This window comes from Thermofilum pendens Hrk 5, from assembly GCF_000015225.1.
Classification (GTDB): Archaea; Thermoproteota; Thermoprotei; order Thermofilales; family Thermofilaceae; genus Thermofilum; species Thermofilum pendens.
The window spans coordinates 53369-107421 of the sequence record NC_008698.1 but is presented as its reverse complement, the minus strand read 5'-3'; the positions used below and the strand labels follow the sequence as shown (position 1 = coordinate 107421).

Below are 54053 nucleotides of genomic sequence, written 5' to 3'. Positions count from 1 at the left end.
CCTTTCTTCAGAACCAGTACGCCGAGGCTCCCCCCTTTCTCAGGGGTTACCTCGAGGGTCATGTAGATGGGCGCGTAGCCCTTCTTGTATACCAGAAACGTGTAGCTTCCCACTGGTACGTAGAGGTTGAAGCTACCGTCAGGCGAGGTTCTGGTGAATGTAACTATGGAGTTCCCCTTGTACACCGTTATCTCCGCAAGCCCTACCGGCGCCCCGCTCTCGTCGACCACCTTCCCAAAGAAGAATACATTCGACTGCGGATACGAAGGAATAGATGCGGCTAGCACGAAGGCTAGGGATACGAGCGCGACCAGGGCTAACTTTCTCCTAGACATGAACACCAAAGTATATCTGAGGGTCTAGGTACTTATTAGTTATGTGAACTCCCATGGAGCTCTACGTGGGTAGCTCTGGCTGGGTCTACGACTGGAACCCCGACGGGCTCGCGTGGTATGCGTCGCAGAGCGGATTTAACGCTGTAGAACTCAACATGAGCTTCTACAGCTTCCCGAAGAGAACAACCGTTGAGAAGTGGGCTGAAGAGTCCGAAGGCCTTAGGTGGTCTATAAAGGTTCACAGAAGCATCACGCACGTAAGGCGTCTAAACGAGAAGTCCCACGCCACCTGGAGCAAGTTCAGGGAGTTGTTTGAGCCCATAGAAGACAGGATAGACTTCTACCTCTTCCAGTTGCCACCCAGCATGGCGTTCACTCCTGAGGCTGCGAGCAGGGTAGCGGCCTACGCTAGCCTAGCTGAGAAGATAGCCGTGGAGCCTAGGCATAAGTCGTGGTTCAGAAAGGAGGTCTACGAGTTCTTCGAGGAGAAGGGCGTGTTCTTCGTGACGCCCGATTCGCCCCTCTTTGAAGGGTTACCTCCGGACGGGGTTGTATGCATACGCGGAGTTGTCTACGTGAGGATGCATGGGAGGCTCGCATGGTACAACTACGGCTACTTGGACGAGGAGCTACGCGAGGTGGCGGAGAAGATAATCTCGGCCAACCCTCAGCGTGCCTACGTGTTTTTCAACAATGACCACGATATGCTGGGGGACGGTTTAAGGCTGAAAGAAATCCTTCTGGAGAGGGGTGTTTCCTTCCCTAAACCCTTCTAAGGCCTATGACTACCTTGAAGTCTCCTATCTCCCACTCTCTCCTGTAGTCCCCGGCGACCCCCTCCGCGCTTTCGGCCAGTGCAAGGTTCCTGCATCTCGCCTCGCTCTTCAGGAAGCCGGAGTACTCTTCGACGTACTTTCTCATGTCTGCAGGCACCCATATCGATACGTCTATCTCGGCGTTGACGGGCAGGGAGAGCTCCTTTCTCATGTACTGGATTCTCCTGAGGAGGTCCCGCGCAAAGCCCTCCGCAAGCTCCCTCTCGCTAGCCCTCAGATCCAGGACCACGAACCCGTGGCTGAACGAGTCACCAAAGAACCCCTCAAGCCACTCCTCGCTTACCTGTACCATCTCGGAGGTAACCCTGTACCTCTTCCCGTTGACCTCTACCTCCGCGGAGCCGTTGCGAAGCAGTTCTTCGATGAAGGCCTGGTCGCTCATCGATGAAATCTTCTCTGCGACCAAGCCTGCCTCCGACTTGAAGACCGGCCCCAAGGCTCTGTACACGGGAGTAAGCTTGTACCTCCGGTAGTCCCTTACCCTAGAGCTTTCCAGCACCTTGACCTCCTTGACGTTTACCTGCGAGGAGATAATGTGCCTCAGCTTTTCGACCGCGTTCTTAGCGTCGGGCGAATCCGTCAACACGTAGAGCGCGGGTAGAGGTTGCCTTATCTTAACCCCTTTCCTCATCCTCAGCGAGAGCGCTACCTCGACGATCTCCCTGGCAACGCTCATCTCGGACTCTACCTTTTCGTCGATGAACCTCTCCAGACCCGAGGGCCAGGAGTACATGTGGATAGACTCCGGGAGCCCCTCGCCGTAGAAAGCGTCGCGGTATATCTTCTCGGTCGTGAACGGCAGTATGGGTGATGCGAGCACCAGCAGGTTGAGGAGTACGTGGTAGAGAGTCACGTAGGCCAGCTTCTTCTCCTCCACGTCTTCTTCGAGCCACACCCTGGGCCTAACGAGCCTAACGTACCAGTGGCTCAAGTCTTCCACGACGAAGTTCCTGATGTCCCGGGCAGCCTTGTGGACGTTTAATTCCTTAAAGCTTGACGTAACGGTGGACGCAAGTTTCCCGAGCCTCGACAGTATCCACCTGTCCTCCGGCTTCAAGCGGTCGAGGTAGTCCTCCAGTCGGTGTAAGGCCGGGTCGAACCCGTCCAGGCTCATGTACATGGTCGCGAAGTAGTACACGTTCCAGAGTATGTTGAGGTCCGAGTATGTTTCCTCGAGCCCCCTCCAAGAGAACCTCAGATCCTCCCACACAGTGTTCTTAAGCACGAACCACCTGAAGACATCCCTAGACCCGTACTCGTACTCGAGGACCTGCCGCGGCTCGACGTAGTTCCCGAGCGATTTATGCATCTCCCTTCCCTGCTCGTCCAGGGCGAAGCCGTGCATTAGGACCCGGAGGTAGGGGCTCCTATCGAAAGCTATAAGCCCGCATCGCAGGAGGGAGAAGAACCACCCGGCGATCTGGTCGTGCCCCTCTATTATGAGGTCTACCGGCATGAGCTCTCTGAACTTCTCCTCGTTCTTCGGGTAGCCAAGGGACGCGTAGAACGCGACCCCCGAGTCGAGCCACACGTCGAGTACGTCGGGCACCCTGCGCATTTCGCCTCCACACTTCGGGCACTTCAAAACAACCTGGTCCACCCACGGTCTATGGAGATCTCTTAGTTCGAGCTTCCTCCCGGCGAAACGCTCCAGTTCGTCCTTAGAGCCAACGACCACCCTGTGACCGCAGCTACCACACACCCATATGGGCGCCGGGGTGCCCCAGTACCTCTGCCTACTTATTATCCAGTCCCGCAGCCCCTCGAGCCAGTTCCTAAACCTCGAATACCCAGCCCACTTGGGAACCCAGTCTACGTTGCCTGCCTCCTCTAGGAATCTCTCCTTCAGTTGCGTAACCCTTATGTACCACTGCCGGGTAGCCCTGAGGACGAGGGGTGTCTTACACCTCCAGCAAACCGGGTACCTGTGCTTTATCCTCCCCTCGTGAAAGAGGAAGCCTTTACTCCTGAGGTCATCTACTATGAGCTTGTTAGCATCGCGGTGGTAGATCCCGGCGTATTTCCCGGCCTCCCTCTCCATAAAGCCCTTGTCGTCTACAAGGGAGAAGACGGGTAAACCGTACTGCACGCCGACCTTGTAGTCTTCCTCGCCGTGCCCCGTCGCCATGTGTACGAGCCCTGTACCCTCCGCGGCGGAGACGTACTCTTTGGACAGAACCACCCTATGAGCGTCCTTAAGCTTTCTCTGTACGTCCACCTCTTCTTCCAGAGGGTGAACGTAGCGTAGCCCTTCGAGCTCTCTACCCATAACCTTCCCTGTCACTCTGTAGCTCTCTATGCCGGCCTCCTTCATTACGGCCTCCACTCTCTCTGTGGCTACGAGGACCTCTTCGCCGCCCACGTCGACCCAGGAGTACTCGAGGTCGGGGTTTACCATCACAGCTACGTTCGCGGGGAGAGTCCAAGGCGTAGTCGTCCAGATCAAGAGGTGTTTCTTCGGGTTGTCCTTCAGGGGGAACTTAACGTAGATAGAGGGATCTTCGAGATCCCTGTACTCGGTAACCTCGTAGTCGGCAAGCGTAGTCTCGCACCTAGGGCACCAGTGCACAACCTTCAACCCGTAGTCCAGCAACCCCTTCTCCTCGGCTTTCTTCACGAGCCACCACGCGCTCTCTATGTATTCATCCGTCATGGTAAGGTACGGCTTATCCCAGTCCATCGATACTCCGAAGTCCTTGAAGCTACGGCTAAGCCCCTCCACGTTCTGCAAGGCAAAGCTCTTGCACTCTTCTACGAACTTCTCAACTCCGAACTCTTCGATATCCTTCTTGCTCTTGAACCCGAGTTTTCGCTCGATTTGAACCTCTATGGGAAGCCCGTGGCAGTCGTACCCAGGCTGGTCGTGTACGCTATACCCGCTTGCCCTATGGAACCTTATAATAGCGTCCTTGAGGATTTTGTTCCAAAGCGTGCCTACGTGGGGAATGCTGCTCGAGGGGTAGGGCGGCCCGTCGAGGAAGTAGTACTTCCTCTTAGAGTTCTTGAGGCTCTCTCTTACCTTGTCGTACACCTTTGCACTATCCCAGAACTTCAGCACCTCTTCCTCGTATTTTTTAGGCTCGAACCTCTGCTCTAAGCTTCGCACCTTAACCATACAGACACCCCCTACAACGATTACTCAAAACCTTTTCGCAACTAGGGTAGATACCTAAAAACAGGTGCTTAGCTCGGGCTAAGCAATTTGGCGGGTCAACACCACCCCCACCTCCGTAGATAACGCCATTTTATAAAGCTTTGCGGGCGTTTTTCCTGGAACCTCGATTTCCATATGTAAGCACGCACTCCGCGAAAATTTTATATTCATTAACAGGGTTTATGAGTGGCGAGAAGCATGGCAAAATTAAAGGTCACGATAGATAGGGACCAGTGCATATCCGACATGGCCTGCGTAAGCCTCTGCCCCGAAGTTTTCGAGATGAACGAGGAGGACGGGAAGAGCTCCATCGTTGCTAAGTACCGCGTTGGGAACAACCTCGGGGAAGGGCTAGTACCGGGAGAGCTCGAGGACTGCGTGAAGAGCGCCGCAGAGGCTTGCCCCGTCTCGATTATACACGTAGAGAAAGTAGAATAGACGCTAGCGAAAAGTTTCTTTTTTTATACGGGCGCGTGCTCCGCGATTCTGAGTTCGCGCTCAACGACGGCGTTAACAACGTAGGTTACGATGAATATTACTGCTAGAAGCGCTATCATCGCTATCAGGAACCTGGAGTTACCGGTGCTCGAGGAACTCGGTGTACTGGTAGAGTTGCTCGGCGGGGTCTTTGCGTTACTGGGGGTCCAGTCCTCTACGTCCCTGAACCCCCACTCCCTGAACAGAGGAGCGAGGTTGGTGCCTGCGGCTTGGCTTAAGACGTTCACAATCTCCCTGGTTGTCGTAATGTGTCTTCCTTGAAGAGTCGCGAAGACGCGTTTAACAAAGTTCTCTCCGCCGTACTTCGTTGCGAGCGTGTGCACAACGTAGTAGCTCGCCAGGTAAGCTTCCCCCTCTTTTACAGCGTCGCTCGGCCAGTTCTCTATAAAGCCTATCTTCCCACCGGTGTAGTTGTAGTAGGATGCCGCCGACTCGTTGAGCTCGCTTTCGTATTCCGAAATGTTGACGCCCAGTTTCTTCGCTACGAGTATTGAGACGTACTGCGCCATGCCTTCATGGAACCACCTCGTATTATCGTTTGCTTCCACCCCGGCTGCGCCTAGGTACACGTGTACAAGCTCGTGTATGACCGTGGTTTCGAGGTAGCCCGGCGCGTACCTGATTAATGCTAGGTTCAGGTTCACGGGTCCTTTGCCTCCCGCGTTTACATCCTCGCCCATAACGAAACCTAGGGCACTTATCCCGCCCATACTCCTCTCGGGGAGGTAGAAGACGAACGTAACATTGGAAGGCCGAAGCCCCGCGATAAGGCTTAGCTCGGCGATCGCGGAGGTGGCCACGTCTCTGACCTTTAGAGCTATAGACCTGTAGTAGACCGGGAATTTAACGGTGATGGTCGAGCCCCCAGAAGAGTATAGGATTGTGTCTACAGGCGTAGAACTCTGAAGATCGTACTCTACTACCACCCTGTTGCCGATGTACTGCTCTACTAGGGGGGAGAGGACGTAAACCCTGTAGTTCCCACTAACGCCCACGGAGCTGGGGCTTTCGTACGTAATTCTCTTCACGAGCGGCAGTTTCACGTAGACAACGACTTCCGGCTCGGAGCTCCAGAGAAGCGGGGACATGAACCAGCCACGCGAGCCGGACATTAGCACAGCGTAGGGAAAGTTGTAGCAAAGCGCTAGGGAGGAGCCTTTTTCGGCGAAGTATATCGTCGAGTTAAAGTAGAAGTAAGCACCAGAAGTAGAGTTCACAACTCTGTACCCAGAAGCAGACCCCCCGCACGCGTAGACTTTCTCGAAGCGCGGCAACGCGAGCTGCACGAAGCCCTTGTCTCCGGGCGACACGACGATCTTCACGGAGGCGTTCCCGTTTTCGAAGACGTCTATGTAAACCGTCAGGTTGCCCTTACCCGGCTGGGCGTAGGCTAAGCTGGCTACACCTAGTACAGCCACAACGACTAGGGCTAACAGCGCGCCGGGAAACTTCTCCTTTAACATGAAGATCCTCTAGAGTTCAAAGCCGGGCACAGTGGTAATTATGTTTTCGCATCCTGTGCATAAAGATATATTCCGTCCCAACACCTTCTTCATATGCGCGTTAGTTGCGAGAAGGCTCTGTTCGCATCCGATACGCACTGCAGGAGGGGGAGAAAGTGCCGAGCACTAGAGATCCTGGCTTCTATCGCTGAGAGGGAGGGAGCAGAGTGCTTATTTGTGGCTGGCGACCTCTTCGATAATTTTCACTTTAAAGCTTCTAGGCGCCTTTTAATAGAAGAGTTCTCGAAGATCATCGACGTTGAACGCTTGCCGGCAGTCTTTGCCGCTTCCCTCAGCAGTAGCTCACACGACCCGCTACTAGACTCTCCCTTAGAGGAAATAATTGATGGCAAAAGGTTGCTCTTCTCGAACGGAGCCGTAGAGGTGCAAGTAGGAGGTCGCCAGTTTATTGTCATTCACGGAGATAGACTCGTGGGGAGCGGTGTCCTTGCCTTTCTGCTGAACTTTGTAGCAGAAAGGCTCGGGAGGAAACTCTACCTGGAGGAAGCTCACCGCCGTGTGCTGGGGTTAGGCGATGAATGGCTTGTAATGGGGCACACCCATATACCCGGCATCGACCGCGAAAAAAGGCTCGTCAACCTCGGCTCGTGGAAGACGAGCTGGAAGGGAGGGCTCCCGTACTGGCGCAAAGCTAAGCCCACTGTGTTGCTCGTCGACGATAACGGTTTAAGGCTTGAAGAGGTTAGCATTACGTGATGTTCAGGCACCCGCTTTCGAAAAAAGTGTACCACATAAAGGCGTCTCCCGAGCAGGTATCCCCGAAGATCCTCGTATGCGGGGACCCCGGACGCGTAGAAGCAGCATCCTCGTTACTAGACGGTGCAACAGTTGTTAATAGGCATAGAGGCTACCTCGTCGTAACCGGGGAGTACAGAGGCGAGAGAGTCACTCTGGCTACCCACGGGATCGGCGCACCGTCGGCCGCCATCGTATTTGAGGAGCTTGCCATGCTGGGAGCTAAAGTCATGATCCGGGCAGGGACGTGCGGCGGTCTCACACCCATCGCCGAATCCGGGAAGATAGCTTTGATCGAGGCGGCGGCCTACGAGAATAGCGGCACGCTCTATCAGTACTTCGGAGGGGTGTCCATGCCGGCTTATGCAACGCCGGAGGTAGTCTTAACGCTGGAGAGCGTCCTGAGGGAGAAGGGGCTGAGCTTCGTTAGGGGAATCGCTCTTTCGCACGATGCTTTCCACAAGGTTGAAGAGAACGCCCGGAGATGGGCCAGCTTGGGGGTGGACTTCCTGGAGATGGAGTCAGCCACGCTGTTCGCTCTGGGCAGGCTGAGGGGGGTGAAGGTTGGAGCCATGGCTCTCGTCGTGGACAACCTGCTCAGTGGTAGCGAGCTCGTAGAGGGGAGGGAGGAGTTAGAGTTGAAAATGGTCGAGGCGGGGCTAGAGGCTCTCAGAAGGATGAAGGTATGAGCTTCCACGCGCGTAGCTCGGCGGGCGGCGACCCGTGGGAGTATCTGCGCAGAAAGGCGTTGGAGCAGTTCGAAAGGCACCTTGAAGAGGGGCGTGTAGACGAAGACATAGTCGACTTGCTAAGGCTTGTGAACAACACCAAGAACTGTTACACGACGTCTAGTTGTAGCGGGCGTATACAGGTATCTTGCGGCGAGCACCCGGGCGCTAAGGGAAGGCTCGTCGTCGTGGCAAAGTGGCACAGGACAGTATCCCTGCAGGAACTGGTAAGCGTTCTCGACTCGCTGCAAGAAGAATCCGTTTGGCTGTCCGTACACCCGCCCATATTCCACGTCGTCGCGAGGGATCTTTCGGTTGCTAGGAAGCTCCTCGCGGGGGCCAGGAACTCTGGCTTCAAGCATTCGGGGATTCAGGGGCTAGGCAGGAGGGTGGTGGTCGAGATAATGTCCATGGAGCGTCTGGAGGTCCCGATACGCGTCCAGGGGGTAGAGGTCGTGAGGCGGGAAAGCCTACCCATACTCCTTGAAACAGCTAACGAGTTCCTCTTGAGGGGAAAAAGCAGGCTGGGAGTCCTGAGGAAGGTGTTCACTGAAGCCTGTGACTAGGGACAAACCTGCAGACGTCGCAGAGGTGGCTCACCCTTTTCTCCAGCAACCATATCTCCTCGGAATCTCCCTTAAGGTAGAGTATCTCCAGGCAGCAACCGTCACCCGTGTGGAAGTGGCTCCTGCTGACTACCAGCGACTTGCTCTCCTCGATAGCCTCTGCTACTTCCTGCCCCCTTGCCGGGTCGTAGCTTATAATCATCACTCCTTCGCAGCTGTGGGGCTTAGCGTAGTGGAACTTCTCCAGCAGGTATTCGCGCGCCGCCATGTTGACTATGTGGGATCTGTCCGTGTTGAAAGCCTTCGCCACTCTTTCAAGCTCCTCGAAGACGTCGCCGTCCAGCGAGACGCCGACCCTCCTCTTGTCCCTCAACGAGCCTCACCCCTCAGGAGAACGGCTAGGTAGAGTCCCAGCATCACGAAGCCGTACATAGCTGAAGGCGCGACGTTCGCGTATATCGAGGTAAATAGCCCTAGTAGCCCGGATACCGTGGAGACTAGTAGGCTGTAGCCCAGGAACTCCTTAGCGCTCTTAGCCAGCTGTACCGATACCGTCGCCGGTAGGAGCAAGACTACATGCTCCAGGACAAACCCCACAACTTTCAGCAAGCTAATGCTAACCAGCGTCAAGACGAAGACCACCAAGTAGTCGTGCAGGTTAACGTTTATTCCGAGCAACTGGGAGAAGTCCCTGTCGAGCCCGATAACGACCTCCTTCATGTATATGAGTAGTGTGCTCAGAGTTGCCACCGCCGTGACCACGACCGTTACCGCCACGTCTTCCCAAGTTACGAGTAGGGGGTCTCCGAGTATGTAGGACCATAGGCTGACCTCTGAAGGGAACTTCGTGAGGATATAATACATCGCGGCGACGCTGGCGGACACAGAGAAGCTTACGAACGCGGAGGTAGCGCTATCCTCGCTGACACCCCTATGTATAAGCACTACTAGCAGGAAGGAAAGCGCGACGCTGATAGGTATAGCCCACAGGGTCGGCGAGTAACCGAGGAGGAAGCTGAGCAGGTAGCCTAGAGACACGGCTAGTAGCGACGAGTGTGGAAGGGTAGCCGCGAAGAAGTTTAGGCGCCTGGCGTGTATCACCGGGCTCAGCACGCTGAACGAGACAGAGCTTCCAAGAATCACTATAAGCCATCTCGGGTCAATATACATGGCGCTCACCCCCTCAGCTGATTACGTGTAGACACTTCTCAATGAGCAACACGTTGCTCCCGTAGGCTTTTCTCAGCAGGTCCAGCTTGAACACGTCGCCCGGAGAGCCCACAGCTCTCACACCCCTGTTAAACACAACTATCGTCTTGCTCTTGTTCAGGGTTAGTACAGGGTCGTGCGTCGTCATTACGACGAGTTTTCTCTTCGAGATCTTCTCTATCTCTCCGAGGATGTACTCCCTACCGCTGGGATCTATACCGGAGAGGGGCTCGTCGAGGAGCAGGATGTCGGCGCCTGTGGCTAGAGCTCTTGCGAGAAGCACTCTTTGTAGCTGACCACCGCTCATTTCGCTCAGCTTTTTATCAGCAATGCCGGCGGCGCCTACAGCTTCAAGTGCCTCCATGGTTTTCGCCTCGCACTCTCTACCCTTGCACCTACCCCTGGTTCTGAGCACAAAGTTCACGAGTTCGTGGGCCGTTAACGGGAGGTCTCTGCGGATAGCTGAGAGCTGAGGTACCAGGGATGCGTACTTTCCGGCTTTAACAGGGTTACCCGTTACGTCTTCTCCGTTTATCACGACGCTTCCGCTGGACGGTTTGAGCAAACCTAGGACTACCTTGAAGAGCGTAGTTTTACCGGAACCGTTAGGTCCAAGTATCGTTACGAGCCCCGGACCGCTCAGGAAGAGGTTTTCGTTATTGAGTATGGGTTCTCCGTCGCTGTACGCAAAGCTTACGCCTCTCAGCTCTACTGTTTGCGCGTGCATAGTGTCTCGCCACACTAAATCTCTGTGTGCACACTCCTATAAAAACTTTCCTTGAAATCACTGGCTTGTGCACGATTCAACGGGAGAATATGTAGTTGTATGCACAGAAAGCTTATTATCCAAGCGGAGGTATACCGTTATGTGCACATAAAGAAAGGTGGGGAGGTGACGGCATGAGTAGGAGGAGCTTAGCGTTAGTGGCCGTTGTGGTTCTAGTAGCCCTGGGCATAGGCTACCTTCTTCTCTCGCCTGGTCTCTCTCCCCAGGCGCCGCGAGCCGGGGGCCTAAAGATCGTAGTAACGTTTTACTCGCTTAAGGGAGACATAGAGTACCTGTTGTGTCAGGGCGACGAAGTAATACCCGTCACACCACAGGGCGTAGACCCCCACGAGTACCAGCTTACTCCTAGCGACGTCGCGAGGATACGGGAAGGCTCGCTGATTGTGTCCACCGCGCACGCTCCTTTCGAGCAGAAGATAAAACAGCTGGTCGAAACAGGAGAGCTGAAATCCAGGTTAATCGAAATCCCGCGGATTCCTGGGATAAAGCTACTCGTAAACCCCTCTACAGGCACGCTCAACTACCACTGGCCAATCTACGACCCCAACAACTACATCGCTTACATCAACTACACAGCCCACGTAATGGCATCTCTCAGGCCTGAGTGCGCGTCGACGTACCTCTCCAAGGCCTCGGGCTTAATAGCCAATATCACCTCTATCGAGAGGAGCGCTCCCAGGCTAAACCTAGTCGCCGTGGGTAGCTCTCCGGTGGTGCAGTACTCTGTGGAGTGGATGGGCATCAATGTCTCATACCTCTTGATAAAAGAAGCAGACCTCCCAGCAACACCGCAGGACATAGCTACCATTGAGGATGCCATGGCACGAGGAGCGATCAACGTGGTAGTAATAAGCAAGGGGCTCGAGACCACCAGCGCCGGAAAAACACTCGTAGATTTAGCGTCTAAGTACGGCAAGCCGGTTCTCTACGTTCCAAGCCCCATAAGCTCCGAGAGTACATACGAGAAAATACTGGTCGTCGTTAAAGAGGTCGAAAAAGTTCTCCAAAAAGGTTAGAGAGAATTCTCTTTTTTTCCTATCCTTTCTCATTCTTCCGATGTAACCTCGTACGTCAGCCTGCAACGCGCGACCTTAATAAGCGGGCACCGCAGAATAAACTTTGGAATGACGACCGCTGGAACTGCTGAAACGTGCTGAGGGCTAGGACAACCGACCGCTACCGTTCTCTCGCGCGCGAAGATTAATAAGTCTGGGTGCTGTGGAATCGCCTGTTCGAATATGGCAGAGGAACAAGGCTTCGGTGTGCTCTGGTATACCGAGTGGCTTAGTTCGCTGGAGGCTCATGTTCACGGGATAAAGAGGATAATATACGACGGAAGGACGAAGTACCAAAGAGTAACGCTCGCGGAGACAGGGTCCTTCGGGCTCACATTATTCCTCGACGGTTACGCGCAGAGCTCGGAGTACGACGAGTTCGTCTACCACGAATCCCTCGTGCACCCGGCTATGCTGACGCATCCCCACCCGGAGAAAGTCCTAGTAATAGGTGGAGGGGAAGGGGCTACCCTCAGGGAGGTTCTCAAGCACCCGTCGGTTAAGAGGGCCGTAATGGTGGACATCGACGAAGAGCTAGTCGAGATCGTTAAGAGGTATATGTGGAAGTGGCACCGGTCCAGCTTCGATGACCCGAGGGTTGAGTTACTATTCATGGACGGCAAGAAGTTTGTGGAAGAAACGAGCGAGCGGTTCGACGTTATAATACTGGATCTTACAGACCCTGTTAGCGGCACTCCCGGGGTGCACCTCTACACGAAGGAGTTCTACGAAACGATATACGATAAGCTTACGCCTCAGGGCGTCATGGTTACACAGGCCACCTCGACGAGGTACAACGTTAAAGCTTTCTCCGTTATCAATAACACGGTTGCTAGCGTTTTTCCGGTCGCTAGGCCGTACAAGGTCTTCGTCGCAACGTTTTACAGCGAGTGGGGCTTTGCGCTCGGCTCCAAGGGTAGAGACCCCTTGAAGATCGACAAGGAGGAGATAAGCAGGAGGCTTCAAAGCTTAGACCTCAGGTACCTCGACCTGGAGACCTTCTACTACCTCTTCCACATACCCAAGTACATAAGGGAGGAGATGCAGAAGTACACGCAGATCTCCACGAGGGATAACCCCCTCCAAATAGAGATCTAGCCTGGATGTATACGCGCCAGTACTCTCCAAGCGTTAATCCTTGTACGCTCCCCTTTTTCTCCGCCTTCTTGAGCCTGCACAATACGCCGCTCAGCGTCGGGCGCCGGATCCTCGCTTAAGAGGTTCTCGTAAAACGCCGGGTCCTCCAAGAGGCGGGTTGTGTAGGATGCATCGCGGAAACGAGCATCTTCAAGTACCCGTACTATGAGGTACTTATTGTGTTTGACACCGGATATTCTCAGCTCGTTTAAAGCCCTTAGGAGGCGCGTCCTGGCCTCCTCCCTGTCCTGACCCCAGGAGACCACTTTCATTAGCAGGGGGTCGTAGAACGGGGGAACCTCGAACCCCTCGTAGACTCCCGAATCTACACGCACCCATGGCCCCGCGGGTTCCCGAAGGTAGGTGATCCTTCCTGGGGAGGGTATGAAGCCCGAAGAGGGATCTTCGGCGTACACCCTAGCCTCTATCGCGTGCCCCCTAAGCTGCACTTCGCCTTGTCTAAACGGTATCTCGCCTCCCTCGGCGACCGTCAGCTGTAGCTTGACGATGTCTAGCCCCGTTACGAGCTCCGTGACGGGGTGCTCGACTTGAATGCGCGAGTTTACCTCTAGGAAGTAGAAGTTTCTGCTCTCAACGTCGAAGAGGAACTCAAAGGTACCGGCATTCTCGTACCCGCACGCCTCAGCCGCCTTCACCGCGGCGCTCAGCAGCTTCTCTCTCTCCTCCTGGGTCAGCGAGGGAGAGGGAGCTTCTTCCACCACTTTCTGGTATCTCCTCTGGACGCTACACTCCCTTTCGAACAGGTGTACCACCCTTCCCCGCTTATCGCCCAGGATCTGCACCTCTATGTGCTTCGCCCTTGGGAAGTACTTCTCGACGTACACCTCTGTCCTCGCGAACGCCGAGCCTGCTAGTTGCCTAGCTTTCTCCAGGTTTTTCTCCAGGTCTTCGGGTGTGTGGGCGACGAACATCCCAATCCCTCCCCCGCCGCCCGCAGGCTTAACGATAACCGGGAAGCCTATCTCCTCCGCAATGCTCAGAGCGCTATTGAAGTCTACGGCTTCGAAGGCCCCGGGCACGACCGGTATGCCTTTACTCGAGAAGAACTTCCTGGCCCCGAGCTTGTCCCCGACGAGCTTCATTGTCTCCGGTTTCGGCCCGACCCATATAAGTCCCTCCTCTATCACCATGCGGGCGAAGGAGGGGTTCTGCGAGAGGAAACCGTAACCCGGGTGAACCGCGTCTGCACCGGCGCTTACCGCTATCTTAACTATCCTCTCCGCGTTTAAGTAGCTCTTCGCGGGCTCGGGTGGGCCGAGGTAGTAGCTCTCGTCCGCGAGAAGCCTGTGCAGAGACAATTTGTCCGCATCGCTGTAAACAGCCACGGTCTTTATGCCTAGATCCCTCGCTGTCCTGAAGATCCTGACGGCTATCTCACCTCTATTGGCTACCAGGAGCTTTCTTATCTCGCCCATACCTCTTTAAGAGGCTGTCGTAGGGTAAAATTTCTGTCGCTAGGTGTCGCGCGGTAAGCTTTTATCGGAGGTTCTCTCTGAGGTTTGCTTCTCTAAACCGAAAAAAGAAACTGCGTTTCTTGTCGTAATTGCGTCTACCTCCTCAAAGCCCAGCCCTCTGAGCCTAGAAATCTCCTCCAGTATTAGCCGTACCTGCAGGGGCGTGTTCACGCCTGCTTCGTGCGAAAGGAAGGGCGAATCCGTCTCCGTGAGTATGCTTTCGAGGGGGAACGTCTTGGCTATTTTACGCATGCTCTTCGTATTCGTAACCTTGTAGTTTATGGAGAAGAAGTAGCCCATGTCCAGCGCCTTTTTCGCCGTAGTCATGTTCCCGGTGAAAGAGTGTAGGAGCACCCTGCCGTCCAAGCTGTAGCTACTGAGAATCTCCACGGCCTCCTCCTCGGCTTTCCTGCTGTGAATAACAACGGGCTTTCCGAGTTTCTCCGCTACTTCAAGCAAGGACAAGAAGACTTCCCTCGCCCTCTTCAGGTCATCCTCGCTCGACAACCAGTACTTGTCCAAGCCGATCTCGCCTATCCCCACTATTCTGTCTCTGTTTTCCTCGATGAAGTTAATGTACTCGGCTACCTCTTCATCGCTCATCTCGGGCACCTGCGTGGGGTGGAGCCCTAGAGTAACGAATACGAAGCCCCTATACCTCTCCGAAAGCGCTAGAGCCTCCTTGGCTCCTGGGAAGCCGGGGCTCTTTTCGGCGTCGTATGGAAGACCCGAAGTCACGACAGCCTTCAATGCTCTCCTCGCCTCTGCCAGCACGTTTTCAACTCTTTCTTTCAGGCCTGGATACGTGAGGTGACAGTGGGCGTCTATCATGTGTTAGGGTATCGCGGGTAAGCTTTAATAGTTTTGTCGAAGCAGAGGATCGGGGTATGGCTTCATTGGCGAGTATAGAGGACAGGATAGCTTACCTCGGGGGTTTGCTCACCCGATACTCGGGCGACAGGGTCAAGGAGCTTTTCCCGGAGATAGTCGAGGAGGCTAGCTACGCGCTCTTCGGCGGGAAAATGCTTCGCGGAACACTCTCACTGTTAGTTGCTAGCATGTTTACAGCGCAGGTCGAGAAAGTCTTGCCGATAGCTCTCGCTGTCGAGTTGATGCACGCGGCAAGCTTAGTGCACGACGACATAGCCGATGCCTCTCCGACCAGGAGGGGTAGACCTAGTTTCTGGAGCAAGTATGGACTTGAAGATGCAATAACAGTGCCACACGTACTGATGCCCGTTGCCATATCTCTCGTCGCGGATGCCGGCGTCGAAGCGGTAAAGGAGAGTATGAACGCCTGGAGGAGATCCGCCCTGGGCCAGCTCTGGGACACTAGGATACTCAGAGGTAGAGAGGTGCCTGTAGGCTACGAGAAGCTCATAGAATACAAGACGGCGGCCGTTTTTGAGGCTTCGTGCACGTTGCCGCTTATAGCAATCGGGAGGCGCGACATCGTAGAGAGCGGGAGGGTGTACGGCAGGTTTTTCGGGCTCTTGTACCAAGTTCTCGATGACTTCTCGGACGCGGAAAGGGGGGTAGTGGACAGCGGTAGCACGAGGCTGTTGCTGAGAGAAGCCTCCAGGAGCTCGGGTAGCCTAGCGGAGTACGTGGAGGGGCTTGCCGGCAGGTACTTCGGCATGCTCGTCGAGGTCTCTGGACAGCTTGAAAGCTCGCTTGTAGACTTCGCGTATGCCAGCATGAATGCATTCGCGAGGGAGGCCGGGGAACACGTAGCAAGGGTTGTTAGGGCGATAACTAGTGGGAAACATGGGGTCGGAAAGTTTCAGAGGACTTGAAGGCAAGCTGTGGAGCAAGGTTTTGGAAACGCTGGACAAGCTTTTCGAGAGTGGAGTCTACTCGCCGACTAACTTCGCGATGAGCCTGGGGCTCGACAGAAAGCTTAGAGGCATAGTCTATAACCTCGCTAGGGGCAGGGTACTGGATGTGGGCTGTGGCGACGGTTACTACTCGCTACCCTTGCTGGAAAACGCCCAGGAAGTAGTGTGCGTCGACCCCCTCGCACGTAAAGGGTCAGAGAGCGATCCCAGACTACACGTAGTGAAGGCTATCGCGGAGTACCTCCCGCTACGCAGTAAAAGCGTAGAGTTCTCCACCGCGATGTTCAGCTTCAGGGACTTCTTGGACAAACCTAGAGGGCTCTCTGAGATGAAGAGAGCTTCTAGAATAGGCGTGTTTATAGTGGAGATTTTCAACCCCTCCACGTGGTTTAGGCCCTTCCTCTACGCCTATGTCTTGTTCATCGCGCCTCTACTCGCGTTCCTAGTATCTAGGGGTAAAGGCAAGGGGTGGAGGCTCCTATACCCAACAATTAGGATCATGCCCAGAGCCTCTCTCTTTGAAAGGATGGGCGGAAAGGTGCTCGTTAGCAAGGGGTTTGGCTCTCTGGCCATCGTATACCTGCCAGTAAATCCTCGTGGGTAAAAAGCCTATCGAGCAGTGTAGTAAAGCATTTATATATAGTTATGCTTGATACCCTCCAGGACTAACCATGGCTCAAAACTCTAAGGAAGTCAGGCTTAAACGCGAAAAAATCCGGGTGAACACAGTCATTAAGCTCTACACTCTCATACTGCTGGCGGAAGGCGAGAAGCATGGCTACGAGCTTATGCGAACGCTGGAACAGATGATCGAAGCACCCATTGGACCATCGCAGATATACCCATTTCTCCGAAACCTTGAAAACGCTGGCCTTGTAACGTCTAGGGAGGCGGGGAGCCGTGACAAGAAAGTCTACTCGCTTACTCCGCAGGGTTACGAGTTCCTGAAGGAGATACTGGAGAAGTCTCTCAACGTTATACAGACGGCTATCAGGGTGCTCGGTAGGGAGAAGGTCTGTCTCCCTTAAGGTAGTGTAGGCACGCGGGTGGGCCTTATAGAGGGAAGGTACGAGGCAGTAGTGATAGGGCTAGGACCCGCCGGGGCGGCGGCTCTCAAGAGACTACAGGAACTGGGGATCAAGGCTGTAGGTATCGAGAGGAAGAAGGCTCCAGAAGAGCCGGCTGTCTGCGGAGAGTTCCTTCCAGAGCCCTCCGCGATAGAGTTCATCTCCAGGTTTCCCTCTGTGAGAAAAGCCTACGAGTACATAGGGCTGGCTAGGCGTACGAACGCTATACGCAGAATCATACTCAGCTTTGCCGGCGGGAAGACTTACAACCTCGAAATCCCAGGATTCACAGTGAGTAGAAAGGAGATGGTGAGCAAGCTGATCGAGGGGTCTGACTACGTAACGGGTAGCGACGTTGTTGGAATCAGGCGCGTCGGAGACGCCTACCTGGTGAAGACGAGGAGGGGTAAAGAGTTCTCGGCGAGCTACGTGATAGCCGCGGATGGTTTTCCTTCAGCTACGAGGAGACTTCTAGGACTCCCAGCAGGCCTGCAACCGGAGGACTACGCCGTGGGGGTCAACCTGAAGATGGAGACTCCGAGCATGCCCAGAGATACCATCTTCATGTACGCTTCCAGCTTTACCCAAGGAGGTTACGCATGGATAATACCGGTTGGAGACGGCTTATCGAACGTCGGCATAGGTCTGCGCTTCAACTACGTGAAGAAAGGGGCTAACCCCTTAAAGGCTCTCACCAGCTTCGTGGAGCTGGAAAGGCGGGGCTTCCTAGACTCCTCCAGGCAGCTCGAAGAGCCTCGCTCTAGGATGATCCCCGTAAGCGGCTTCTACTCGGAGCCTTCGACGGGGAAAGTGCTTTTCGCCGGTGACTCTTTGGGGGCGGTTAACCCCATTAACGGGGGCGGGATATTCACAGCGATGGCTCTAGGGATTCTCGCGGCGGAGAGCGTCTGGCTGGGGAACCCCGGGATCTACGACGAGAGGTCCTGGAGGGAGATAGGGCAGGTACTCTCGATAGGGCGTGCCTACCGCGTGCTGGTAGACTTTCTCTACGAACACTTCGACCACGTAGCAGTGCTAACGGCTCTCTTCCCGAGGTTCCTCTTAGAGAAGATACTGAAAGGGGAGAAAACGCCTATTAAGGGGATTCTCGAGATTGGAATAGGAAGGAAAACCTCCTATCGACCTCCACGGGGTCAAGCTTCTCGTAAGCCTCCGTAGTGCCTAAGTCGAACCAGAAAGAGTTAGTGAGGTAGCCGCCAACCTTGAGCCCACGCTCGAGTAGAACCCTGATGAAGTCTCCCATTATGTCTACCTCCCTCTTCTCCTCGACTAGCTCCCGGAGATACTCGAGCGCCTTCGTTCGTATCGCGACAACGCCTATAGTCACGGGCTTACCTAGAGGGGGCTTCTCGACCAGCTTAACCACTCTGTCTCCGTCTAGCTCCGCGACTCCCACCGCCACCCTGTAGTTAGGCGAGAGAGCGAGGGTCGCAGCGTACTGTCCTCTCTCGTGGAACGATAGAAAATCCGAGAGATTAATGTCGGACAGGATGTCCCCATAGTACACTAGTATGTTGTCTGACCCTTCGAAGAAGCCTCTGACGTAGGCGTTGAAGAGCGCGCCCCCGTTCCCGCCGTAGTTTGGGTCGTCCCACACGTAGCTGATGTTAACGCCGTACCTCTCGCCGCTGTTGAAATAGTTCACTATCTGTTGCCCCTTGTACCCGACTAACAGTATTATCCTGCGTAGCCCGTGATACGCTAGTAGCCTAACGATGTACTCGAGGAGCGGTTTTTGCTGCGTACCTACGGGGATCATCGCCTTCTGAAAATAGTAGGTGAGAGGTCTAAGCCTCTTCCCCTCTCCCCCACAGAGAACTACGCCGAAGTTCTGAGGCATGCTTATCGGTCTAGCGTACCTTTGGGAGCATTTATGCTTTACCTCTATCCTCCACGGTAAAATGACAACTCGTTGATAAATAACAAAAGTTAATAGATTCCTCGTAAATACGAGCTTACACGGGGATAAGCGATGACCATGCGGTACAACATGGAAGACGAGTTTTCGATAACGCACGTCAAGGCCAGATGGGTGCTGGATTCTCGCGGAAACCCCACCGTGGAGGCAGAAGTGCGCACCTTTGCAGGGGGCTACGGGTCCGCGATAGTACCTTCAGGTGCCTCCACAGGGACTCATGAAGCGCTGGAGCTTCGGGACGGCGGCAAGAGGTTCCACGGGAAAGGGGTTAGCAAGGCGGTCGAAAACGTGAACAAGATCATAGCCCCGGAGATTTTGGGGGAGGATAGCAGGAAGCAGGAGGAAATAGACTCGAAGATGATAAGCCTCGACGGGACACCCAACAAGTCTAGGCTTGGGGCGAACGCCATTCTCTCCGTCTCGCTGGCAGTCGCGCATGCTGCGGCGGACACGTACGGGCTCCCGCTGTTTCAGTATCTCGGCGGCGCCCTTGCGTCCACGCTCCCGGTACCCCTAATGAACATCATAAACGGTGGTAAACACGCCGGGAACGAGCTAAAGATCCAGGAGTTCCTGATAGTTCCCGTGGGTGCTAGTTCGTTCTCGGAGGCTTTAGCTATAGGTAGCGAGGTCTACCATTCGCTGAGGGGCTACCTCAAGGAGAAGTACGGAGTCAGCGCTATCAACGTCGGGGACGAGGGGGGCTTTGCACCGCCAATGAGTCGTACGCGCGAGGCGCTGGACGCGCTGATCCACGCGGTGAAGAATGCGGGTTACGAGCCGGGGAGAGACGTTGTTCTCGCGTTAGACGCAGCAGCATCAGAGTTTTACGACGAGAAGAGGGGCGTCTACGCGATAGACGGGGCCGAGCTGACGCGGGAGAAGCTCATCGAGTTCTACGAGTCCCTCGTAGAAGAGTATCCGATAGTCTCCATAGAGGACCCCTTGTACGAGGAGGACTTCGAAGGCTTTGCAGAGGTAACGAGGTCTCTGAAGATACAGGTGGTTGGCGACGACCTCTTCGTGACGAACGTGGAGAGGCTTAGAAGGGGGATCGAGGCGGGAGCGGCGAACGCTCTCCTGCTCAAGGTAAACCAGATAGGAACGTTGACCGAGGCTCTCAGCGCGGCAAGAATGGCTCTGGAGAACAACTACTCCGTGATCGTTAGCCACAGGAGCGGTGAAACAGAGGACGTCACGATATCGCACATAGCCGTGGCCTTGAACGCCGGACAGATAAAGACTGGTGCACCGGCGCGGAGCGAGCGAAACGCGAAGTACAACGAGTTGCTGAGGATAGAGGAATACCTGGGCGGGAGGGCGAGGTACCCGGGCATCAAAGCATTCAAAGCCTACAAGAGAACGCTTTAGCCCGCAAAGCTCGGCGGTAGACGGGTTCAGCGCGTCGTAGAAGCTTGAAACGAAACGTTTTTCTTTCGCTGTGAGCAGTTAAAAGGTTCGCAATGTGCGAAGGGAAGACTCTAGTCTCGAAAAGCATCATCGAGAAGTGGAAGAAAGCCGACGCTTTCGTGGCGCGCCTAGTAGACTACCTCGAAAGCGATGAAGAGGTAGCCGCGCTCCTCGAGATGAGCAATATAAACGCTGTGCAGAGGCTCGGCTACAACGACCACGGCCCCGTCCACGCGAGAATAGTAGCCGGGACCTCGCTGGAAATACTGAGCATGCTCACGAGGAGTAGCGTGGAGCTTTCGTCCCTGAAGCACGGCACGGCGAGAAGCCTCGACGAAGTGAAGTTCATACTCGTTGCCGCGAGCTACCTCCACGACATAGGCAACTCTATACACAGGGAGTACCACGAGGCCACGGGGAGTCTTCTCGCAAAGGACATAGTGGATAGGGCGTTGAGGTACACGTTCCCCGAGATGGAGACTAGGAGAAGGGTTTTCCTCAGGCAGGAGGTTCTCTCGGCTATCTTCTCGACGGAGATGAACACGAAACCTCTAACCGTGGAGGCGAGTATAGTCAAGCTGGCAGACGGCCTGGACATGTCGGAGGGGAGGGCTAGGCTCTCCTACAAGCTCGGCAAGATAGACATGCACTCACTCTCTGCGCTCAACGTTAAACGCGTAGAGCTTACGTGTAGCGAGCAGGTCCCGATAGTGGTAGAGGTCTACATGGGCGACATGGCAGGTTTCTTCCAGGTCGAAAGAGTACTTCTACCGAAGCTCGAGAGTAGCAAGCTGAAAGGAATGGTTAGGATAGACATATTCGACGGTTCCGGAAGGAAGGTAGCCTCGCTCACGTGAAACTTTCATGGAAAAGGGTAAATAAGAGAAAGTCTCAGGCAACTGTGAAGGTCCATGGAAATACCTGCTATCGAGGGCGGAAAGCCCGTCCGGGAAAAGTTTAAGGAGTACTACCCGACCTTCACGGAGCGCGAGAAGAGTCTTGTGCTGGACGCCTTGTCCTCCGGTAGGCTTGTATACTCTTCCGGTAGCTACGTGAAAAGGTTCGAAGAAGAGTTCGCAAGGTACGTTGGCGTCAGGCATGCCGTAGCAACGATAAACGGGACTGCCGCCCTGCACACGGCGGTAGCTAGCCTCGGCATAGGGCCAGGCGACGAGGTTATTACAACTCCCTTCAGCTTTGTAGCAACGGCGACGGCGATACTGCACCACAACGCTATTCCCGTGTTTGGAGACATAGAGCTGGAAAGCCTAAACCTGGACCCGGAGACCATCGTGGACAAGATAACTAGCAGGACGAAGGCGATTCTCGTTGTGCACCTCGCTGGCTACCCGGCGGAGATGGACGAGATACTGAAGATAGCCCGGGAGCACGGCTTGTACGTCATAGAGGACTGCGCCCAGGCTATAGGGAGCGAGTACAGGGGTAGAAAGGTCGGCGGCATAGGGGACGTCGGCGCCTTCAGCTTCTACCAGACGAAGAACATGACGACCGGAGAGGGGGGCATGGTTACGACCAACAGAGACGACGTATACGCCTATGCTAGAATGTTCGTAGACCAGGGGCAGGAGGCGAAGTACTACCACTCTATCCTCGGGTGGAACTACAGAATGACGGAGCTTCAGGGAGCCCTGGGGCTGGGGCAACTGGAGAGAGTAGACCAGCTCAACGAGAACCGGGCGAGGATAGCCAAGGTGTACCTCGACGAGCTACAAGGACTCGACGGGGACCTGGTATTACTGCCGAAGGTGAGGCCGTACGTGAAGCATACGTGGCATATCTTCCAGGTTCTTTTGAACCTCGAGAAGCTAAGGGTCGACAGGGACAGGGTCCTCGAAGCCCTCAGAGCGGAGAACGTGCTCGCACTCGTCGCCTACCCGAGGGTCATTTACGAGAACCCGCTCTTCCAGAGGATGATCGGGTACGGCAAGGGGTGCCCATGGAAATGCCCGTTCTACGGGGGTAGCGTAAGTTACAGGAAGGGGTTAGCCCCCAAGGCGGAGATGGCGGCGAGAAGCGTTATAACGCTGCCGACTCTCGCCGGTATGGACGAGGAGGACGCAATCGATACAGCAAAGGCTTTAAAGAAAGTCCTGCTATACTATAAGCGTTGAGGGCAGATGTCAGTCGAGGAGATATTCGAGAAGGCGCTTAGCGAGAACAGGAAGAACCTGTCCCTCGGAGAGGCTTTCGCTGTGTGCGAGTACTACGGGTTACCGCTCCTGGGCTACAGGTTCATCGGGGTCGACGAGGAGGTCCCTGAAGCTCTGGGGTTGAGCTATCCCGTCGTAGTAAAGGTGGACTCCCCGGACATAGTTCACAAGACGGAGTACGGGGGCGTGAAGACGGGTATTAAGTCGCGCGAGGAGCTTGTTAAGGCTATCGAGGATATTAAGAGAAGCGTGAAAGCGAAGAACCCGAACGCGAGGATTAACGGCTTCATCGTCCAGGAACAGGTCTCCAACGCTCACGAAGTCATCATTGGCGGATTGAAGGACGAGCAGTTCGGGCCCGTGATAGCGTTCGGCCTCGGAGGAGTGCTTGTAGAGATACTTCGAGACGTAGCCTTCGACATAGCCCCGATAACACCTCAGGAGGCGCGCGACCTGATAACGAGGATAAAAGGCTACCAAATCCTCGAGGGTTACCGGGGGATTCCAAAGGCGAACATAGATGCTCTCTCAGAGGTTCTCAGCAAGGCGTCGCGCATGTTCGCCGATATCGCTAAGTACGTGAAGGAAATGGACCTCAACCCAACATTCGTGTCGTCGGAATGGGTGAAGATCGCGGACGCGCGTTTCACCCTGCTATAACCCTTGGGAAGCGGAAGAGTTAAATAGCGATCGCAGAGAAAACTTCGTGGATGATGAAACGACGGTCTCTTGAACCTCGTGAAGAGTCTTCTCGCAACTGACGCGCTCCACTTATACAAGAGAGGATCTAGGAGGTACATGAAGACTTCCTTGACTATTTCCGCGTGAGGCCCGAGGAGCGCGGAACGGCTCGTTGTGAAAAAGAACGGAGTGTACGCGGGGGAACGGGTACTGAACAAAGCATGTGCATAAACGAGTGAGTCGCATGCCCGAGAGCCCTTTGATGTCGCGCGCGTTAAGCTTTTAGGCGCGAGCGGCGTAATCTCTAAACCAGAGTTAGGCGTGAAGTGGGGCTTAATGGACTGGATGAGCGGCGAGCTGGAAAAGCAGTACCGTGCGCTCCTGCGAGTGTATCTCTACAGGAGCTTTGGCAACTTGTCCGAGCAAGAGGCAGAGTACATGCTGGAGGTTGCATACGCCGATTTCCTGAACTACATAGCCGTTGAGAGAGACGTTATCTTCGAAGAGGGCTACGAGGGCGCAGTCTTAATGATACTGCGTGACATGTACCTCAACAACGAGATGGAGCTGGACAAAACTCTCTCAGAGTGGTTTGAGGTATGGGCTTGGAAGTGGCGCCAGAGAGTCAAGCTGGCTTTGAAGGAGGAAGAGGAGTCGAAGCTTGCGAGCGAAGTGGAAAACAAGGTGCAAGCGCTACTTCCAAAGGTGAGTAAACTCTACGAGTGGGCTAAAAGGTACGCGATAGGCTCCCTTGTAAGGCACGGGGAGGTATGCTTTACAAACTTGCTCGCCGAAACTGTTGTTAAGGAGGTTTTCTTCAAGGTGGCCTCCTCCGAGGAACCCGAAAAAGCCGCGAAGTTCCTTAGCGAGAATCCCGCCTTCATAATTAGCGAGATAGCGAAGAGAGTAAAAGAGCTAAGCGCGTTCAAAGGCAACCTTGTCGTTGTCAGGCTAAACCCTCTCTTCTTCGAGAGCCAGCGGGGTGAAAACGTTTGAGCGAGGAGGAAGTAAAGTACTACAAGGCCGACATAGCGGGCCTCTACCCTATCAAGGTTCCCCAGCCTGAGGGCGAGCAAACAGCATACCTGTTGCTCTTGGAGACGGCTGAGTGGAAGGATAAGGCTTTACCTATAATCATAGGGGAAAACGAGGGGCTCGCGATTCAAAGCGCTCTCATGGGGGTAAAGTACGAGAGACCTATGACTCACGACCTCATAGTGTCTATTCTCGACGCTCTCGGGGTAGAGGTCGAGAAAGTCTCGATAGACGCCCTTCTAAACAACAGCGTCTACACGGCCACCATTTACCTTAAAAGAACGGTGAACGGGAAGGTGGAAGAGATAAACGTGGATTCCCGTCCGAGCGACGGGATAGCGATAGCCGTGAGGACAGGCTCGCCGATCTACGTCGCAGCCCACCTGGAGAAGCACGCTAGAAGGCTAGAGGAGCTAGGAATATAGTATGTCCAGTGTGAAAGCTCCCTTCGCTGAAAGGAGTAACGACGAGTTAATAGATCTCTACATTTCTCACCTAGTAGCGAGGAACCGCTCGGAGAAAACGATCAAGAGCTTTAAAAGCATCCTCGAAGAATTCGTTCGCTTCCTGGGGGACAGGCACGTATCGCAGGTAACGGTGTACGACGTGGACTTCTTCCTCGCGCATCTAAGGAGAAAAGGCTGGAAAAAGGACAGCATATACACCGCGGCGGTCGCCGTGAAGCGCTTTCTGGAGTTCTTGGGGCTTGGAGGCAACATTGCCGGCTTCGAGCTGCCCAAGCGCGAAAAGAGGCTTCCAAGGTACCTCGAGGCGGAGGAAGTCTTCAGAATGGTGAACGCCGCGGAGAACCTGAGAGACAAGCTAATAGTCCTGCTACTCTTCACGACGGGTCTCCGCGTCAGCGAGCTCGTATCGCTAAGAGTCAGCGACGTAGACCTCGAAAAGAGGACGCTCCGCGTTAGAGGGAAGGGGTCCAAGGAGAGGCTAGTATACTTCCCGGACTACGTAGCCGACCTCTTGAGGAGCTATATGAAGGGCCTTAACTCTGAGTGGCTCTTTCCCTCGGAGACAGCCGAGCACATCCACTACACCACCGTTGAACGCGTGTTGAAGCGCCTAAAGGAGAAGGCGGGGATCGAGAAGAAAGTCACGCCTCACACTCTGAGGCACTCCTTCGCGACCCTAAGCCTGGCGGCCGGCCTGGATATTCGAGAGATACAGGAGCTGCTGGGGCACTCGAACTTGAACACCACGCAGGTGTATGCGCACGTCTCGCGTGAAAGGCTGAAGAGGGACTACGAAAGGGTTTGGAGCTCCCTGCTAGACCCGCGTAGCGCTAAGGAGCAGTCCTAGGCTTATTGCTTCGTGTGCACTTCGCGTGAGAGCTTCTCTAGCAGTTCGTCTAGGTTCATAAGCGTGGCATTAGCGTAGTTCTTCATGTAGTCTAGCCCTATCTTGTGCCACGTATCGTTAAAGGCGGCGACGCACTCCAGCGGTACGATGACGGAGTACCCGCGATAGAAGGCCCCCAGTACTGTCTGTTGCACGCATATGTGTGTATGGATACCCGTGACTATGAGCGTCGTGACCCCGAGCTCTCGGAGGAGCATGTCGAGGTCTGTAAACATGAAGGCGTCATACCTACGTTTCGGTACCACGAAGTCTTTCTCGGAGGGTGCAAGCTCCTCGACGATTTTCGACTCAGCAGCTCCTCTTACCGCGTGAGCACCCCAAAGCCTGAACTCGAAGTCTACGTCCGGGTAGTGCTGATCCACTGCGTGTATAACGGGTATGCCTGTCTCGTGGGCAAAGTCTATCAGTCGTTTTATAGGCTTCACTATTTTCTCGGCGTTCTCCGCGCGTAGACGCCCTCTCACGAATTCTTCTAGCATGTCTATTACTAGCACCGCGTACTTGGGCATATGCCCACCCCCTTATTCCGGTTTTAGCTCGACAACCTTAGGTGTAAGCTCGTCTTCAAGCATCTTCAGTATCCTTGCAACTCTTAGCCCCTTCTCCGTTAGCCTTATAATCCTGTTTCCAGGGCTTCCAACCCTGTCGTCCTCTATTAACCCCCACTCCAACAGCTTGTTGATATTGTTGTAGATAGACGTCGTGGATAGGCTCGCTGCTTGCCGCAAATCGCTGATCTTCTTCTCGCCGTTCAACAGGGATAAGAGTATTAGGTCCGCCTCCGTAAAGATTACTTTCCTGTCAAAGCTTTGCTTTCCAACCATTCTGTACCCCCATCACTCTACAAACTAAACCTGGAAATAAACATTAAGTACGCGTTCTAGGAAATCCTGCGCCAGGAGCCTTCCCATAAGCCTTGCCGCAGGAGTCGCATGCGCGTTACGTTAATATTCTATGGGTTACGAAAGATACTGTATGTCGCAGATAACAATAAGCGAGTTTCAGCGGCTAGACATCCGCATCGGGAGGATACTCTCTGCTGAACCAATAAAGCGTAGCGACAAGTTGCTGTTGCTAAAAGTCGACCTGGGCACCGAGCAGAGGCAAATAGTTGCCGGGCTAGCACCTTACTACAAGCCGGAGGAGCTTGTAGGAAAGGAAGTTGCCGTGCTTGCAAACCTCCAACCTAAAACAATAATGGGTTTTGTATCGCAGGGAATGTTGCTGGCAGCGGTGGAAGACGGTAAGCCCGTACTACTCGTACCAGAAAAAGAAGTAAAAGTAGGGGCGAAGGTTTCTTAAAAAGTATACGAAAAATTTACCTTAACCCTACCATTAAGCCACTGCTTATTTTGCGGCTGTCGAGCTCCCTGTAGTTCGTGAGGAGTTTTCGGATAGCTTCGCGTATCGCGTCGCTCCTGTTCTGGAAGTACCCTTTCTGTATGAGCTCGTCGAGCGCGTCGATGAGCCCCACGGGAAGCTTTACGCTCACGATCTTCGTGACCGATGTGTAGTCCCCTCGCTCCGTAATGTAAAAGCTCTTACTAAGCTCGGGTCTCTGCGTCACGACGTAGTATAGGCCTCGGAAGTTAATATCCTGTTCTAATTACTCCTCGTAGATGTTTGTAGGACAAATTTTCACCACGAGAACTACTCGCCAAGCAAAGCTTAGCCTGCCGGGGACGAGTACGCGGCGCAACTTTAATTTTTACCCGAACGCCTGGATAATTTGAGCCTAGATGTCCAGAGTAGAGGATAGCGTTCAACAAAGGAAGGCTGAGCTTAGGAGAAGCGTCTGGAGCAAGCTTGAACGCATGGAAGTGGCTATATCGCCGAGACCTTGTTACGGCAAGATACCGAGCTTCGTGGGTATTCATAGTGCGACGCAGCGCCTAATAAAGACAGACGTATACAGGAACGCGCGCGTAGTGTATTCAACACCTGATACGTCAACAAGGCTTCTACGCGAGGAAACGTTGAGGCGCGGCAAGACGCTCGTTGTTTCCATTCCGGGCCTAAAAGGCTATGTTATAGTCCGTCCAGACGAGCTGGAGCCCGGAGATGTAAGGCTCGCTTCGTCAGTAAAAGGAGCGGTCACCAAGGGAGACAGAATTACACTACTCGAAGGCCTCAAAATAGACTTAGTCGTCCTTGGTAGCGTGGCCGTGAACACGGACGGCGCGCGTCTCGGGAGGGGGGACGGGATGCACGACCTCGAGTACGCACTTCTACGCGAAATGTACGCGGTCGCTGAGTCTACCCCCGTAGCCACGCTGGTTCACGACTTACAGATACTCGAAGAGCCTATACCCATGCTCATGCACGACGTGCCTATTGACTACATAGCTTCTCCGTACAGGCTGATCACCGTCGAGAGGAAGCATCGGAAGCCTCCCGGCGTAATATGGGAGATGCTGCCTATCGACTTCATAAAGTCGACGCCTATACTCAGGAGGCTTTTCGGCATCTAGTAGGGCTAGATAATCCTTAGGAGGCCCGGGTAGTACCTGCTTATCGCCGCGCTACATCTCTTGCAGAAGAAGGGAGGTTTACTGTCGACATCGTAGACCGAGTTGCTAAACCTCATCACGCAATTCTGCCTACAGTGTCCCAGCCCGAAGCTATGCCCGAGCTCGTGGATAGCCTCTTTCAAGAGCCTGGCCCTGAAGAGCTCCTCGGAAAACTGTTCTCCGTAAAACTCGGGGTTAAGCCGCTCCGTGAAGACTATTCCGCCCCAACCATCGTTTGCTACACCGAAAACGAAGTTTAACCCCTCGACATAGCCGTCGGCGCCTATCACTACGAGCGCTCTCTGGCTCGGTGTAACTCCTATCCTGTTCTTCAGCTCCTCTAAGAGGTACTCTGCGTTTACCTGATCCCGCTCTTCGTCGAAGAATCTCAGCACAGTTCCAAAGCCCACTGTTTTCGTGTCGACGAGTACTTCAGCGTTGAAGATTCTCGTCAACTGCTCTTTAAGCCATTCGACTCTCTCCGGGGCAATGTTTACCGGGTAAAGCCTTACGAGGTATTCAGCCATGCGACCACTGTAATAAGCACGTCTACATCAAGGTAGATATTTTTTAAGGTCTAAAAGGCCAGGCGGTTAGAGTGGAGTGTAGGTATGGCGAGCCTTGAATTAGAAGACCTCCTAGATCTTGCCCTCGGTCTCGCGGAGAAGGCTATCTATGTGTTGCTAGCGTCGTACATCGTAGCCTTTACCGCCGCGTTGCTGGGAGTAGGCGAAGCGTTGAAACTTCCACCGGTAGCGGCGGCGGTGTACTTTACGGGTGCCCTCCTACTAAAGGTGATACGGGGGGTGCTTCCGAGCCTTCAGGGGAGAGGCGCGTACCTCTTTGCACTTGCACCTTCGACTGTAGGGCTCGCCGCCCTTATTAACGCTCTGTTTAACTACGCGGAGACACGTGTGGAGCTTTACGCCTACGCCGTTATGGCCGTAATCTTCGCATTAAAGGTGTACTCCGAGAAGAGGGGCTATGTAGTCATCATGGCGGGCTCTCCTTAACGTTTGAACTAAAACATTATTAACGAAGACAGCGTGGTGTTCTGTGTCGGGCTATGTCGAAAGACTACGAGGTATTCCCGCTACTACTCGAGATGGCGAAGAGGGGGTGTCTCGTCGCTCCCCGAAGACTGAGCAGGATAGAAATCCTGAAGACTCTGGGGCTAACGCCGTGGAGGTTTAAGAAGCTCGTCGAAGCAGCAGAAGAAGAGGGCTACATTGAGAGAAGGGTTCACGGGAGGATGGTTTTCTACGTGGTTACCGAGAGAGGGCGCGCCCTGCTTAGAAGGGTGTACGACGACCTAAAAAGGACTATCGACTCCTCCACCTTCCTCACGCTTAGAGGGTACGTCGTCCCAGGCTTGGGGGAAGGGGCGATCTACATGGGCATACCGAGGTACGTCGAGGCGTTTAAAGAGGTACTGGGCTACGAGCCTTACCCCGGCACTCTCAACATAAAGCTCGTAGACGAGGACGTGTACTTGAGGAGAGCTCTCAGGGAGAAGAGGGTCGGCTTTAGGATTGAAGGTTTCAGGTTGGATGAAGGAAGAGAGTCCTGCGGGGTAACCGTTTACAAGGCGATGATCATGGCGAACGGAGTAACCGTGAGCGGAGCCGCGCTGGACATAGATAAAACGAAGCACGGAGACGAGATTCTCGAGCTGATAGCCCCGGTAAGGTTGCGGGACGAGCTGCGCCTCAAGGACGGCGATAAGGTGGAGGTTGTAATCCCAGTTTAGGGTAAAGAGCCCTTAGAACCGCGCCTGCCTTCTCTTTCTCGTAGCTTCCCACGAGCTTTGAGAGGGGGCAGTACTCGTCTACAGTTAACCCTTCGTACTCGTCTACCACGACGGGGTACAGGCTACAACCTATAGGGCGCACGGGGTAAATTGTGCAAGACCCCTTCTCCGCGTCGAAGAACACGCACTTCCCGTTAACGTTCTTTAGTTTGAATCTGCCGCCAAGGCGCTCGGCGAAGTCCTCGGCGCGTAGGCCGGTGTAGCTCGAAATCCTCTCGACATCCTCTTCGAGTAGTATCATCTCCGTATTCTCGCAGCACCTACCGCATACTCTGCAGTAGAGCCACCCGCGAACTATTGAAGGTGTAAGCCTATACCTCATATACCCTCAGCTTAAAGGTGCACTTACCGTCCGATAGTGATACCACCGTGCCGTTGCCTCCCTGCACCGGGTAGCACTTCACTCCGCTAAGTAGATCTACCGATGCGGCTACGAAGTAGGGGACGGGGCATATCTCCCTTAAGACGCACTCAGTGGCAGGGCAAGGCAGGCTCACAGTGAGAACTCCCTTCTCTATGCTCACCTCTGCTCTCAACCCTAGGTAGCTTAGGGCTTTACTTGCCGCGTCGATTACCGTGAGCTTGCTTTCTGGGGCGGGCCCGAAGACCTCGCTAGCCAGCAGCCTACTCGCCAGTGCGATCTGCCCCTTAGTCAGCGTTAACCGGTTGTATAGGACTTTCAGCAGGGACCCTAGGAAGGAAGCATTCACGCAAGTCTCCACGACTGTCTCGTACCGGAAAAACAAGTAAACTTTGCTATTTTTCGCTAGGCCGCCTCTACCCTCCGCCTATGTGAGGGAGGATTTTCACAACGTCTCCCGGCCTTACGTAAGTATCGAGGGTAGCCGGTAAGTCGTTGACTAGCACTACAAGGTCCTTTCCGCTCTTCGCGAGGAAGCCTTCTCCCAGGATTTCTTCGAGCCTTGTCGGCTTCTCGACCCCGACTGTCAGCTCCCTGGCTTTCGCCACGTCTATGAGGAAGCCGTAAAAAATTATCCTTACAGACATGCTTAGTTCGTGAGCTCAGTCATTCTCTGTAGCTCTGTCCTCACGTAGGAAAGTCCGAGCCTCTCCAGCGTCGACGCGCGCGGAACGCCACGGTGATCCCATCCTACGAGCTCGTAGTAGTTTCCGAGGAGCTCGTCGTACTTCTGAGGATCAAGCCTAGCGCCTTTCAGCGGTCCGCGGGTATACGGCTTCGTAAACCACTTTAAGGGCGGGTAGTCCAGTTGCCTACCCCAACGCCTGCCTTCCGCGAGGTACTCCCGCACCCAGTAGCTCCTTATAAGCGTTATAGTGCGGTCCGCCACCTTTAGGTGGTCGTCGAGAGTCCAGGAGAGCCCAGTAGCGTAGTTGAACAGCTTCACGTACCAGTCTAGCTCGAGCCCTAGCTCCACCCACGGTAGGCGGCATGCCACTAGGTTTTCGAAGAAGCCTCCGCGTATCCTCTGTAGCTCGTACACCCTCTTGGCCTTCGCCTTCGAGTACTCGAACCTGCCATGTGCAACTTCCCAGGATATTACCCACGCGTCCTTGTGGTGGGCGCCGACACTGCTCACACCGTACGATAGAGCCATTCCTGGGGCGGCGTGGCAGTCGTAAGCGCTTACGCTTAGCCCTTTGACGTGTACGGCGCACTCCTCGCATCCCAGAACCTTGGATGCATGCTCGACGCCCTCTGATAGCACGCTTCCTACGGGGCCCTCTCCGAGGGATATTTCCCGGGAAAGCTCCAGTATTTTGTCGAAATCTCCCCACTCTATCCTGTCCTTCAGCAAGCCCCTTTGAGAAGCCTCTATCGCGAAGCCTAGCGCTGAGCCAAGCCCGATCGTATCGATGCCCCACATATCCGCTAGCCTATTTAGACGCGCCACTTTACGCAGGTCGCCCAGCCCTATGTTCGAGCCCAGCATGGCTACATTCTCGTAGTCCAGCTCCGACTCCGCTCCTTCGTCGTCGAGGATAACGTTGCCGCAGATAGAGTTACAGTTCGGGCATCCACGCTGGGAAACCTTCAGCCTCTCCATAGCGAAGCCGTCAATCCCGCTACTCTCGTCGAATACTCCTTCACTAAAGTTAAACGTGGGGAGAACACTGTTTTCCTGAGACCACTGGATAGTTGCCATCGTCCCCTGCCTCATCCAGAAGGAGTAGGGAGGCTTGCTCTTCGCGGACGCGTAAGCTTCCGCCGCGGTCTTCCTTAACAGCGACTGCTCAGCGACCTCGGGCATCTTGTCGCCGCGAAACACGACAGCCTTCAAGTTCTTGCTACCCATGACAGCTCCTATACCAGGTCTACCCCCGCTCCTACCGCTCTGGGAGACCACGGTAGCCATCTTGACCATTCTCTCTCCGGAGGGCCCGATGAGCAGGACGCCCGCGTCTTTCCCGTGGCGCTCCAGGAGCCTCTTTTCCGCCGAGAAGGTGTCAAGGCCCCATAGATCGTCGGCGTCGAGGAACTCTACCTTCTCGTTCTCTACGTAAACGTAGACGGGCTTCGGGGACTTGCCCTTGAACACAACGGCGTCGTATCCGGCCCATCTAAGCATGACGGCCGCTCTCGTACCCAAGTTTCCGTCGCCGTAGCCGTGCGTTAACGGGCTCTTCGACGCGACTACGAGCTTACCTGTGCTTGGCCCAGGTAGGGCTGTTATCGGCCCCGCGGAGAAAACCAGCAGGTTCTCCGGGGAGAGGGGGTCCACCCCCGGGCTTGTGTAATCCCACAGTAGGCGCACAGCGAGACCCCTGCCCCCTACGTGACTTAACAGTATTCCGCCGTCCAGCTCCTGCACCTTTGTAGACTTCCGGGAGAGGTCAACCCACAGTACCCTTCCCCACCAGCCCTTCGCCGCCATACATGTTAATAAGACTCCTGGGGGTTATTTAAATTCTTTTAAGAAAAAGTTAAAGTAGAAGTTCTGCGCCATTTATGGTCCCCGTCTTCGAGGTGGTCTGGATGAAGCTCAAAACGAGGATCCTTCCGTTCGAGTCTGCCCACTACACAGTCGTGCTCGATCAGAGCGTGGCGAAGAAACTCGACGTGAGGCCTAGCGACAGAGTACTTGTACGTTTCAACGGGAAAACCGTGGTAGCGATAGCTAACATAGCGAAAGAGTTTTCCCACGAACACGTGGGAGTCTACGTAAACATAGCGAAAGCGCTGGGGATATCGGACGGAGACGAGGTCGAAGTAGAGGCCACAAGTCCGCCGGCATCCCTGCAGGCAATAAGGAAGAAACTACAGGGCTTGAGCCTCGAATCCGACGAGATATACCAGGTAGTAAAGGACATAGTGGATGGAAAGCTGAGCGAGCTCGAGCTCGCAGCCTTCGTGACCGCGGTACATTTCCAGGGGATGACCCCGTCTGAGATATACTCCTTTACGCTCTCAATGGTCGAGACGGGGCAGAGGTTAAGGCTTAAAAGGAAGCCTATACTCGACAAGCACAGCCTTGGCGGTGTTCCCGGGGATAAGACGAGCCTCCTCGTAGTACCGATAATAGCTTCCCTGGGCTTCACAATTCCTAAGACCTCCTCGAGGGCCATAACCTCCGCCGCCGGGACGGCCGATAGAATGGAGGTGCTGGCGCCGGTCAACCTGTCGATAGATGAAATCGAGAGAATAGTCGAGAAGACGAATGCGTGCCTCGTCTGGGGAGGAGCCCTGAACCTAGCCCCTGCTGACGACATCATAATTAGGGTCGAGTACCCCCTCGGGATAGACCCCTTCTACATCCCGTCCATCCTCGCAAAGAAGCTTGCAGTAGGGTCTACGCACGTCGTTTTAGACGTGCCCACAGGTAGGGGTACGAAGGTGAAGACGCTAGAAGAGGCGAAGAGAATCTCTCAAAGTTTCTTCGAAATAGCCAGGATGTTCGGCATGAACCTGCAAGCAGTAGCGACGTACGCGGAGGAGCCCATTGGGCACGCGATAGGTCCAGCTCTCGAAGCTCGTGAAGCTTTAATCGCGTTGCGAGAGCTACGGCCGGGGGACCTCGTCGACAAAGCGGCGAGCCTGGCGGGCACTCTCCTGGAAATGGTGGGGGTGGAGAACGGTTACGAAACGGCTATGGAAGCTCTGAGAACGGGGAAGGCCGAGAAGAAGCTCCGGGAGATAATCGAGGCCCAGGGCGGAGACCCAGACGTTACCCCCGAAGAGATACCGCTGGGAGACAAGACGTACACACTGTACTCGGAGGAGGACGGCTTCGTATACTACATCGACAACTCGTTGCTGGCGAACATAGGTAAGATTGCCGGGGCACCGATAGACAAGGGCGCCGGGGTATACATCCACGTCAAGCTGGGCGAGAAGGTCAGGAAGGGAGACCCCCTGCTTACAGTCTACTCTTCGAGCTCGGCGAAGCTTCAAGCGGTGGAAAGAATCCTCGAAGACTCTAAGCCGGTGCTTGTAGGGCGGACTGCCGGCAGGAGAATGCTCTTAGAGAGGATTCAGTACCAGCCTCCGAGACAGCTGGTATTGGAGAGATGAGCAAGCTTTTTAGCATGCGGCTACTAGAATAGCCGGTGTTTAGATGAGCGAGTTCGTGAAACTATTCGCCGCTAACTTGACTAACTGGGTAGAAGCTCAGAAGGCTTTCCTTGATACCGTTGAAGCTGTCGAGAAAAACCTCGAGAACGCGGACAGGCTGGAGCTTATACTTACGACGAGGGCAGCCTTCAGCCACATGGTTAAGACGATAGAAGCCTTCGATAAGTGGCTCCAGGACCCCTTCATAGTTGGGCACATGCCGCGCGAAATGCTTTTAGACGTTCAAAGGAGTGTGTGGGAAATACTCAAGAAGCTACTGGAGCTGGACATAAGGCACACTACGGCCTTTAGGGACATGTTGCTGAAACTCTCCGAGGACGGAAAGCTAAACCCGGTCTTCTTCATGCCCAGAGGGGAGCAGAAACCGGAAGAAAGGTTCCGCGTAAGCTACTAGAGCGGTGGAAACTTTGTCCCTGAAGGAAACACTCAAGCTTTTAGAGTCCAGCGATAAGCTGATGCGGATCGGCGGGGAGCTAGCACCCTCCATCGAGATACCCTGGCTTTCTATCCAGCTCTCCCGGGAGACGGATAAAGCCTTGCTGTACGACAGGGTTAAAGGAGGTGCCCTCAGCCTTGCGACGAACCTCTTCTATGGAAAGTTGCCGCTAGTTCTGAACGCGCCGTCGGTCGAGCGTATAATCGAAAGGGCGGCCCGAGTGCTCCACCTGTTGAGCACCCCAGCCGCGCAACCAACGGACAAGCTCGGGCTACTGGCTTCGCTTGCGTGGATTGCCGACTATTACCCGACGGTCAAGGAGGCTCCTGGTGGAGCCGTACGCATTCTCCAGGGCTACGACGTAAATCTTCTCGAAATGCCCTTCCTCAAGCACAGCCGTGAGGAGGAATACCCGGTCTTAGTGAACCCCATCATCGTGGCGTCCAGCAGGGCCACAGGTGACAGGGAGATAGCCTCGCAGAGAGTACAGGTGGTAGACGAGAAAACAATGGTACTGCACGTCCCGAGGGGTTCGCCCCTTCAGTTCCTCATCGAGAAATCCTCGCGTAGCAGGTCTAGCCTGGATGTAGGAATACTCGCCGGGACGGTTCCAGCCCTTTACCCAGCGTCGCTTCTAACGTGGCTAACACCGGTGGACAAAATCCTCTTAGCCGGAGTCCTCTCCGAGAGCAAAATCTCCGTAGTGAAGACTGAGGAGGGTCTGGTAATCCCGTATCCAACGGAAGTAGCGATAATCGGCGAGCTGGAACCCGGCGACGAGAGGCCGGAGGGGAGAATGCTGTACGAAAACGGGGAGGTATACGGGGGATCACCAATGCCCGTAGTACACGTAAAGAAGATACTTCTATCTCCAAGCCCCGTGTTCTACTCTTCGATCATCCACCCGGAGAGGAGCGACGTAGCGCAGGTATACTCCTTGGTCGCCAGCCTCCTTGTGTTGCTTATGAAGTCTTTGGCCCCGGAGATCCAGGAGCTAAGATTCCTCGGCCACGACGCTTTTAGAACAGTCATAGCCAAAGTTGCGACGCACAGGAGAGAGCGCTTGCTAAGTATTGGAGGTGAAATACTGTTCCTGTCCGCTGCCGTGAATCCTTATGTCGATACAGTAATCCTTGTGGGGCCGGACGTAGACGTGGAGGATCCAACGATCCTAGCGAAGGTTCTCCTAGAGAACGTCGACCCGGACAGAGACATTATCCACGTGGACCAGGCTGACGCAGAACTCTTACCGCGGAGTAGCAGGCGAGGGAAAGTGATTGTACTGGCGAACGCACCGGGAGCAAGGGGGGCCTCGCGCGTAGAGTCTAAATTAGAGAAAACGCCCGAGTCTGAACGATTGTTCTTGGAGCTTACCCGGAAACTTCGCGGCTCATCATCCTGATGTACTGGCATATGCTACACAAAGCCTCCTCTCCTCTTAGCTTGCCCTCTACGATGCCGTGTACAGTCTCCCTGAGTTTTTCGTCTATAGAGGGTATCTCCAGTATATCTCTTTGAGAGAGACCTCTCTGGCTGTTAAGGTACCTGCTCACGCTCGACTGGCTGATCCCCAGTAACTTGGCTATTTGAAGCTGGGTTAAGCCTTCTTGCTCGTAAAGATACCTTACAAGTATACTCCTCACGGCCGGGAGTACTCTTCTGCTTATCTCTTCGCAGGGAGCCTTAAGGTGCGCCATCTCGCTCGTAGTACTATATGACATTGTCAAATAAAAACATTTCTACGTCTCTTAAATCTCTGTGTAAAATAACTCCCGACTACGAATTGGTGGTGAAAATCTCTTTTTACTTTAATCGGAAAAAGCATTGTCAGAAAGATAAAAAGAGAAAAAATTAAGCGTAAGGAATATATACCTCCTATGTGTAGCACTACACGGTGAAAAACAATGTCCCACCAGAAAATAACTGCCTACTGCGTTAAGTGCCGCAAACAGGTCGAAATGAAGAACCCGCAGCAGGTAACCCTTAAGAACGGGAGGCTTGCCTACAAGGGCACCTGCCCCAACTGTGGAACCACGGTCTACAGATTCATAGGGCGCGTAAAGCAGTAAACGACGGTAACAAACCAAATTAAAAAATTATTTTTTTCTCTTGCTTTTCCTGCGCGTGTAAGTGCTCGTTGTTATGCCTCATGCTTGGTGCGGTCTCGGAGAGCAAGTAAGGGTAGGACCTCAACTTCTCTTCGCGCGCAAGGTATATTTTCGGGCTCCACCCTTTATTCTCCAGGCGAGGTCTAGGTGTCTCCATGAGTAGTATTCCTCAGCTCGTTGAAAAAATTGCCGGTATGGTTCCAGGGTTCAGGGGCTATAGCGGGGGTTCTCTCTCCGCCGATGACCAGCTTATAAGAAAGAAAGTTTCGCTCATACTTGACGAGGCAAGGTTACGCGTGGAGAGACTCGAGTTTAACGTTAAACGCAAGAACGTATCTCTGGGCCTCAGGCTGGACGATCTGCGTATAGAGTTGATGAAGGCTTCCCAGCTATTAAAGCAGCCCGGCGCGTCTTCCCCCGGTAAGGCTAGCATCGACGATGAGTCTTTGCAACGGTTGCTAGAAGAGGATCTTAAGCTCATCTCCACGGCTTCGAGGATCTTCGAGAGAGTTGTCGCCTTAACACCAGCACTGGAGCCTAAAGAATTCCTCGAAAAGGTAAACGAAGCCATATCCCTTGTCGTTGAAGCGGAGAACGTTATAAGGGAGAGGGACAACCTGCTGAAAAGGGTTCTACTGGAGACACCGTAGCCCTCTCCGAGCTACTAGAGTTGCCACCCGGTGACGTCCCTCTTTCGGAATACGAACACTCTTATGAACCCTGCCAGCATAACCGTGAACCAGAGGGTGGAGTAGAATAGGATATACGTAGCGAAGTGTTGCGGCTTGACTTTGTAGCCTATCCTGTACGCGATGGGTACTACCAAGGCGGAATAAGCAACCGCAATGGCTACAAGGGATAATGGTAGAGGCGGGAGGAACATCGATACAGTTTCGTAGATGGCGAGAACCGGTACGAGCGGCGCGAAGAGTCCGCCGACTGTGGATCCTGCGAGCAGTCCAAGCTTCAACAGCGGTAGCCCCTCTGCGAGTAGTATAGACGCGTAGACGATTCCTCCGGGAAACATTGCGAAAAGCGCAGCGAAGCTCTCCAGCGCGTAATCGATGCTCGCTATTTTCGAGAAGTGGAACACGTAGTCATCTATCCAGGTCCAAGCACCCACAGACCACCTTAGCCTCTGGTTAAGCCACTCTCTGAGAGATGAGGGAGGGTCTACCACGACCTCGGTATCCCAGATGTACTTGTACCTGAACCCGTGGAAGAAGCTCCTAAAGCCTATATCCATGTCTTCTAGAACCACGTTTCTGTAACCGCCAAGCTCCTTGAGAGCTTTCCTCGTGAAAGCCATCGCCGCACCGTTTAAGCCAGCGCACCTCTTCACTCTCTTCTCGAAGATGTAGCTCGCAACGCCAAATGACATGTAGTCGTAGTAGACGAGTTTACCGATGAATGTGTCTACCCGGGCGATCTTCTTGATCTCTGCTACGTCGAAATCCTGTAGCCACTTGTAGATCTTCTCAACGAACTTCCTGTCCTGTACGGTCACGTCGTTGTCGAGAAAAATCAGGACGTCGCCCTGGCTCAGCGAGATCGCCTCGTTAAGAGCCCTAACCTTCCCCCTCCTATTCTCGGAGACCAAGCTCTTAACGCAAGCCTTTTCCCTCAGGATGCCTAAGACTTCCTCGTCCGGCTCATCCGCGACTACAATCACTTCCACGGGGAAAGAGGTTTCCTGGTTGCACAGCGCTTCGAGGAGACTCCGCAGGCGCCTCGCGTGACGGTAGACCGTCACTATTACACTTACTCGAGCCCTCTCCGAGGAGCTCATACAGCTTTAGACCTCTTCGACCCTCCCGTCCCCGTGGATGAGTACTCCTGGACCTACTACCGAGCCGGCGGCAATCCTCCCGCGAGGCGCTACGAATACGCCAAGCTTCCTCTTCTTGCTGAGCACTCCTTGCAAGGGGAGCGGCCTGGCAATCCTTTTCTCGCCGCGTATCTCGCTTATCACCGTTGTCCGTGGCTCAGCGACGCTATAGGGGCCAAGCACGCTGTCCACTATCAACGAGTAGCTCCCAGCAGTGGCAGAGGGTTCGAGCACGCTCCGCTTAACCTCGGAGAACGCCCCAACGGTGCTTCCCTCCTCTAGGGACGTGTACTCCCTCACGAAAGCACCCTTGCCTACCAGGACGTTCCTCCCGATGTAAGCGGGCCCCCTCACTACGGCGTAGTGGTCGATGTAAGCTCCCTCCTCGACGATTACGCACCCTTCGAGTACAGCGAGGGGAGACACGCGCGCCCCAGGGTGGATTACCGACTTGCAGCTGCTGCCGAGGATCTCGTATAGGGCCGATATAAGGTCCCACGGGTAGTCGACGGCGACCCAAGAGCCCGTCCAGAGCGCCGCGTCCATACCCATCTTGTCTACAACGGTGTTCAACGCTTCGAAAAAGCCGGAACCGTTTTCAACGAGTTCGAGGAACTGTACTGGTAGCACGAAGGCGCCGCCCAGGACGAAGCTACTATCGCCGACGTCGCCGCCCGGGTACACCTTTTTAATGGACATACCGGAAAGGTAGGCGACGCCGTACGTAGACATTTCAGCCCTCGGTATTACCAGCGCTGAGGGTCTTTGGCTTTCCTCGTAGGTTTCCATCAGCATGCGGAGCGCTTCAGGTGGCGCGACCACGTCCCCGAACACTAGAAGGAACCACTCGTCGGAGACGTCTTTAGTCGCCGTGAGAAATGCGTCTTCGAGAGACTCTCCTGGCTGAACTCTCACTTCTACGTGGGCATAGTTCTTCTCCCTCAGAAACTCCTTGACCCAGTCAATCTGCATCTCCCTGTCAACAACGAGGATCACTCTCTGCCCGGCGGCTTGGAGAAGGGAGGAGAGGGGGTAGAAGAATATGGGGTTTCCGGATATCTTAAGCATAAACTTGTGGTAGCCCTCGTTGAGCGGCCGCATTCTCTTCGGGTTACCCCCAGCCAGCAGGACGGGCATCATAGCTACTCAACCGTGACGGTTTTCGCGAGGTTTCTAGGCTTGTCGGGGTCCAAGCCCCTCTCAACAGCCGAGTAGTAGGCAACTAACTGCAAAGGTATTGTGGCCAGTATGGGTACGGCGACCTCGTCGGAAGAAGGTACAACGACCTCCCGGTCGAAGTGCCCCCTGAGCTCTGAATCCTGTGGTACAACGCCTATAGTATAGGCACCCCTCGCCCGCATTTCTTCAACGTTCCCGAGGAGCTTCTTCTCGAGCTCCCTCTCTACAGAGACGAACACCACGGGGAACCCCCTCTCTACGAGGGCTATGGGCCCGTGCTTGCTCTCCCCGGCGGGGTAGCCTTCTGCGTGGACGTAGGCTATCTCCTTGAGCTTCAGGGCCCCCTCCAGGGCAATCGGTAGCCCTAGTCCCCTGCTCAGGTAGTAGGCGCTACTCTTTTCCGACATAAACGTCCCGGTTTCCTTGCACCAACCGCTATAAGCGTTAATAACCTTTTCAGCGAGGTCCGGTATTTTCTTCATCCTCTCGAGGAGGCTCTCCGCATCTTTTTCATCCATGGCGCCAACGTTTCTCGCGATAAGCGCGGAAAGCCACGTCAAAGCCGTTAGTTGCACCGTGAAGGTCTTAGTTGCGGCTACTCCTATCTCCGGGCCAGCCTTCATGTATACCTGGTGGTCGCTCTCCCTAGAGATAACGCTCCCTATGACGTTTGTCAGGGAAACGGTCCTGACACCTCTCTCCTTGAACGCCCTCATGGCCATCAGGGTATCTATGGTCTCACCACTTTGGGACACGGCTAGCAGAGCGTCGCGTTCCGACGCGGAGGAAACGTAGCCCGCGTACTCGGAGGATATCAGGGGGATAACTTTCTTCCCGGCAATCTTCATGGTTAAAAGGGCGAAGTAGAGGGACGCGTGATAGCTCGTACCCGATGCTACCACGTATATTACCTCTGCGTCTGAGAGAAGCTCGGCGCCGCGCTCGTAGTCCGGGCCGAAGCCCCTTATGGTCTCGGCTATAACCCTCGGTTGCTCGTGGATCTCCTTCAACATATAGTGGGGGAACCCCTCCTTCCTAGCGAGCTCGGCTGTCCAGGGTACAACTATGACACGCCTATTCACGTCGACGACGCCCCCTTCAAGCGTCTCTAGATGTAGCCCTCTAGGCTCCACGTAGCCGAGCTCCCCGTCGTTCAGTATAACGACTTTATTCGTGTACTCGAGGAACGCCGGGATGTCCGATGCAACGAACATTTTTCCATCGGCGATGCCGATTACCAGCGGGGAGTGTTTTCTCGCGAAGAAAATCTTCCTGGGCTCCAGCGACGTAACGACCGCCAAGGCGTAGCTTCCTCTTATTGCCTTCAGGGACTTTTTAAAGGCTTTGAAGAAGTCCCCCTCCTCCTTCAGGTACTCCTCTACCAGGTGCGCGAAGACCTCGGTGTCGGTATTGCTCCTGAAAACGTGTCCCCTCTCCTGTAGCCAGCTCTTAAGCTCTCTGTAGTTTTCCAGTATGCCGTTGTGTACAACGGCTAACCTACCCGTACAGTCTACGTGGGGGTGGGCGTTTTCGTCCGTGGGCGGTCCATGCGTAGCCCACCGCGTGTGCCCTACCCCAGTGTGACCGTGCAGGCACTTCAAACACTTAGCGCTATCGACGCTGTCTATCTTTCCGGCGCCTTTACGCACGAAAAGCTTCCCATCATCAAGCACAGCGACACCAACGCTGTCGTACCCCCTGTACTCAAGCCTGCGGAGGCACTCTACGACGAGAGGAGCGACGTTCAGGTCCTCGGAGACTATGCCCACTATACCGCACACGTTCTTCCCTCTAAACACGCCCATTTATTAAAGTGACTTGCACCGATGCTAGAACTTTTGCACCCTCGGAGAAGAGATGTACTCGTAAAACGGGCGTACTTAGGTTGTTTGACGCCTTGTAAAGCTACGTAACTCTAATGCTTGAAGAACGAAGAAACCGGTTAGGTGCCAGGAAAATGGAAGAGCTAACGATGGAGGAATTCTTGAGAAAGCTCGCCGGGAAGAGGATACGCGTAAAGAACGTGGAGGCGGCGCCTCCCTCCCTGATACTGGAATCCATGGGGAAAGTGTACAGAGTAAGGGTAAAATAGCCTAAAAAACGGCTAACACCTGTGGAAAACGTAGGCCGCGACGTGAAAGCCTTGATGAGGAAGCTCCTCCTAAATAGCAATGCGTTTTTCTCCAACGGTTACCTTAACAGCGAAGGGAGAAAGGTCTTCGAGGAGATGGCGCGTTTCCTCGTGTACGAAAAGCCGTTCCTTAAGAGACGAATACGAAGAGTACGCAAAGAGGGGAGCCTCGAAGAGGTGGTTAGGCTCGCGGAAAGCATCCTGGGAGAAGAGGCTGTCAGCGAGATCCTGCGCTCCCAGCACCAGGGCCCTTACGCAGTTAAGGGTAGCCCCGACGAAGCCCTCGCCTCCCTTCAGGCACCTGGTTGCTCTACCAGGCTGACCGACAAGATTCCTTCGAGCCCGAAGTAGAGTATACGCGCATCCCGGAAAGCGATATACCTCTTGCCGTCCTCCTCCTTGATCTCGTAGGTGAGAATAATCTTTGAAGGAGCCTCGGTCAACCCCCTCTTCTCGAAGGTCTCTATGATCCTAGATGCCACTTTCCTCCACTCCTCTAGACTCCTCTCCTTGTCCACCTTGTTCTGCTTAATCTCTCTTGAAAGCGTGGCGTAGAACGCTTTTCTCAAGTTGAACATCGCGCTCCTAGAGCTAGGGCTTATAGGGCTTTGTATAGTGTTCTCCCGTCCTGTAACCTCTATTACCTCTATGAAGTGGCGCAGGTTCCTTCCTAACTGCTCTATGTATATTCTCATCTGCTCCGGGAACTTCTTGTCCCTAATCCCGGCATCGATCATATTGAGTGTTTCCTTGACGCTTTTAACCAGCTCCTCCAAGTCTACGCACCCCGAGAATTATGTCTAAAAAGTCGTTTATAAATTTTTAGATAAAAAAAGCTTTTTACCGAAAAAAATGCGGCGGAAAACCCGAACGGAGTACGGCTTCTTAGCATAAGCAATTAATACTAACCAATCAATTTTGATAACGTGGGCTGGGAAACAAGCTTTCGCCTAAGTAAAGCCGCCTCCCAGCTAGGAGCAGAGGAGGCTTTTGTCTACCTTGCGCGGAGCCTCGAGCTCAAAAGAAGAGGGGTCGACGTCGTCTCCTTCGGTATAGGGCAACCGGACTTCCAGCCTCCGCCGCACGTGATATCTGAGGCTAAGAAGGCGATGGACGAGGGGTTCAACGGCTACGGTCCAAGCCTGGGAATGCCGGAGTTACGGGAAGCTATAGCGAGCTTCGTGTCAGAGGAATACGGAGTGGACGTGAAGGCGGAGGAGGTAGCCGTTACTGTTGGAGCTAAATCAGCGATCTTTATGGCCATGATATCACTGTTGGAGCCCGGAGACGAAGTAATAATACCTGACCCCTCTTACCCCCTCTATGAGTCCGTCGCACGCTTCGCCGGTGCCAAGCCTGTCTTCCTGCGCCTCCACAGGGGCAACGGCTACAAGGTGACCTTCGAAGAGGTAGAGAAGCTCGTAACTCCCAAGACTAGAATGATCGTTCTAAACTACCCGGAGAACCCCGTGGGCACCACCATGGATCAAAGGGACGTGGAAGAGCTTGTCGATTTCTCGGCTAAGCGTGGCATAGTCGTACTGTCGGACGAGATATACGACCACTTTGTCTACGAGAAAAAGCACTTTTCTACTTTGCAGACGTCGAGTTGGCGCGACGCCGTCTACTACGTGAACGGTTTTTCGAAGACCTTTGGGATGACGGGCTGGAGGCTGGGCTACGTCATCTCTAATAAAGAGCTGATCTCCAAGCTATCAGTGGTCGCCAACAATATCTACTCCTGCCCGGTAACCTTCGAGCAGATAGCCGCTGCGAAGGCCCTGAAGGAAGGCTTGTCTTGGTTTAAACCCATACTCGAGGGGTACAGGAAGAGGAGGGACCTCATATACAGGGAGTTTCTCTCGATAAAAGGCGTAAAAGTCGTAAAGCCCGAGGGGGCTTTCTACATATTCCCGGACTTTACTGAGGTGATACGGGAGAAAGGGCTGAAGAATGAGCGCGAGCTTGCGGACAGGCTACTAGAGGAGAGAGGCGTAGTGGTTCTGCCTGGGACAGCTTTCCCGAAGGAGGGTGGGAAGGGGCACCTAAGGTTCTCCTTTGCTGTGAGTGAGAACGACATTGTAAGGGGCATTGCGAGGATTAAGGAGTGGATAGAGTCCTGAATATAAGGGTAAATTTTTTATTCTAGGCTAGGCTCTTACTTACAGCCTTGGAAGCGGTGTGATGAGAGTTGATAGCAACAGTTAAAATTTCCCTTTGTGGTCCCGGGGGTGTAGGTAAGACGAGCCTTGCTAGAAAGTTTGTCGAGGGCTCGTACAACCCGCAGGAACGCCTAACGGTGGGGATCCAGCACTTTTTCAGGAAGATACAGCTAGACGGAAGGGAGCTCCACGTGGTAATATGGGATCTGGGAGGAGAGCACAGGTTCCGCTTCCTTGCTCCCGCCTTCCTGAAAGGGGCTAAAGGAGTCGTATATGTCTTCGATTTAACGAGGGAGGAGACCTTCCTCGAGATCGACGAGTGGAGAAAAATCACCGAGAGTGTACTCGGGAAAGTCCCCAGCATACTGATTGGCAACAAGGCGGACCTAGAGGAGTATAGAATAGTTCCCTACAACCTGGCCCGCGAGTATGCTCTATCGAAAGGCTTCCTAGAGTACTTCGAGGTGTCTGCCCGGACTGGTGCAAGGGTGGAGGAGGCTTTCCTCTTCCTGTTGAGAACAATAGTTCAGAGCGTGAGAGTATGAGTAAGCTTGGAGTACAACGCGTGTTTAGAGCTCGATGCCCCGCTTGCAGCCAGGTAGAGGTAGTTGAGGTTAACGACAAGTTGCTCGAGGAGGCTCAGAACAACCCCCTCGGGCTCGCGGGGGTAGCCTTTCAACATGAGACGCACGTGTTCATAGTTTACGTTGACAGGAACGGCGGCGAGAGGGGGACCAGGGTCTTCCCGTTACTCCAGGCTAGAGGTAAGGGCCTATACGAGGTAAAAGTCCAGCCCGAACTGCTCAGGGGGCTCAGGAATATAGGCGGTTTTACCATAGAGAGTAGGAGGCTTAACTACCGGGTAACCGGGTACTTCGAGCCCCCCTCGAGTAGCATAAAGGTCTACAAGGGGGAGACCTCCCTAGAGGTGGACTTCAGGAGGGATGTGAGCTACCAGACTACGAAAGCCTGGATGGAGTTGCTCGCAGAGGCTCTCGACTCCTCGTACTCTTACTCGCCGACGGACTACGTTAACGCTGTAAGGTTGCTCGACGTTCTCATAGAGGAGAAGCCATTCGAGTACATAAAGCAGGTCTTCTGGCTCATCACGAATGCTTCCAACATAACGGTAAAGGTTAGACCCTCCGAGGCTATGTTGCTGAGGAAGTACAGACCCTCGATAATATTCGAGAAGTACAACGGCGGCTTTGTAAACAGGGTGCTCGAAGCACCCAGCGTAAAGGTCTCCGATATTCTGGGCCTGGAGAACCCCCAGATAATGTTCTCCTACGTTGAGGCACTCCTCTCGCTCCAAAGAAGAGGAGTCATAGACCTGGTGATAGGCTGATGTCGTACCCCGAGGTCTACCACGACATATCCATACTCCTATTACCCGAAGCCCTCTCCGAACTCAAAAAAGCTTCAGCGCCGCAACTGGAGGAGATCTCGCCCGTGGAAAAGTACCTACCGCAGTTGCTCACAGCGGCTACCGAGAGGCTGAAAAGCAGAGGCCTCGGGGTAGAGGAAAAGGAGTTCCAGGAAGTTTTCAGGTACGGGATAACGAGCATCGCTAGGGCCTACGCCGAGGGAGACTGGCGCTTCTACGCGTTTTTCTCGGAGCTATTCACGAAGATCTCCATAATAGACAGCCTCTACGAGTGGAGCATCAACATTGCAAGCCTCCCACCGAGAGCAACATTCTTCGAGGTAAACACTGTCGCGCCCGTCTACCTCTCACGCCTATCCCAGCGTGTAAGCGGCAGTCCGGGCATCATAACCGAGAAGAGGTTCCTGTACAACTCCACGTTTAAGGAGATATACGACGAGTACTCCAGGAGGTACGACCTAAAGCTCAACGTAGTGCCGCTTGAAGACGCGGATAGGCTAGCCAGCCTAAACGGTACAGTCGACGTCCTGGTCTTCGCAACGCTCGACGCAATGAGCCTTGGCTGGAGAACCATTCTGGGCATGGCGTCCTCTCTCCTCAAGAAGGGAGGAACGCTCATAGCCATAGTGCCTGATAACAAGAGGGAGGGTTTGCGTAGCCTCCTACGCGCCTGGCGCATACCGGACTACGAGCCCCCAGAAACCCTGGCAACCAACCTGCAGGACTCGCGTTTCACCAAGATAAGGTACTCTACGAAGGGACCTTTCTCAGCCTTCGTGGCGCAGAAAAGGTAGCCTGAAATGAAAGTGATATATGTCAAGGATCCCGTAAAGGCGCCACCGTCACCGATAGCGATAGTAGAGGAACCCGAGGTTCTTAAAGCATACTTGGACGATGACCTGAACCCGGTGAGGTGTTTCGACGAAGAAGGCTTCGAAAAGCCCTGCCCGGAGATAAAGGTATCCCGAGAGGACACCGTATTCATGGGAGGAGTTGTGTCCGAGGTTCTTGCCTCCCAGTACAACTGTAGCTACATCGATGACCGAGTGGTAAGGTTAAACCCGAGCTTCAACCCCGAAAACGCGAAGAGCTACCTTGAGGTTGCCAAGAACCCTCCCGGCAGTGAGGAGATAGCGAAAGACACCGTGCTTATCGTTGTGCCTGGGTCATTGATCTCGAGGAAATCTATGGCTAGCGCCGTGGCCGGCTTGCTGGAGCGGGGGGAGATACGCGTGAAGGCTGTAATAGACTTTGACGCCGGGCTTAACTACAGGGTAGCGAAGATCGACGAGTGGGATGTGCTCTCCAGGTACGACTACTGGTGGGAGGTACCGTGGAACTACGTGGTGGCATCCGGTAGGAACTTGAGAAGGTTCGTAGAGCTCCTCACGGAGCGCCCCGTGGAGAAGCCCCCCAAGAAGCTCCAGGTCAAGAACTACGTTTCCCTGGACGACTTCCTGCAATCCTTCCTGGAATGGTTCGGGAGGGCTAGCTCCGCGAGCGAGAAGAGAAGGGAGGTACGCAGGTTCGTGGCGTTCGTGGACGAGAATCTGTTCGAAGCTGAAGGAGGCTACAGGGCGGCTGTGCTCGTTAAAAACACTAGGAGAAGCGTGGTCGCGAGGTGGTACTTTACCAGGAAGTTCGAGCTGAGAGCCTTCGACGGCTTTCCACCCGAAGCTGTGAGGGACGTAGACATGGAAGCCGTGCTCGGCAATGTTCCCAGGGAGTCCCAGGCCAGGATCCCCAGCCACCTCGCAGCGTTCTTCGTAAGGCAGGCAGTACTCTCGCCCGTCAGGATAGAGGACTTCCTAGCCGTAAAAGCCCACAGGTGGGTCGAAGTAGCCTACCTCTAGCCCGTTGAGCCCCTTTTCAAGAAGTAGTAGATCCTTGTGTAATCCCTTCTTCCCAGCCCCCCTATCGTCGAAGCTTCCAGGAATGTCTTCGCGAGCTCCGAGAGCATTGGTAGCGGTTGCCCCTTATGGTAACCCGAGAAAACAGCGTAGTGGAGGTCTTTCGCGGCAAGCCGTAGCTGGAAGCTTGTAGGGTACTTCTCGTCTAGCAACCTCTTGGCGTACCTGTCCACTACGACCCTCAGCCAGAGCCTGCTCGCCGCGTCGAAGAAAACCTTCGGCTCCACGTTCCAAGCCTCTACCAGGAGCAGGGCCTCTGCGAGCGCCTCCAAAGCCGAGAAGTACATACTGTTAAGCGCGAGCTTTATCACGGAGGCATTTTCCTGTGATCCAACGAGCACGTGCTCCTTGCAGTAGGCGGAGGTAAGGGGCTCTACCTCGCGGAAAACCTCCTCGCGCCCACCAACTATGCACACGCCCTCTCCCCTCTCGATGTCGGAGGGACCTCCCATGACGGGTATGGCTAGGTATTCGACGCCCCTCCTCTTAGCCTCCTCTACCGCCTCCCTGGTGTACATCGGGGATACCGTGCTGTGATTGACTATTATCCTCGGGCGCCCCTCCCTCAGGACGGCGCTTAGCACCTCGCGGGAAGCCTCGTCGTCGGAAACCATTACAAACACCACCTCGGCTACCCTAGAAAGCTCGTCGAGGCTAGAGGCTACCCTAGCCCCGTACTGCTCTAGCGGTCGAGCCTTCTCTATTGTCCGGTTCCAGACGAATAGCTCGTGTCCAGTCCTCGCTAAGCGGGCCGCCATTGGAAAACCCATGGCCCCTGTTCCTATAAAGCCAAGCCTCATAGCGCCCTTTTATTTAAGCCGCTAAGATATAAATCTGGTTTCTGGATAGTGTTCATTGCAGGTGAGGAGCATGAGGATAGAGGAAGCCATTAAAACCGTCGAGAAAACTCTGAGGGAGAAAGGCTACTCGGTAACGAGAGAAGTAGAGGACGGAGACCAGGTGCTGGTTGTCCAGCTCGGTGACCGGAAAGCCAAGGTTAGATTCCACGGGGAGGCAGGAGAGCTCCTCGAGTTGCACCTTAAATACGAGAACGTTCCGGGCGTAACTATACTGAAATGCGAGAGATACCTGGAGTCGATGCGATGCATAGAAGACCTCCTGAGCAGGCTCTAGGCTCGGTCACCCATATATACGACAATTACACAGTATTAACTCGGAATGAATGTAAAGAATATTTTAGTAGGTTTATTCCTAATATTCGTCCTCTTGCAAATACTCGAGGCCTACCTGTACAATACGCTGGATGCGGGTTACCTGGAAGTAACGGACGTAGACTTCTCCGGAAACGTGGAAAACCTCACGCTGAGAATCTACCTTTCAAACCCCTACTCAGTCCCGCTACAGTTCCAGGAAGTCTCCGTAAAGGCAAAGTGCGGGTCAAGCTTCTACGGAGCTTCACGGGGAAACGTTACAGTCCCCCCAGCCTCTCACTCCGTCCTCCAGCTGGAAGTCGGGATACCCTTTGGCGAAGAAGCATGCAACTTCACGCTGGTCGAGTACCCTATGTTGCTGGTGACTAGGCTTACGGGTATAACCTTCATAAACAAGTCTAAACAGTTCCAGCTAGCAATACCCGGGTACGGGGCCCGTTTTCTCTGGGCTGGCTGGAACAAGACAAGCGTAAAGCTCGGGGAATGCGTCGACATAGAGGTTCACGTTAAGCCTCCCGGGCCTTATAGGCTAACAGTTCTGGCGGAGCTCACAGGCTTCGCTCCTGAGGCTGTAGCGCAGTACGAGGGGCTGGGGGACGGCGTTTTCACGTTCTGCCCTAAGGAGCCCTCCTCGTTCAAGCTGAAGGGATACTTCCTCCAGGTTTCAGCGCAGGACGCTACGTGGACGCAGGCTCCCGGCTATCCGCCTAGGCTCCGTGTAGAGCCGTAAAGAATATCGGTTTAAAGAGGACCAGGTTAACCCGTGCTATACATAGTGCACACCACCGGCCAGTGTAACCTGAAGTGCGATTACTGTGGAGGAAGCTTTGACCCAAGGAAAGTGCCGTGGAGCGTGAAGTACGACTACCACCTGCTCAAGAAGTTGGTTGAACGCGACGAAGACTCTATCGTCGCGTTCTACGGAGGAGAACCGCTTCTCAACAAGGACTTCGTGAAGTGGGTTCTGGAAAACGTGAGGGCAAAGCACTTCGTGATTCAAACCAACGGAACACTCGTGAAGTCTCTCCCTGAGAGGTACTGGCACATGTTCGACGCCGTGTTGCTATCCGTGGACGGACGGGAGAGCGTAACAGACAAGCATAGAGGTTCAGGAGTGTATAGGCGGGTCGTCGAGTCTGCTAGATGGCTCAGAGAGATAGGCTTCAAGGGGGACCTGATAGCCAGGATGACAGTAACGGAGGACACCGACATCTACGAAGACGTCAAGCACCTCCTCTCCTTGGGTCTCTTCAGCCATGTGCACTGGCAGCTAGACGTCGTGTGGAGCGATAGGTGGAAGTGCTTCTCGTGCTGGAGGGATGGAAACTACCTACCCGGAGTGGCGAAGCTCGTCAAGGAGTGGTTAGAGGAAATGCGCAGAGGAAAGGTTCTGGGAATAGCGCCCTTCAAGGCGCTCATTACGCGAGCATTCCACAAAAGCTACTCGGCGCCCCCCTGCGGCGCGGGGGTAAGTTCTTTCTCGATACTCACCGACGGCAGGATCGTCGCATGCCCCATAGCAGTGGAGGAGCGTTGGGCACTCGTCGGGAGAGTGGAGGACGGGGAGATACACCCAGAAAGAGCCCCTAAAATATCTGAGCCGTGCTCCTCGTGCCGTTACTTCGAGTTCTGCGGTGGTCGTTGCCTCTACGCCTACATGGAGAGGCTGTGGGGCGAGGATGGCTTCCGCGAAGTGTGCGTAGCGACACAGAGGTTCATAGACATAGTTCTCAGCACGCTCAACGAGGTGAAGGAGCTACTCTCAGCCGGGGTGGTCTCTATGAGCGATATTTATTACCCTCCCTTCAACAACACCGTGGAAGTCATCCCCTAGCACCAGGTGCTGGCAAGTGGAGAGGGTAGCAGAGGCGGCGGCTTTCCTCAGCGCCGCGGAGGAGAAGTTCTCAAAGGACGAGGACTTCGAAAGAGACGCCCGACTCGCGATACTGCTAGCGCTCCGCGCGGTAAGCGAAGACCTGGGGTCGCTGGATCCAATAGAACTGGCAGGAACTCTCCCGGAGAGGATCATAGGAGAAGTTATACTGTTAAAGGAGATAAGCACACGAGCCTACAGCGTCAGGGGCGAAGCCCTGCTGGAGGCTTCTCGGGAGGCTGTTGAGATAGCGGTATCTATAATCCTCTACAGGGTTGCGAGCAACCAGGGAGAACAGCCCTAAAGATATGAGTCTAGGCTAAGCATGTCCTGTACAATGGTAAAAGGACTCTCTGGGCACTGGCTTAAGAATATATATTGGACGTACCTTTGCCAAGGGGCTACATGAAGCGCGTAGACGTTGCCTTGATTCACGCTCCAAGCGTGTACGACTTCCGCGAGCGCCCCTACGTCCACTACGGACCCATAAGCGACGTGATACCCTCTAAGCCTGTCTTCGACATGTACCCCGCCGGCTTCTTCTCCCTGGCAAGCTACCTGGAGGAAAGGGGGGTTAAAACCGGGATATTCAACTTAGCGGCTAAAATGGTGAACGACCCCCGCTTCGACGTTCCACGCTTCCTCAGATCCCTCGAGGCAAGCGTGTACGGGATAGACCTGCACTGGCTGGTGCACGCCCACGGAGCCCTCGAGATTGCGAGGCTAGTCAAGGAGCTGAGGAAGGGGCACGTCGTGCTGGGAGGCTTCTCAGCGACCTATTACTGGAGGGAAATCCTGGAGAAGTTCCCGTATGTCGACGCAATAGTCCTCGGGGACACCACGGAGCCAGTCTTCTTCGAAGTAGTGCAAGCGCTGGAGGCGGGGCGCCTCGATAAGCTCGGGGAGGTGCCTAACTTAGCCTACAGAGACGAGAACGGCAGAGTGAGGTTCAACGGTCTAAGGTACGTGCCGGTAGAGCTTGACGAGCTCAGACCAAAGTACGACATCGTCGTAAAGGTGATGGTGAGGAGCGGTATAACGTACTCCATACCTTGGAGCACTTTCCTCAAGCACCCTGTAACCGCGGTTATAACGTACAAGGGTTGCACGTTCAACTGCCTAGCCTGCGGAGGAAGCAGGTTCACGTACAACGTGATCTACGGGAGGAGGAAGCTGGGCGTCAAGAAGCCGGAAACGCTTTTCGAAGAGTACAAGGAGATAACCGAGAGGCTGAAGGCTCCTATATTCTTCGTCAACGACCTCCAAGTATTAGGGAAAAGCTACGTAGAGCGACTAGTAAGCCTCCTGAGAAGTGAGAGGGCAGGCGTAGAGGTATTCTTCGAGTTCTTCACGCCGCCTCCAAGGGACTTCCTCGCAGTACTGAGAAGCGCCGAGGAAAGGGTTTACCTCCAGATCTCGCCCGAGACGCACGACGAGAGTATCCGGTCAACGTACGGGAGGCCCTACACGAACAGCTCGCTGAAGGCTTTCCTAAGAAACGCGGAGGATCTAGGCTTCACGAGGGTAGACCTCTACTTCATGGTAGGGCTACCGGGGCAAACCCCTGAAAACGTTAAGGGTATAGGTAGCTTCTTCGAAGAACTCAGACGCATTGCCCCAAAAGTCGTAGACGCCTTCGTAGCGCCACTAGCGCCCTTCGTTGACCCGGGAAGCCCGGCCTTCCACATGTCCGGCAAGTACGGGTACCGCTTATTCGCGTATACACTCTCGGACCACAGGAAGCTCCTACTCGCGGATAAGTGGTACCTAATGCTCAACTACGAGACTAGGTGGATGACGCGGGCAGAGATAGCGGCGGCAACGTACAACGCCGTTGAGAGCCTTGCGACAAGCAAGTACAGGGCCGGAGTCATAGACGAGGAGTACTTCAGGGAGGTGATGGAGTCCATCCAGCTGGCCAGGAGAGGCGGAAGGCCGGAAATCCTGGACTCCAAGGAAACTCTCAGAGAAGAGGAACTCTACCCCATGAAGGCGCTCAACCTGTCCTACCTAACGCCAAAGGTGATCCTCGAGATAGCGAAGTACATGGTTAGAAGCTAGCTTTCTTCGTATATCTCGAAGTACTCGCCGGCTATCTCCTCCACTATCGCGTCCAGCCCGCCCACGCGGATAACCCCGGAGTCGGTTTCAACCTTGAAGTGCGCGTAGCCAGCCGGAAGGTCCAGTACGGCATCGACTATGCGCCCACTGACCTCTACCCGCGCGCCGGTATCTATCTCGTACCCCGTAGCCTTTAGCCTCAGCTTCTTGTTCTCAAGCAGTAGCTTTTTAGTCTCGTAGAGAGCCATCCTGTGGAAGGTAAACTTTAGCGGCATGTCGTAGTTCTCGTCTACTATCACCTTAGAGCTAACCCACCGGTTCATAAAGTCGTGTGAGAGGTAGTCAGTGAGCGTTCTCTCTTCTATTAAGTAGCCGTGGCGGATCGGCAGAGTTGGGCGCGCCTTAAGGACTCCCCCGCGCTCGGAGTCCACGACGACGACCAAGTCTCCCGATATCGCTACCCTTAGCTTCTTCAGGAACGGCATGTCCTCGACGATAAACTTAGCCCCCCTCTCGCCCAGGGAATACGAGAGCACGTATACTCTGACACCCCGCTCAACTGCCGCCTCTATTTTATCGCTGAGCATGTGCAGGAACTTTATGTCACCCATTATGAGCGCGTCGATAGTCGCCGAGTCGAGTAGCTCGGCTATCCTGCTCTTAGCGACCTCGGGCTCCCGGATAATCCAGACGCCGAACTTCTCCTCCAACGAGGGCTTAGACAACCCCCGCATGTAGCTAAGAGCCTTTTTCGCGAGGGAATCGAAGTCCTTCAGGAAGAGGTTCAGGAGTAGCTGGGGATCCACAGCCCTGTACTTCTTCGGCCTTCCTCCAAGCTCCTCAATATACCCCTTAGACGACAGCCTCGTGAGGGCTACGTGGATCTGAGGCCTATGCTTTACCAGGTAGTCGGAGATCTCCGGGGCGCTCAGCGGGCCTTTCTCCAGCAGGAGGAGGTACAGCTCCGCCTCCAGCCCCGTGAGGCCCAGTAGCTTCAAGAGCTGGATGGCGTTATCCCTGGGGGTTCCGCCTCCAGCCTCCCCGGGTACCCTTTCGCTCATAACGAGCCAGAGAGTAAATTACGACCAAGTATTAATACTTGCTTGTCGAATAAACGGGGAGAACTTAGTCTACAAAGTCTCAATACTATATATAATTTTGCCTTTCTTCACGGCAACAGCGTAGTATATCTCGCTTAGAGAAACGGCGATATTAGCTACCTCGACAGCCCTGTTACCAAAGATGTACGTTACGCTCTCCACGTTCTCCCCGCCGACGTCTACGAGTGCCTTACAGTCGGGGCACTCCTCTAGGAGTTCGGCGGCTGCGGAGGCTGCTGGGTTAGCCGAGGGGTAGTCCTCGCTACTAAACTCCTTGAAGC

64 protein-coding genes (2 of these 64 running past the window's edge) are annotated in these 54053 nt (G+C 54.4%); 39 read left to right on the top strand and 25 right to left on the bottom strand.

Annotated elements, in window-relative coordinates:
* Positions 1-335 carry the 5' portion of an NEW3 domain-containing protein gene (locus TPEN_RS00655; RefSeq protein ID WP_011751807.1) on the bottom strand. 1399 nt of this gene lie to the left of the window's left edge, so 335 of the gene's 1734 nt are visible here — the first part of the coding sequence; the start codon lies at positions 333-335; its stop codon lies beyond the left edge, outside the window.
* A 53-nt stretch (positions 336-388) separates the two neighbouring features.
* Here TPEN_RS00655 and TPEN_RS00650 point away from each other — a divergent pair, with 53 nt between their 5' ends.
* Complete coding sequence (locus TPEN_RS00650; protein WP_011751806.1) at positions 389-1111, top strand: DUF72 domain-containing protein; 723 nt, start codon at positions 389-391, stop codon at positions 1109-1111.
* On the opposite strand, the gene ileS is transcribed toward TPEN_RS00650, so the two are convergent.
* Entirely contained in the window at positions 1098-4286 is a 3189-nt protein-coding gene (gene ileS / locus TPEN_RS00645) for an isoleucine--tRNA ligase (protein ID WP_011751805.1), read from the bottom strand. The genes TPEN_RS00650 and ileS overlap by 14 nt on opposite strands.
* Before the next feature lie 237 nt (positions 4287-4523).
* Here ileS and TPEN_RS00640 point away from each other — a divergent pair, with 237 nt between their 5' ends.
* Complete coding sequence (locus tag TPEN_RS00640; RefSeq protein ID WP_052884977.1) at positions 4524-4763, top strand: ferredoxin; 240 nt, start codon at positions 4524-4526, stop codon at positions 4761-4763.
* Positions 4764-4786: 23 nt separating this feature from the next.
* Here the strand turns inward: TPEN_RS00640 and TPEN_RS00635 are convergent, their stop codons facing one another.
* Positions 4787-6286 (bottom strand): gluzincin family metallopeptidase, encoded by a 1500-nt coding sequence (locus tag TPEN_RS00635; RefSeq protein WP_011751803.1) that lies wholly within the window; start codon positions 6284-6286, stop codon positions 4787-4789.
* A 93-nt stretch (positions 6287-6379) separates the two neighbouring features.
* Here TPEN_RS00635 and TPEN_RS00630 point away from each other — a divergent pair, with 93 nt between their 5' ends.
* Genes TPEN_RS00630 through TPEN_RS00620 form a run of 3 tightly spaced genes read left to right on the top strand, consistent with a single transcriptional unit; the run spans position 6380 to position 8375 of the window.
* Positions 6380-7042: a metallophosphoesterase family protein gene (locus TPEN_RS00630; protein ID WP_011751802.1), complete on the top strand. Its 663-nt coding sequence runs from the start codon at positions 6380-6382 to the stop codon at positions 7040-7042.
* A complete protein-coding gene (locus TPEN_RS00625; RefSeq protein ID WP_011751801.1) occupies positions 7042-7770 on the top strand; it encodes a purine-nucleoside phosphorylase in 729 nt (242 codons plus the stop codon). Before TPEN_RS00630 ends, TPEN_RS00625 begins: the two co-directional genes overlap by 1 nt.
* Positions 7767-8375, top strand: a complete 609-nt coding sequence (locus tag TPEN_RS00620) for a tRNA(Phe) 7-((3-amino-3-carboxypropyl)-4-demethylwyosine(37)-N(4))-methyltransferase (protein WP_011751800.1) — start codon at positions 7767-7769, stop codon at positions 8373-8375. Before TPEN_RS00625 ends, TPEN_RS00620 begins: the two co-directional genes overlap by 4 nt.
* Here TPEN_RS00620 and TPEN_RS00615 read toward each other — a convergent pair.
* From TPEN_RS00615 to TPEN_RS00605, 3 genes are read right to left on the bottom strand one after another with little or no spacing between them, the layout of a single operon-like run.
* Positions 8356-8748, bottom strand: a complete 393-nt coding sequence (locus tag TPEN_RS00615; RefSeq protein ID WP_011751799.1) for a CopG family ribbon-helix-helix protein — start codon at positions 8746-8748, stop codon at positions 8356-8358. The genes TPEN_RS00620 and TPEN_RS00615 overlap by 20 nt on opposite strands.
* The gene (locus TPEN_RS00610; RefSeq protein WP_011751798.1) at positions 8745-9545 is read right to left on the bottom strand and encodes a metal ABC transporter permease; all 801 of its coding nucleotides are present in this window, start codon (positions 9543-9545) and stop codon (positions 8745-8747) included. The genes TPEN_RS00615 and TPEN_RS00610 overlap by 4 nt, the downstream gene beginning before the upstream one ends.
* A 13-nt stretch (positions 9546-9558) precedes the next feature.
* Entirely contained in the window at positions 9559-10326 is a 768-nt protein-coding gene (locus TPEN_RS00605; protein WP_052884975.1) for a metal ABC transporter ATP-binding protein, read from the bottom strand.
* A gap of 158 nt (positions 10327-10484) precedes the next feature.
* On the opposite strand from TPEN_RS00605, the gene TPEN_RS00600 reads away from it, so the two are divergent.
* Positions 10485-11387 (top strand): metal ABC transporter substrate-binding protein, encoded by a 903-nt coding sequence (locus tag TPEN_RS00600; protein ID WP_011751796.1) that lies wholly within the window; start codon positions 10485-10487, stop codon positions 11385-11387.
* A 222-nt stretch (positions 11388-11609) separates the two neighbouring features.
* Positions 11610-12524, top strand: coding sequence for a polyamine aminopropyltransferase (gene speE / locus TPEN_RS00595; RefSeq protein ID WP_011751795.1), 915 nt, complete (start codon positions 11610-11612; stop codon positions 12522-12524).
* On the opposite strand, the gene TPEN_RS00590 is transcribed toward speE, so the two are convergent.
* Together TPEN_RS00590 and TPEN_RS00585 are read right to left on the bottom strand one after the other, a co-directional pair.
* On the bottom strand, positions 12521-13999 hold the full coding sequence (locus TPEN_RS00590) for an acetyl-CoA carboxylase biotin carboxylase subunit (protein ID WP_011751794.1): 1479 nt from the start codon (positions 13997-13999) through the stop codon (positions 12521-12523). The genes speE and TPEN_RS00590 overlap by 4 nt on opposite strands.
* Before the next feature lie 39 nt (positions 14000-14038).
* Complete coding sequence (locus TPEN_RS00585) at positions 14039-14869, bottom strand: TatD family hydrolase (protein ID WP_011751793.1); 831 nt, start codon at positions 14867-14869, stop codon at positions 14039-14041.
* A 56-nt stretch (positions 14870-14925) separates the two neighbouring features.
* On the opposite strand from TPEN_RS00585, the gene TPEN_RS00580 reads away from it, so the two are divergent.
* From TPEN_RS00580 to TPEN_RS00565, 4 genes are all read left to right on the top strand, one after another.
* Complete coding sequence (locus TPEN_RS00580) at positions 14926-15834, top strand: polyprenyl synthetase family protein (protein WP_011751792.1); 909 nt, start codon at positions 14926-14928, stop codon at positions 15832-15834.
* On the top strand, positions 15806-16480 hold the full coding sequence (locus tag TPEN_RS00575; protein ID WP_052884974.1) for a class I SAM-dependent methyltransferase: 675 nt from the start codon (positions 15806-15808) through the stop codon (positions 16478-16480). The genes TPEN_RS00580 and TPEN_RS00575 overlap by 29 nt, the downstream gene beginning before the upstream one ends.
* A 67-nt stretch (positions 16481-16547) precedes the next feature.
* Positions 16548-16904, top strand: a complete 357-nt coding sequence (locus tag TPEN_RS00570; protein ID WP_011751790.1) for a PadR family transcriptional regulator — start codon at positions 16548-16550, stop codon at positions 16902-16904.
* A gap of 18 nt (positions 16905-16922) precedes the next feature.
* Positions 16923-18122 (top strand): NAD(P)/FAD-dependent oxidoreductase, encoded by a 1200-nt coding sequence (locus tag TPEN_RS00565; RefSeq protein ID WP_011751789.1) that lies wholly within the window; start codon positions 16923-16925, stop codon positions 18120-18122.
* On the opposite strand, the gene TPEN_RS00560 is transcribed toward TPEN_RS00565, so the two are convergent.
* Entirely contained in the window at positions 18040-18804 is a 765-nt protein-coding gene (locus TPEN_RS00560; protein ID WP_011751788.1) for a nucleotidyltransferase family protein, read from the bottom strand. The two genes, TPEN_RS00565 and TPEN_RS00560, sit on opposite strands and share 83 nt — an antisense overlap.
* 150 nt (positions 18805-18954) lie before the next feature.
* Here TPEN_RS00560 and eno point away from each other — a divergent pair, with 150 nt between their 5' ends.
* The 7 genes from eno (at position 18955) to xerA (ending at position 25493) form a co-directional block, all read left to right on the top strand.
* Complete coding sequence (gene eno / locus TPEN_RS00555) at positions 18955-20253, top strand: phosphopyruvate hydratase (protein ID WP_052885362.1); 1299 nt, start codon at positions 18955-18957, stop codon at positions 20251-20253.
* Between the two features lie 92 nt (positions 20254-20345).
* On the top strand, positions 20346-21149 hold the full coding sequence (locus TPEN_RS00550) for an HD domain-containing protein (protein WP_011751786.1): 804 nt from the start codon (positions 20346-20348) through the stop codon (positions 21147-21149).
* Positions 21150-21203: 54 nt separating this feature from the next.
* Entirely contained in the window at positions 21204-22424 is a 1221-nt protein-coding gene (locus TPEN_RS00545) for a DegT/DnrJ/EryC1/StrS family aminotransferase (protein WP_011751785.1), read from the top strand.
* Positions 22425-22430: 6 nt separating this feature from the next.
* Positions 22431-23123 carry an acetate--CoA ligase family protein gene (locus tag TPEN_RS00540; protein ID WP_011751784.1) on the top strand — a complete coding sequence of 231 codons (693 nt, stop codon included), beginning with the start codon at positions 22431-22433 and terminating at the stop codon, positions 23121-23123.
* Between the two features lie 357 nt (positions 23124-23480).
* Entirely contained in the window at positions 23481-24140 is a 660-nt protein-coding gene (locus tag TPEN_RS00535; RefSeq protein WP_011751783.1) for a hypothetical protein, read from the top strand.
* Positions 24137-24604, top strand: coding sequence for a bifunctional nuclease family protein (locus TPEN_RS00530; protein ID WP_011751782.1), 468 nt, complete (start codon positions 24137-24139; stop codon positions 24602-24604). Before TPEN_RS00535 ends, TPEN_RS00530 begins: the two co-directional genes overlap by 4 nt.
* Before the next feature lies 1 nt (position 24605).
* A complete protein-coding gene (gene xerA / locus TPEN_RS00525) occupies positions 24606-25493 on the top strand; it encodes a site-specific tyrosine recombinase/integron integrase (protein ID WP_011751781.1) in 888 nt (295 codons plus the stop codon).
* Positions 25494-25495: 2 nt separating this feature from the next.
* Here xerA and TPEN_RS00520 read toward each other — a convergent pair whose 3' ends face one another.
* Together TPEN_RS00520 and TPEN_RS00515 are read right to left on the bottom strand one after the other, a co-directional pair.
* Entirely contained in the window at positions 25496-26062 is a 567-nt protein-coding gene (locus TPEN_RS00520; protein WP_011751780.1) for a cysteine hydrolase family protein, read from the bottom strand.
* A gap of 12 nt (positions 26063-26074) precedes the next feature.
* Positions 26075-26377 (bottom strand): winged helix-turn-helix transcriptional regulator, encoded by a 303-nt coding sequence (locus tag TPEN_RS00515; protein ID WP_011751779.1) that lies wholly within the window; start codon positions 26375-26377, stop codon positions 26075-26077.
* A gap of 151 nt (positions 26378-26528) precedes the next feature.
* Here TPEN_RS00515 and metG point away from each other — a divergent pair, with 151 nt between their 5' ends.
* Entirely contained in the window at positions 26529-26855 is a 327-nt protein-coding gene (gene metG / locus TPEN_RS00510; RefSeq protein ID WP_245534169.1) for a methionine--tRNA ligase subunit beta, read from the top strand.
* Between the two features lie 16 nt (positions 26856-26871).
* On the opposite strand, the gene TPEN_RS00505 is transcribed toward metG, so the two are convergent.
* Positions 26872-27120 carry a ribbon-helix-helix domain-containing protein gene (locus TPEN_RS00505; protein ID WP_011751777.1) on the bottom strand — a complete coding sequence of 83 codons (249 nt, stop codon included), beginning with the start codon at positions 27118-27120 and terminating at the stop codon, positions 26872-26874.
* 172 nt (positions 27121-27292) lie between these two features.
* On the opposite strand from TPEN_RS00505, the gene TPEN_RS00500 reads away from it, so the two are divergent.
* Positions 27293-28024, top strand: coding sequence for a 5-formyltetrahydrofolate cyclo-ligase (locus TPEN_RS00500; protein ID WP_011751776.1), 732 nt, complete (start codon positions 27293-27295; stop codon positions 28022-28024).
* Between the two features lie 5 nt (positions 28025-28029).
* Here the strand turns inward: TPEN_RS00500 and TPEN_RS00495 are convergent, their stop codons facing one another.
* On the bottom strand, positions 28030-28590 hold the full coding sequence (locus tag TPEN_RS00495) for an archaemetzincin (protein ID WP_011751775.1): 561 nt from the start codon (positions 28588-28590) through the stop codon (positions 28030-28032).
* An 84-nt stretch (positions 28591-28674) separates the two neighbouring features.
* On the opposite strand from TPEN_RS00495, the gene TPEN_RS00490 reads away from it, so the two are divergent.
* Both TPEN_RS00490 and TPEN_RS00485 read left to right on the top strand, forming a co-directional pair.
* Positions 28675-29076, top strand: a complete 402-nt coding sequence (locus tag TPEN_RS00490) for a hypothetical protein (protein WP_011751774.1) — start codon at positions 28675-28677, stop codon at positions 29074-29076.
* A 53-nt stretch (positions 29077-29129) separates the two neighbouring features.
* Positions 29130-29813, top strand: a complete 684-nt coding sequence (locus tag TPEN_RS00485) for a DUF120 domain-containing protein (protein ID WP_011751773.1) — start codon at positions 29130-29132, stop codon at positions 29811-29813.
* Here TPEN_RS00485 and TPEN_RS00480 read toward each other — a convergent pair.
* The 4 genes from TPEN_RS00480 to TPEN_RS00465 are packed head-to-tail and all read right to left on the bottom strand — an operon-like array spanning position 29773 to position 32728.
* A complete protein-coding gene (locus tag TPEN_RS00480; protein ID WP_011751772.1) occupies positions 29773-30195 on the bottom strand; it encodes a YkgJ family cysteine cluster protein in 423 nt (140 codons plus the stop codon). The genes TPEN_RS00485 and TPEN_RS00480 overlap by 41 nt on opposite strands.
* The gene (locus TPEN_RS00475) at positions 30185-30595 is read right to left on the bottom strand and encodes a hypothetical protein (RefSeq protein WP_148677856.1); all 411 of its coding nucleotides are present in this window, start codon (positions 30593-30595) and stop codon (positions 30185-30187) included. The genes TPEN_RS00480 and TPEN_RS00475 overlap by 11 nt, the downstream gene beginning before the upstream one ends.
* A 55-nt stretch (positions 30596-30650) precedes the next feature.
* Positions 30651-30881, bottom strand: a complete 231-nt coding sequence (locus TPEN_RS00470; RefSeq protein WP_011751770.1) for a MoaD/ThiS family protein — start codon at positions 30879-30881, stop codon at positions 30651-30653.
* A gap of 2 nt (positions 30882-30883) precedes the next feature.
* Positions 30884-32728 (bottom strand): aldehyde ferredoxin oxidoreductase family protein, encoded by a 1845-nt coding sequence (locus TPEN_RS00465; RefSeq protein WP_011751769.1) that lies wholly within the window; start codon positions 32726-32728, stop codon positions 30884-30886.
* A 101-nt stretch (positions 32729-32829) separates the two neighbouring features.
* Here TPEN_RS00465 and TPEN_RS00460 point away from each other — a divergent pair, with 101 nt between their 5' ends.
* The 3 genes from TPEN_RS00460 to TPEN_RS00450 are packed head-to-tail and all read left to right on the top strand — an operon-like array spanning position 32830 to position 36263.
* Complete coding sequence (locus tag TPEN_RS00460; protein WP_187146335.1) at positions 32830-34365, top strand: AMP phosphorylase; 1536 nt, start codon at positions 32830-32832, stop codon at positions 34363-34365.
* A gap of 43 nt (positions 34366-34408) precedes the next feature.
* Complete coding sequence (locus tag TPEN_RS00455; protein ID WP_011751767.1) at positions 34409-34819, top strand: DUF2153 domain-containing protein; 411 nt, start codon at positions 34409-34411, stop codon at positions 34817-34819.
* A 13-nt stretch (positions 34820-34832) separates the two neighbouring features.
* Complete coding sequence (locus tag TPEN_RS00450; protein ID WP_011751766.1) at positions 34833-36263, top strand: UbiD family decarboxylase; 1431 nt, start codon at positions 34833-34835, stop codon at positions 36261-36263.
* On the opposite strand, the gene TPEN_RS00445 is transcribed toward TPEN_RS00450, so the two are convergent.
* Positions 36232-36558 carry a transcriptional regulator gene (locus TPEN_RS00445; protein ID WP_052884972.1) on the bottom strand — a complete coding sequence of 109 codons (327 nt, stop codon included), beginning with the start codon at positions 36556-36558 and terminating at the stop codon, positions 36232-36234. The two genes, TPEN_RS00450 and TPEN_RS00445, sit on opposite strands and share 32 nt — an antisense overlap.
* A gap of 207 nt (positions 36559-36765) precedes the next feature.
* Here TPEN_RS00445 and TPEN_RS09910 point away from each other — a divergent pair, with 207 nt between their 5' ends.
* Together TPEN_RS09910 and TPEN_RS00440 are read left to right on the top strand one after the other, a co-directional pair.
* On the top strand, positions 36766-36930 hold the full coding sequence (locus tag TPEN_RS09910; protein ID WP_011751764.1) for a DUF5679 domain-containing protein: 165 nt from the start codon (positions 36766-36768) through the stop codon (positions 36928-36930).
* A 194-nt stretch (positions 36931-37124) separates the two neighbouring features.
* On the top strand, positions 37125-37619 hold the full coding sequence (locus TPEN_RS00440) for a hypothetical protein (protein WP_011751763.1): 495 nt from the start codon (positions 37125-37127) through the stop codon (positions 37617-37619).
* A gap of 14 nt (positions 37620-37633) precedes the next feature.
* Here the strand turns inward: TPEN_RS00440 and TPEN_RS00435 are convergent, their stop codons facing one another.
* From TPEN_RS00435 to glmS, 3 genes are read right to left on the bottom strand one after another with little or no spacing between them, the layout of a single operon-like run.
* Positions 37634-38758 carry a glycosyltransferase family 2 protein gene (locus TPEN_RS00435; protein WP_011751762.1) on the bottom strand — a complete coding sequence of 375 codons (1125 nt, stop codon included), beginning with the start codon at positions 38756-38758 and terminating at the stop codon, positions 37634-37636.
* A 6-nt stretch (positions 38759-38764) separates the two neighbouring features.
* Positions 38765-39937 (bottom strand): nucleotidyltransferase family protein, encoded by a 1173-nt coding sequence (locus TPEN_RS00430; protein WP_052884971.1) that lies wholly within the window; start codon positions 39935-39937, stop codon positions 38765-38767.
* A gap of 2 nt (positions 39938-39939) precedes the next feature.
* Positions 39940-41757 carry a glutamine--fructose-6-phosphate transaminase (isomerizing) gene (glmS, locus tag TPEN_RS00425; RefSeq protein ID WP_052885359.1) on the bottom strand — a complete coding sequence of 606 codons (1818 nt, stop codon included), beginning with the start codon at positions 41755-41757 and terminating at the stop codon, positions 39940-39942.
* A 176-nt stretch (positions 41758-41933) separates the two neighbouring features.
* On the opposite strand from glmS, the gene TPEN_RS10100 reads away from it, so the two are divergent.
* Together TPEN_RS10100 and TPEN_RS00420 are read left to right on the top strand one after the other, a co-directional pair.
* On the top strand, positions 41934-42068 hold the full coding sequence (locus TPEN_RS10100) for a hypothetical protein (protein ID WP_011751759.1): 135 nt from the start codon (positions 41934-41936) through the stop codon (positions 42066-42068).
* Positions 42069-42089: 21 nt separating this feature from the next.
* A complete protein-coding gene (locus TPEN_RS00420) occupies positions 42090-42458 on the top strand; it encodes a hypothetical protein (RefSeq protein WP_011751758.1) in 369 nt (122 codons plus the stop codon).
* Here the strand turns inward: TPEN_RS00420 and TPEN_RS00415 are convergent.
* Complete coding sequence (locus tag TPEN_RS00415) at positions 42401-42883, bottom strand: hypothetical protein (protein ID WP_011751757.1); 483 nt, start codon at positions 42881-42883, stop codon at positions 42401-42403. The genes TPEN_RS00420 and TPEN_RS00415 overlap by 58 nt on opposite strands.
* A gap of 150 nt (positions 42884-43033) precedes the next feature.
* Between TPEN_RS00415 and TPEN_RS00410 the strand changes: the two genes are divergently transcribed.
* From TPEN_RS00410 to TPEN_RS00390, 5 genes are all read left to right on the top strand, one after another.
* Positions 43034-44230, top strand: a complete 1197-nt coding sequence (locus TPEN_RS00410; protein ID WP_011751756.1) for a pyridoxal phosphate-dependent aminotransferase — start codon at positions 43034-43036, stop codon at positions 44228-44230.
* A 68-nt stretch (positions 44231-44298) separates the two neighbouring features.
* Positions 44299-44814, top strand: coding sequence for a Rab family GTPase (locus TPEN_RS00405; protein WP_011751755.1), 516 nt, complete (start codon positions 44299-44301; stop codon positions 44812-44814).
* Complete coding sequence (locus TPEN_RS00400; protein WP_011751754.1) at positions 44811-45617, top strand: hypothetical protein; 807 nt, start codon at positions 44811-44813, stop codon at positions 45615-45617. Before TPEN_RS00405 ends, TPEN_RS00400 begins: the two co-directional genes overlap by 4 nt.
* On the top strand, positions 45617-46450 hold the full coding sequence (locus TPEN_RS00395; protein ID WP_011751753.1) for a hypothetical protein: 834 nt from the start codon (positions 45617-45619) through the stop codon (positions 46448-46450). The genes TPEN_RS00400 and TPEN_RS00395 overlap by 1 nt, the downstream gene beginning before the upstream one ends.
* Positions 46451-46456: 6 nt before the next feature.
* Positions 46457-47509 (top strand): hypothetical protein, encoded by a 1053-nt coding sequence (locus tag TPEN_RS00390; RefSeq protein ID WP_011751752.1) that lies wholly within the window; start codon positions 46457-46459, stop codon positions 47507-47509.
* Here the strand turns inward: TPEN_RS00390 and TPEN_RS00385 are convergent.
* Positions 47506-48366: an NAD(P)-dependent oxidoreductase gene (locus tag TPEN_RS00385; RefSeq protein WP_011751751.1), complete on the bottom strand. Its 861-nt coding sequence runs from the start codon at positions 48364-48366 to the stop codon at positions 47506-47508. The two genes, TPEN_RS00390 and TPEN_RS00385, sit on opposite strands and share 4 nt — an antisense overlap.
* Before the next feature lie 70 nt (positions 48367-48436).
* On the opposite strand from TPEN_RS00385, the gene TPEN_RS00380 reads away from it, so the two are divergent.
* From TPEN_RS00380 to TPEN_RS00360, 5 genes are all read left to right on the top strand, one after another.
* Positions 48437-48700, top strand: a complete 264-nt coding sequence (locus TPEN_RS00380; protein WP_011751750.1) for a hypothetical protein — start codon at positions 48437-48439, stop codon at positions 48698-48700.
* 93 nt (positions 48701-48793) lie between these two features.
* The gene (locus TPEN_RS00375) at positions 48794-49468 is read left to right on the top strand and encodes a hypothetical protein (protein WP_148677855.1); all 675 of its coding nucleotides are present in this window, start codon (positions 48794-48796) and stop codon (positions 49466-49468) included.
* A gap of 33 nt (positions 49469-49501) precedes the next feature.
* Positions 49502-50572 carry a TIGR04084 family radical SAM/SPASM domain-containing protein gene (locus tag TPEN_RS00370; protein ID WP_011751748.1) on the top strand — a complete coding sequence of 357 codons (1071 nt, stop codon included), beginning with the start codon at positions 49502-49504 and terminating at the stop codon, positions 50570-50572.
* Between the two features lie 16 nt (positions 50573-50588).
* Positions 50589-50915, top strand: coding sequence for a hypothetical protein (locus TPEN_RS00365; RefSeq protein ID WP_011751747.1), 327 nt, complete (start codon positions 50589-50591; stop codon positions 50913-50915).
* 101 nt (positions 50916-51016) lie between these two features.
* Positions 51017-52672 carry a TIGR04190 family B12-binding domain/radical SAM domain protein gene (locus tag TPEN_RS00360; RefSeq protein WP_011751746.1) on the top strand — a complete coding sequence of 552 codons (1656 nt, stop codon included), beginning with the start codon at positions 51017-51019 and terminating at the stop codon, positions 52670-52672.
* Here the strand turns inward: TPEN_RS00360 and TPEN_RS00355 are convergent.
* Positions 52669-53733: a TrmB family transcriptional regulator sugar-binding domain-containing protein gene (locus tag TPEN_RS00355; protein ID WP_011751745.1), complete on the bottom strand. Its 1065-nt coding sequence runs from the start codon at positions 53731-53733 to the stop codon at positions 52669-52671. The two genes, TPEN_RS00360 and TPEN_RS00355, sit on opposite strands and share 4 nt — an antisense overlap.
* Before the next feature lie 69 nt (positions 53734-53802).
* Positions 53803-54053, bottom strand: the end of a protein-coding gene (locus TPEN_RS00350; protein WP_011751744.1) for a thiamine-phosphate synthase family protein. The gene runs 712 nt beyond the window's last position; the window shows 251 of its 963 coding nt (coding positions 713-963); its start codon lies beyond the right edge, outside the window — the gene reads right to left on this strand; it ends in the stop codon at positions 53803-53805.

Excerpts from the sequence above, each read along its gene's own strand:
- TPEN_RS00430 (WP_052884971.1), bottom strand. The coding sequence starts at position 39,937 with ATGATGCCCGTCCTGCTGGCTGGGGGTAACCCGAAGAGAATGCGGCCG.
- TPEN_RS00400 (WP_011751754.1), top strand. The coding sequence starts at position 44,811 with ATGAGTAAGCTTGGAGTACAACGCGTGTTTAGAGCTCGATGCCCCGCT.
- TPEN_RS00520 (WP_011751780.1), bottom strand. The coding sequence starts at position 26,062 with ATGCCCAAGTACGCGGTGCTAGTAATAGACATGCTAGAAGAATTCGTG.
- TPEN_RS00580 (WP_011751792.1), top strand. The coding sequence starts at position 14,926 with ATGGCTTCATTGGCGAGTATAGAGGACAGGATAGCTTACCTCGGGGGT.
- TPEN_RS00355 (WP_011751745.1), bottom strand. The coding sequence starts at position 53,733 with ATGAGCGAAAGGGTACCCGGGGAGGCTGGAGGCGGAACCCCCAGGGAT.
- TPEN_RS00435 (WP_011751762.1), bottom strand. The coding sequence starts at position 38,758 with ATGAGCTCCTCGGAGAGGGCTCGAGTAAGTGTAATAGTGACGGTCTAC.
- TPEN_RS00650 (WP_011751806.1), top strand. The coding sequence starts at position 389 with ATGGAGCTCTACGTGGGTAGCTCTGGCTGGGTCTACGACTGGAACCCC.
- TPEN_RS00630 (WP_011751802.1), top strand. The coding sequence starts at position 6,380 with ATGCGCGTTAGTTGCGAGAAGGCTCTGTTCGCATCCGATACGCACTGC.
- TPEN_RS00440 (WP_011751763.1), top strand. The coding sequence starts at position 37,125 with ATGAGTAGTATTCCTCAGCTCGTTGAAAAAATTGCCGGTATGGTTCCA.
- TPEN_RS00455 (WP_011751767.1), top strand. The coding sequence starts at position 34,409 with ATGAGCGAGTTCGTGAAACTATTCGCCGCTAACTTGACTAACTGGGTA.
- TPEN_RS00480 (WP_011751772.1), bottom strand. The coding sequence starts at position 30,195 with ATGAGGTATAGGCTTACACCTTCAATAGTTCGCGGGTGGCTCTACTGC.
- eno (WP_052885362.1), top strand. The coding sequence starts at position 18,955 with ATGGAAGACGAGTTTTCGATAACGCACGTCAAGGCCAGATGGGTGCTG.
- TPEN_RS00500 (WP_011751776.1), top strand. The coding sequence starts at position 27,293 with ATGTCCAGAGTAGAGGATAGCGTTCAACAAAGGAAGGCTGAGCTTAGG.
- TPEN_RS00590 (WP_011751794.1), bottom strand. The coding sequence starts at position 13,999 with ATGGGCGAGATAAGAAAGCTCCTGGTAGCCAATAGAGGTGAGATAGCC.
- TPEN_RS00610 (WP_011751798.1), bottom strand. The coding sequence starts at position 9,545 with ATGTATATTGACCCGAGATGGCTTATAGTGATTCTTGGAAGCTCTGTC.
- TPEN_RS00490 (WP_011751774.1), top strand. The coding sequence starts at position 28,675 with ATGGCGAGCCTTGAATTAGAAGACCTCCTAGATCTTGCCCTCGGTCTC.
- TPEN_RS00385 (WP_011751751.1), bottom strand. The coding sequence starts at position 48,366 with ATGAGGCTTGGCTTTATAGGAACAGGGGCCATGGGTTTTCCAATGGCG.
- TPEN_RS00495 (WP_011751775.1), bottom strand. The coding sequence starts at position 28,590 with ATGGCTGAATACCTCGTAAGGCTTTACCCGGTAAACATTGCCCCGGAG.
- TPEN_RS00635 (WP_011751803.1), bottom strand. The coding sequence starts at position 6,286 with ATGTTAAAGGAGAAGTTTCCCGGCGCGCTGTTAGCCCTAGTCGTTGTG.
- TPEN_RS00570 (WP_011751790.1), top strand. The coding sequence starts at position 16,548 with ATGGCTCAAAACTCTAAGGAAGTCAGGCTTAAACGCGAAAAAATCCGG.
- speE (WP_011751795.1), top strand. The coding sequence starts at position 11,610 with ATGGCAGAGGAACAAGGCTTCGGTGTGCTCTGGTATACCGAGTGGCTT.
- TPEN_RS00585 (WP_011751793.1), bottom strand. The coding sequence starts at position 14,869 with ATGATAGACGCCCACTGTCACCTCACGTATCCAGGCCTGAAAGAAAGA.
- TPEN_RS00390 (WP_011751752.1), top strand. The coding sequence starts at position 46,457 with ATGAAAGTGATATATGTCAAGGATCCCGTAAAGGCGCCACCGTCACCG.
- TPEN_RS00460 (WP_187146335.1), top strand. The coding sequence starts at position 32,830 with ATGAAGCTCAAAACGAGGATCCTTCCGTTCGAGTCTGCCCACTACACA.
- TPEN_RS00600 (WP_011751796.1), top strand. The coding sequence starts at position 10,485 with ATGAGTAGGAGGAGCTTAGCGTTAGTGGCCGTTGTGGTTCTAGTAGCC.
- TPEN_RS00360 (WP_011751746.1), top strand. The coding sequence starts at position 51,017 with ATGAAGCGCGTAGACGTTGCCTTGATTCACGCTCCAAGCGTGTACGAC.
- TPEN_RS00540 (WP_011751784.1), top strand. The coding sequence starts at position 22,431 with ATGTCAGTCGAGGAGATATTCGAGAAGGCGCTTAGCGAGAACAGGAAG.
- TPEN_RS00535 (WP_011751783.1), top strand. The coding sequence starts at position 23,481 with ATGGACTGGATGAGCGGCGAGCTGGAAAAGCAGTACCGTGCGCTCCTG.
- ileS (WP_011751805.1), bottom strand. The coding sequence starts at position 4,286 with ATGGTTAAGGTGCGAAGCTTAGAGCAGAGGTTCGAGCCTAAAAAATAC.
- TPEN_RS00465 (WP_011751769.1), bottom strand. The coding sequence starts at position 32,728 with ATGGCGGCGAAGGGCTGGTGGGGAAGGGTACTGTGGGTTGACCTCTCC.
- TPEN_RS00545 (WP_011751785.1), top strand. The coding sequence starts at position 21,204 with ATGGAAATACCTGCTATCGAGGGCGGAAAGCCCGTCCGGGAAAAGTTT.
- TPEN_RS00445 (WP_052884972.1), bottom strand. The coding sequence starts at position 36,558 with ATGGCGCACCTTAAGGCTCCCTGCGAAGAGATAAGCAGAAGAGTACTC.
- xerA (WP_011751781.1), top strand. The coding sequence starts at position 24,606 with ATGTCCAGTGTGAAAGCTCCCTTCGCTGAAAGGAGTAACGACGAGTTA.
- TPEN_RS00515 (WP_011751779.1), bottom strand. The coding sequence starts at position 26,377 with ATGGTTGGAAAGCAAAGCTTTGACAGGAAAGTAATCTTTACGGAGGCG.
- TPEN_RS00625 (WP_011751801.1), top strand. The coding sequence starts at position 7,042 with ATGTTCAGGCACCCGCTTTCGAAAAAAGTGTACCACATAAAGGCGTCT.
- TPEN_RS00485 (WP_011751773.1), top strand. The coding sequence starts at position 29,130 with ATGTCGAAAGACTACGAGGTATTCCCGCTACTACTCGAGATGGCGAAG.
- TPEN_RS00395 (WP_011751753.1), top strand. The coding sequence starts at position 45,617 with ATGTCGTACCCCGAGGTCTACCACGACATATCCATACTCCTATTACCC.
- TPEN_RS00560 (WP_011751788.1), bottom strand. The coding sequence starts at position 18,804 with ATGCCTCAGAACTTCGGCGTAGTTCTCTGTGGGGGAGAGGGGAAGAGG.
- metG (WP_245534169.1), top strand. The coding sequence starts at position 26,529 with ATGTCGCAGATAACAATAAGCGAGTTTCAGCGGCTAGACATCCGCATC.
- TPEN_RS00470 (WP_011751770.1), bottom strand. The coding sequence starts at position 30,881 with ATGTCTGTAAGGATAATTTTTTACGGCTTCCTCATAGACGTGGCGAAA.
- TPEN_RS00380 (WP_011751750.1), top strand. The coding sequence starts at position 48,437 with ATGAGGATAGAGGAAGCCATTAAAACCGTCGAGAAAACTCTGAGGGAG.
- TPEN_RS00620 (WP_011751800.1), top strand. The coding sequence starts at position 7,767 with ATGAGCTTCCACGCGCGTAGCTCGGCGGGCGGCGACCCGTGGGAGTAT.
- TPEN_RS00575 (WP_052884974.1), top strand. The coding sequence starts at position 15,806 with ATGGGGTCGGAAAGTTTCAGAGGACTTGAAGGCAAGCTGTGGAGCAAG.
- TPEN_RS00550 (WP_011751786.1), top strand. The coding sequence starts at position 20,346 with ATGTGCGAAGGGAAGACTCTAGTCTCGAAAAGCATCATCGAGAAGTGG.
- TPEN_RS00640 (WP_052884977.1), top strand. The coding sequence starts at position 4,524 with ATGGCAAAATTAAAGGTCACGATAGATAGGGACCAGTGCATATCCGAC.
- TPEN_RS09910 (WP_011751764.1), top strand. The coding sequence starts at position 36,766 with ATGTCCCACCAGAAAATAACTGCCTACTGCGTTAAGTGCCGCAAACAG.
- TPEN_RS10100 (WP_011751759.1), top strand. The coding sequence starts at position 41,934 with ATGGAAGAGCTAACGATGGAGGAATTCTTGAGAAAGCTCGCCGGGAAG.